Source organism: Anaerotignum neopropionicum, assembly GCF_001571775.1.
In the GTDB taxonomy this organism is placed as follows: domain Bacteria; phylum Bacillota; class Clostridia; order Lachnospirales; family Anaerotignaceae; genus Chakrabartyella; species Chakrabartyella neopropionicum.
Genome location: NZ_LRVM01000013.1, coordinates 1 through 57,671, shown reverse-complemented (window position 1 = coordinate 57,671; position 57,671 = coordinate 1). Strand labels below are relative to the sequence as shown.

Genomic DNA, 57,671 nt, shown 5'->3' with positions numbered 1-57,671 from the left:
TATAAATACTCCCCATGTTAGCTTCCATTTCAATCGCCTTCGATGCGCCCTGCTCTAAATCCAGCTTTTGATAATAGATTGCGTATTCTTTATTCAAACGCGTTTCCCGCATGTAGGCCTTAATTTGCACCTCGCCATGGAAAGCCTCCCCGCGATTGGTAACCACACCTTGTACAGGCATTGCTCTTTCCACAATATATTTTCCATCAAAGCCTGCCTGCAGCTCAACGGAAAATTGATCCTTGCCAAAGCTTTTCAATGAAGCAACGGTGTCATCCACTTCGGCCTCATCCCCATTGTTGCTGACTGCTACGGTTGTTGCCGATTTACTAATAGGTGCAGCAAAAATGGTAAATGGTGCAATCAGACTTAAAACCATAATCATTGCCAAAATTAAGGCAATGATGGCCAATACCTTTTTCTTCAATTCCTGTTTCTTATGATAATTCATAGTCCCCTCCGCAATTTATTTAATCCTTAAGAAAGCTCTTCTATGTATTTGAAATCAGCTTCATTGAAAAAAGCAATGATGGCTTTCGAATACACGGATAGTTCAATTTTCTTTTTCTATTATACCAATCAAAAAACAGTAATGTTTTAACATTTCCTTACAACTTTCTAAGTTTTTTTCATAAATTTCTCCGCCACGTCCAAACCCATTTCCTTTAAAAACCTGGAAGGCTTCATTTCCTTACCGTAGCGATTGCGTGTGGCAGATAAGCATAGCTTCTCCTTCGTTCTGGTTAACGCCACATAAAATAAGCGACGCTCCTCCTCCAGTCCGTCCAAGGCTCTTTCATGGGGGACTACCCCCTCGGCCAGGGAAGGTAAAAATACAGCATAAAACTCCAAGCCCTTTGCACCATGCATGGTTGCTAACGTCACACCCTTTTTCATCGCAGCTTTTTCCCGAACCTGCTCTTGCATTTGTCGGCTCATTTCCTCCAGATTTCTTCGAAATTCCTGTAAATCAGCTGTATTCTTTGCAATTTCCGTTATTTCATCGGCAATTTCAAAAAATGCCTGCCCACCGCATTTTCGAAAGGCAGCGTATTCCTCCAAATAATCATCATATCCAATAACCCGCCGAATATATTGAATCCCCTCATAAGGCTTTCTTTTTCCAATTTGCATAAAATCCCGACGAAGCTTTTCCAGGCTTTCTTCCTGCCATTTTTTTAATGATGGGCAAACAAAAAAACTTCTAAACAAGGTGTATGGCATCTTCTGTGCTTCTTGTAAAAGCTCATTGCTTATGTAACGCTTCGGCTTATTTATAATACGGCGAAGGGCGCTATCCCCATCTTCGCTTTCTCCAAGGGTTAAATAGGCAAGCATGTCCTTGGCGATCCAATGGTCATAAATATCTCCTCCACCGTCACGAATTATATAAGGGATTCCTCTGCGATATAATGCTCTGGCAAAGGCTCCTCCTTGCAAATTTGTGCGATAAATAACGGCTATTTCGTTTAATGCAATCCCATCCTCCAAAAGAACGCTGATCTTTTCGGCAACCTTTTCCGCCTCTGCCGTTGTATCCTCAGCCAAAAAAAACGAAACCTTGTCGCCTTTCCCATTAACGCCCTTCAAGTTTTTTGCAAAGCGGCGTTGGTTTACGCCAATTACCTTTTCCGCCAAAGAAAGGATACGGTCGGTTGATCGATAGTTTGTATCTAAAATTACCCTCTCACAATTAGGATACTGCCTTTCAAATTCCAGCAAAAAATCCGGGCTGGAACCACGGAAGCCATAGATGCTTTGGTCGTCATCTCCAACAACAAACAGGTTGTTTTGCGGTGCCGCCAATAGCCTGATACATTCATATTGCACCCGATTTACATCCTGAAATTCATCTACCATAATAAATGAAAATTTGTTCTGCCAAAAAGCAAGTGTGCTTTGCTCCTCCAAAAAAAGCTCATAACATTGTAGAAGCATATCATCAAAATCAAGCTTGCCATGGCGTTCCTTATAGCTGTCATAGGCTCGGTACATTTGACGAAACATTTCCCGTTGTGTTCCAACAGGAATAAATTCCATTGGCGTTAACAGTTCATTACGCATATAGGATGCCTGCCTTATAAATTGAGAAACAAACTCCTCGGGATCATCAACGCTCCAATCCTTTTCCGCCAGAATATTTCGCAATATCGTATGTTTTTCATCCTCCCCAAGGATTTTTTCCGAAGAATACCCATAGGTTTGGCGCAATATCCGAAAAAAAAGGCTGTGAAAGGTGGTAAACAGCACCCTAGCGCTGTCCCGATCACCAAACCGCTCTTTCATTTGTGCGGCAGCAGCCTTCGTAAACGTAACAACTAATATCTTTTTATTTTTATTGTTAATTTCTTCCAATATCCGACGTAATCTGCAAAGTATTACAGTGGTCTTCCCACTGCCCGGCCCCGCTAACACCAGCATAGGCCCAACCCCATGATTCACGGCAATTCTCTGATTATCATTTAAAGTTTTCCCCATATTTTACGCTCCTATCTTTAGCTTTCAGTATAACATAAAACGAAAAAATAAAAAGTTTAATAAATTCTTCACAAATAAATAAACAATTCTTAGTTGTAAAATAAAAGAAAGTGTATTAAAATTTCATCATAATAGAGTGCAATCATAAAACAAGTATTTTGATTATAAGGAGTATTTTATGAATATAGGAATCTTTTCAGACACATATTACCCCCAATTGAATGGTGTTGCCACATCCATCCGCACTTTGGCAATGGGATTGGAAAAAAAGGGGCACAATGTTTATATTTTCACGCCATGGGACCCTCGCACGCCGGAAACTGACGAGACAAATGTCTTTCGTATTCCCAGCATGCCTTTTTTGTTTCTCAAGAATTATCGTGCCGGCTTGTTGTGCCCGCCCCATCTGTCAAAGAAAATATCTTCCCTGAACCTAGATATCATCCATACCCAAACGGAATTTTCTTTAGGCTTTTTGGGGAAATTTATTTCAACGACTCAGGGAATTCCATTGGTGCACACATACCACACGATGTATGAGGACTATGTGCATTATATTGCCAGGGGGCATCTTATTTCCCCTGAAATGGCAAGAGAATTCAGTAAGTTTTTTTGCAATGCAACCACCGACGTTATTGCGCCTACCAAAAAAACCGAAGATCTTCTTCTAAGCTATGGTGTCACCACCCCAATTTCCATCATTCCTACTGGAATTGATACCTCTAATTTTAGCAGGGATAAATTCACCCCCGAGGAAGTTCTTGCATTGCGTCATTCTTTAGGAATAGATGCAAATACGCCCGTCGTTCTTTCGATTGGTCGAGTGGCAAAAGAAAAAAGTATCGATGTTGTGATGAAAGCAATGCCCGCTTTACTGGAAAATTTACCTGATGCAAAAATGGTAATTGTAGGCGAAGGCCCTGAGCGGGTAAATTTAGAGGCATTGGCAAAATCCTTAGGGATTGAAAACCATGTTGTTTTTACCGGGGGAAAGCCATGGACAGAAATCGGAAAATACTACAAACTGGGCAATGTGTTTTGCAGTGCATCTGTTACCGAAACGCAAGGGCTTACCTTTGCGGAGGCAATGTCTGCTGGGATACCTGTCGTTGCAAAAAACGATCCATGCATAAATAATATTATTACACATAACGAAACAGGTTTATTATTTGACGAAACGGAAGAGCTTCCTGCCCTGCTTTACCAAATCATAACAGATCAGGCGTTGCAAACCAGGCTCATAAAAGCAGGTATAGAAACAATAAAAGAGCTTTCTGCCGAAAATTTTTGTAATCGTGTTGAAGCGCTTTATGAAAAAATCCTCGAAAGCGGTATAAAGCCGGAAAAGCTTTCTCCCCCCATTATTCCATTGGTGATTGGTGTGAGAGCAGCGAAAAAAATAACCAGATTCCCAAAGAAACTGGTGGAAAACAAATTCCATTACTCCCACCAGTTGGCAAAGCTTTTGCCGTATATTAATAAAAATAAATGAAATCATGTCCTTTTTCCATTAATTTGATTGCAGGAAAAAGGACTTTTACATGTAAATTTGAAAATACCACTTGACAAATATACCTCAATCTATTATGATATTTAATGTTCCAAAAAGATATGTGAGTGTAGCTCAGCTGGATAGAGCGTCTGACTACGGATCAGAAGGCCGCGTGTTCGAATCATGTCACTCACATTTAAGCTACGTTTCTTCAATTGTAACGTAGCTTTTTTTGTGCCCTTTTCAGATAACGTAAGGGTGCCTTTGAAAAAATACGGCGCTTTACATATCTCCCCAGGAGGCTTACTGGCTGACAGCGTGAAAACAACGTCGGCTTTTTTAGTTCTTGGTGTTCTATCATTCTCAAAGTATATAATACAAAAAGACGGCATAAAATGCCGTCTTTTTCCGTGGGGTTTGTGTTATGCAAAATTATTTATTTACTATAGGGATTTCTTCTGTGGACCAATCATCCATCTTGTCATTCCATAAGTATTTCTTTGTTTCAGTAACTATAACACCACTAAGTCCTAATAAAGCAACTAAGTTAGGGAATGCCATCATGGCGTTCAATGTATCCGCAATATTCCAAACAAGATCAAGCGCTGTAACGGAGCCAATAAATACAACAATAACCCAAGCACAACGGAAGGGTTTAATTGCTCCGGTACCAACCAAATATACCCAAGATCTCTCACCATAATAACTCCAACCCAAAATGGTAGACCACGCAAATGTAATCAAACCAATTGTAAGAACAATAGGCCCAACAACGGGAATTGTATTAAAGGCTGCTGTTGTCAGCATACCCCCGTTTAATCCAGCCATTGCGTCGGGGTTTTTCATGATAGAGGTAACCAAAACCAAACCTGTTAATGCACAAACAATGATTGTATCCCAGAAAACGCCTGAGCTAGAAATTAAAGCCTGACGCACAGGGTTTCTTGTCATGGCTGCCGCATCAGCAATAGGTGCAGAACCCAAGCCGGATTCGTTTGTAAACAAACCGCGGGCAATACCAAAACGAATTGCCATCATTATTGTTGCACCGACAAAGCCGCCACCCGCTGATGTTGGGGTGAATGCGCTACCAATAATTATTTTAAATGCACCGCCAATATAAGGTGCATTTATAACAAGAATGATAATACAGCCTAAAATATAAAAGCCAGCCATGAAAGGAACCAGCTTTTCACAGCACTTTGCGATGGATTTAACACCGCCCAAAATAACAAGAGCTGTTGCAACGGTTAATATAATACCACTAATCCATGCAGGAATATGAAAGTTCGCTTCAACCATGGTTGCAATGGAGTTGGCTTGTGTCATGTTACCAATACCAAAACAAGCAATACCGGCAAAAATGGCAAACAAAATGCCTAACCATTTCTGCCCAAGGCCTCTTTCCAAAGCATACATAGGTCCGCCAACCATGGCTCCCGTTTTATCCTTTACTCTATATTTAATAGCCAATAGGGCCTCGCCATATTTTGTAGCTATACCAAAAAGACCTGTTAACCAGCACCAAAGAATTGCTCCCGGGCCACCTAAAGCCACTGCCGTAGCCACACCAACAATATTTCCAGTACCAATGGTTGCTGCCAAAGCTGTTGCCAAAGCTCCAAAGCCAGATACATCGCCTTCGGCCTCATTGTCGGGCGTAATAGAGAGCTTTACTGCTTTACCTATGTATCTTTGAATAAACCTCGTTCTGATTGTTAGGAAAACGTGCGTACCAAACAACAGAATCAGCATAACCGGCCCCCAAACGAAGCCATTGATGGTGGATACAAAATTGTTTATTGATTCCATGCTATTCCCCCCTAAATAATATAAATTAGTGCGTTCGCCAGAGCCCCCCAACGTTGAATAATTTATTACTTCGCCCCACGTTCAATTTGTTAAATAATTATCTTTGTTTTTTTCTTTTTTAGACAAATAAAAGCCTCTCGCTTATATTTTATTTTATCTATTTTTTAATAGTTTTCAATATTTTTTTGTAATATAAAAACAATACATTTTGTTTTTGTGTTACAAAACTATGCATTTATTTATAATTATATAACAAATAATTTATTATTTTTGGTTATAATATACTAATCTATATTTTTTTTACAAATCCATCTAAAAGATTGAAAGCATAATTCAATTTGGACTTATTTAAAAAAACAATTATTAGGTAATTTATTTTTTTTTAACTTTATTGCGCAAAAATATGTTTGCAATTTATATTAAAATCTTAATTTAAATGCTTTTATCGCAAATTGTCAACAACTTTTGGCTTTTTTCTTGCTACGTTAGTTTCTAGTTGTTTGCTTTTTCATTTTCTATTTATACCATGCTTTTTACATTTTATTTGATAATATTATGTCAAATGATTGCTGTTTTTTGGTTCTTTTCATCGTTTTATTTCGTTTTTCCTTCTTTTTTGTATTTTACAATATTATTATTGTCAAAATAAATTTCGTTTCACGCCACCGCTTCTTTTTATATAGTTGAAAAACACGAACCGGAAGCTATTTACAATCATAGATAGTCCGCCTTAAAATTTTGCTTGTGCAAAATCCATTCAAATATTTACAAATTGGAATCTTATGTTTTCTCAGCAAAAAACACCTTTGTTTTATTGCTGCTGACGGATGCAAAGCAATAAAAGCATATTAAAAAGCTCCACTTTTTATCTGCATAGAGGACTTACTGGTTTTCCCACACAAAAAAAGCGGCGCAATTGCGCCGCTTTTCAAAAGCATTTATGCTTTATTATTTATCCAAAACAGGAATCTCATCCGTTGACCAGCTTTCCAACTCGTCATTCCACAAATACTTCTTCGTTTCGGAAACAATTACACCACTTAGACCAAGTAAAGCAATCAAGTTGGGGAACGCCATCATCGCATTTAGTGTATCCGCAATATTCCACACCAGTGTCAAAGACATGATGCTACCAACAAATACTACAATTACCCATACAAATCGGAAAGGTTTAATACACTTTGTTCCTACTAAATAAACCCACGCTCTTTCTCCATAGTAGCTCCAGCCTAAAATTGTTGACCAGGCAAATGTAATCAAACCAATCGTTAATACAATAGGTCCAACAACAGGAATATGGTTAAACGCAGCAGATGTTAATGCACCACCATCTAATCCAGCTAATTGGTCAGGACTCTTCAAAATGGAGGTTACCAAAACCATACCGGTTAATGCGCAAACAATAATTGTATCCCAAAACACGCCTGTCATGGCAATCAAAGCCTGGCGAACAGGGTTTTTTGTCATTGCCGCTGCCGCTGCAATAGGGGCAGAACCCAAACCGGATTCATTTGTAAACAAACCACGGGCAATACCAAATCGAATTGCCATCATTACAGTTGCTCCAACAAAACCGCCTCCGGCTGCCGTTGGAGTAAATGCGCTGCTTACAATTAATTTTAACCCAGCACCAAGTAAAGGCGCGTTAATAAATAAAATAATGACACAGCCTAATATGTATAACCCAGCCATCAAGGGAACCAGTTTTTCACAACACTTTGCAATAGATTTTACCCCACCCAAAATTACCAATGCGGTACAAATCATCAAAGCAACGCCTGTCATCCATTGTGGCACACCAAAATTGTCACGCACCATTGTTGAAATAGAATTGGCCTGTGTCATATTGCCAATGCCGAAGCAAGCAATACCGGCAAATGCAGCAAATATAACCCCTAACCATTTTTGCCCAAGTCCTCTTTCCAATGCATACATAGGACCTCCGACCATAGCTCCGGTTTTATCCTTCACTCTGTACTTAATCGCTAACAAAGCCTCTCCGTATTTTGTTGCAATACCAAAAAGCCCCGTTAACCAGCACCACATAATCGCACCAGGACCGCCTAAAGCAACCGCAGTTGCCACACCAACAATATTACCAGTACCAATTGTTGCCGCCAGCGCAGTTGTTAGTGCTCCAAACCCAGATACATCGCCTTCTGCGTCGGTATCCGGTGTAACAGAAAGCTTAATTGCCTTAAATGTATGTTTCTGAATAAATTTTGTTCTTACTGTTAAATAAACATGCGTACCAAACAGCAAAACCAACATTACAGGCCCCCATACAAAGCCATTTACTGCACTTACAAAATCATTAATTGCCTCCATAATAATATAATTCCCTCCCTAGAAAAAATGAATAAAAAAAATGAATAAAAATTATTACATTTCAGTTGGAATCATACACGCTCAAACCATTTTCATTTTGTCATTATAACGCTGCATTTATAACAACCCATGCATTTTTTATGCACTTATTGAATAGGTATGAAAGATTAATGTAATAATTCCAAGCCTTGTTTTTATTGTACATTACTTTAAACAAAACACAAGTGTTTTTTAATAGCGGACATCTTCAGCAAAAAAAACTCAGAAAATTGTACTTAAAATTTACTAAGTTTTTATTAATTTTTTTATTTTTTTTATATGATTTATGCATTTTATTTATGGATTTTAAATATTTAAGCGTAAATTTTTCTTAAAATTTCTTATGCAAATTTCTTTTTTTATTTTAGTATACAGTTTTTTTTAAAAATATTTTTAAAATACGCGAATTTAACCATTCAAATTCTTTTTAATTGAAAAATGAAGCTTTTAAATTAATTTTGGGGTTTTTCAGCGTTTTTTATTTACTTATAAAACGAATTAAATTAGTAAAATAATACAAATCAATTTAAAAATTGCATATTTTCCTAATATTTTTTTTGCTAAAAAGACAAAACAAATCCCATTCTTATTTTGTTAAAATAAAAATTAGTAAAATAAATTTAAGTGCAAAAACAGTTCCACTCAAAAAACGCATCTAAAATGACACGTCATAAGATTGTCAAGTGAACTTTTTAAATAAACAATATTAAATTCCCAAAAAAGACCCACCCCAAATTACAATTGGAGTAGTCCCAGGCTGATGACAAACCTTGGGCGTTGCCCAAACCCACTTGCTTATTGAAAAAAGCAAGACCAAAAACTTTTATTAAAACCGCATATCCATGCGGTTTTAGATAGGTCAATATGGTAATGGCAAAGACGTGCTATCTGTCCGCAGAACAGCTTTGCGTAGCAAAGTTCTGACCAGAAACCCTTGTAGGTGTTGAGGGCAAAGCCCCCAAGGTTTTGACTTTGTCTAAAGTATAAGCCCACCCCAAATTTCAATTGGGGTGGGCTTATACTGATGGCAAACCTAGATCTTCCCATATAAAACGCTCCAAGCGAAGCTTTGCCTCGCAAAAGAAAGTTTATAGGAACTTTTTTTTTAAAAAGATAGTCTTTCTTTTCCGCCTACTTGGATTCAGTATCTCCACTGACACTTTCCTTAGTTTGCTCGACAATGCTGAGCATCATATCCTTTTCCAGTGCACTTACAACATAACCATAAATTGCTCCATTTGCATCAACCATGAAGGTTGTGGGAAATGCGCTGATAGCATATTGTTGAAAAACATCGTGGTTTTCATCCATTAAAACAGGAAAGGTATAGTCATTATCCTCTAAAAAAGAAATAACATCTTCCTTACTGCCTTCCCTCCCTAACTTAGGCGCAGCCACCCCAAGAATCACCACATCTTTTTCATTTAAGCCATATTCCTCATAAATTTCTTGAATATGAGGCATTTCTCCACGGCAAGGTGGGCACCACGTTGCCCAAAAATTCAAAAATATCGTTTTCCCCTTATACTCAGAAAGGGTGTGTATATTGCCAAACTGATCCATCAGCTGAAAATCCGGTGCTAGAATGACCGTTGGCGCTTCCGGCGTGGTTTTAGAGGTGCTTCCTTCCGCTGTTGCCGCAGTACCATTGTTAGAAAGATAATTAGTAAAACCGTTCATTGTTCCAGTAAAGGTCATAATACCCATCACAATCATAAGTGTTGCGCCTATTTTCACGCTATAGCGCACCACTGACTGATGTTCTTTGAAAAAGCTTAATAGGCTTTGGGTGAAAAAACCTACCGCCAAAAAAGGCAAAACAAATCCAACGGTGAATACGCCAATAAGGGCAAAGCCCGCAGCAGATGAGCCAGTTGCTGCCATAAGCAAAACGCTGCCTAAAATAGGACCTACACAAGGTGTCCATGCAAAGCTAAAGGTAAAACCCAAAAATAAAGCCGGCAAGGGACCCATTGCCCATCGATCAAGGCGGAACGGCATACGATGCTCCTTTTCAAGGGCCTGAGAACGACCAAAAAACCCAAATTGATAAAGCCCAAAGAATATCATGATGATACCGCTGATTTTTGCAAACATTAAACGATTATTACTAAAAAATTGCCCAAGAGAAGTAACTCCAAGCCCCAGCACAAAAAAGGCAAAGCTGATACCTATTGCAAAGAAAACCGTATTCATCATGACTTGTTTTCTAGGATACTGAATTATCCCATCCGACGAAACGGTTTTTGCCCCGCCTGATAGATAGCTGATATAAAGGGGAACCAAGGGCAAAATGCATGGGGAGAAAAAGCTAATCAGCCCTTGCAAAAAAACAGTGAGAATCGGGATGCTTGTATCTGCAGAAAAACCCATAAGACAGCTCCTTTCAAAATTAGTTATTAGTAGCTTACTATACCGTACAAGGATTTTTTTGTAAAGTGATTTAATCACTCTTTTATACTTTTAAGAGTAATCTAACTTGGTATTTTAAGCTTTTCAAAAGTATTTTTTTAAAAAAATGAGGCATCCACAAAAAATGCAGATACCTCATTGATAGAAAATTCATTTATCAGCCGCCAAATACAGGAAGAAACAGGTTTCTCCGTCAAGCTCTATTATAAATCCAATTCTATATAACTATAAACGTATTTCTCTGTTTTTCAAACTCTGCTTACACCCAAAATAACCGTTTCACCATTAATATTCCACTCCTTAGAAAGCTCGCCGCCCTCTCCCAAAACAATTTCCTCTGCCAAAACATCGGCAGAAATATCATTATTGCTAAGGATTTCGGCAATTTTCCCATTACCGCTATGGAATACGCGGATACGATCGGTTACGTTGAAGTTTGCCTCCTTACGCATTGTCTGCACCTTGCTTACAATTTCACGAACAAAGCCTTCTTCCACCAATTCCGAGGTTAAGTTTGTATCTAAAACAACGGTTAGGTTATTGTCACCACTGGAAACAAAGCCGTCTTTTTCGGAGGTATCAATCAAAACATCGTCCATTTCCAGAACAACATCTTCACCTTCAATGGTAAGGGTAGCCTTGCCGTATGCACGCAAGGTAGCCATAAATGCAGCCCCGTCTACTTCCTTCAATGCGACACCAATTGCAGGCACCAGTTTGCCATATTTTTTGCCCAGGGTTCTCAGCTGCGGTTTGAAGGTATAGGCGGTAAATGTCTCAACATTATCGGTAAAAGTCAATGCTTTCACGTTCAGCTCCTCGGTAATGATCTCTCTGTAAAGCCCAGGTAATTCTTTTTCTGCTTTTACATACATCATTGCCAAAGGCTGACGGTTTTTCATGTTTGCCCCATTTCTTGCCGCACGACCTTCTACAACAACCTTTAAAACAAAATCCATATTTGTTTCTAAATCAGCGTCCACCCATTCAGCGTGGTATTCGGGCCAATCGCAAAGGTGAACACTTTCGGGAGCAGATGAATCTGCTTTCTTTACAAGGTTACCGTAAATTTCCTCGGTAATAAACGGTGTGAACGGTGCAGCAAGCTTGCACACCGTTTCCAGTACAGTGTAAAGAGTCATATATGCATTAATTTTATCCTGTTCCATGCCTTCCGCCCAGAAGCGTTCACGGCTTCTTCTTACATACCAGTTGGAAAGCTCATCTACAAATTCAGCCATTGCTCTTGCAGGCTCTGTCAGCTTATAGCCTTCCAGGCATTCATCCACAAATTTATTCAAGGTTTGCAGCTTAGACAAGATCCATTTGTCCATAGGCGGAAGCTTATCATATTCAAGCTGATATTTTGTGGGATTAAATTCATCAATATTTGCATAAAGAACATAGAATGCATAGGTGTTCCACAGCGTGCCCATAAATTTTCTCTGCATTTCACTTACCGCTTCATCATAATAGCGGCTGGGCAGCCAAGGTGCACTGTTTGCATAGAAGTACCAGCGAACGGCATCGGCACCCTGCTTATTCAAAGCATCCCAAGGATTGACAACATTGCCTTTATGCTTGCTCATTTTCTGTCCATTCTTATCCTGAACGTGACCAAGCACGATGCAGTTTTTGAACGGTGCGCAGTCAAAAAGAAGGGTACTTACCGCAAGCAAGGTGTAGAACCAACCACGGGTTTGGTCAACAGCTTCACTAATGAAGTCAGCAGGGAAGTTTTCATCAAAAACCTCTTTATTTTCAAAGGGATAGTGCCACTGGGCAAAGGGCATTGCCCCACTGTCAAACCAGCAGTCAATTACTTCAGAAACACGGGTCATCAGCTTGCCGCATTCGGGGCAGGTGATGTGTACCCCATCAATAAAGGGCTTATGCAACTCAATATTTTCAGGGCAATCAGGGGACATTTCTTTCAATTCGGCAATGCTGCCGATGGTATGTCTATGACCGCACTCGCATTCCCAAATCGGCAATGGTGTACCCCAGTAACGCTCACGGGACAGACCCCAGTCAATTACGTTCTCCAAGAAGTTGCCGAAACGTCCCTCCTTGATATTCTCAGGGTACCAGTTGATGGTACGGTTATTTGCCACCAATTGATCCTTTAAGGCTGTCATTTTGATAAACCATGTGCTTCTTGCATAGTAGATGAGGGGTGTATCGCATCTCCAGCAGAAAGGATAGTTATGTTCAAAAGGAATTGCAGCAAACAAAGAACCGTCTTTTTCCATTTGTTCAATCACCTTGGCATCTGCATCTTTCACAAACAAACCTGCCAAGGGGCCTGTTTCCGCCGTCATCAAGCCTTGGCTGTCAACATACTGACGGAAAGGTACGCCATATTTCTGGCAAACACGGGCATCGTCCTCACCAAAAGCACCTGCAGAGTGAACAACGCCGGTACCATCTGTTAACGTTACATATGGATCGCAGGTTACGATAAATGCCTTGGGATCATTCTCCAAGAAGCCAAATAATGGCTCATAACGCATATGTTCCAAAGTCTGCCCTTTCATGGTTTCCAAAACCTGGTATTTGCCTTCGCCCAAAACAGTGTCTAACAGAGCCTCTGCCATAATGGCTGTGTAATCCTGATATTTTACTCTTGCATAGGTTTCTCCTGCGTTCACCGTCAAAGCCACGTTAGAGGGCAGTGTCCACGGCGTTGTTGTCCATGCTAAGAAATACTCATTCTCTTTGCCTTCCACCTTAAACTTGGCGATAACAGAAGTTTCCTTCACATCCTTATATCCCTGCGCAACCTCATGGGAGGAAAGGGCCGTTCCGCAACGAGGGCAGTAAGGAACAACCTTATGACCCTTGTAAAGCAGGCCTTTATCCCAAATTTTCTTTAATGCCCACCACTCGGATTCAATATAATCGTTATGATATGTTACATACGGATGATCCATATCTGCCCAGAAGCCAACACGGTCGCTCATGGAGCGCCATTCCTTCTCGTATGTCCAAACGCTCTCCTTACATTGCGCAATAAAAGGTTCCACGCCGTATTTTTCGATTTGCGGCTTCCCATCCAAGCCTAACGCCTTTTCCACTTCCAATTCCACCGGCAGCCCATGGGTATCCCAGCCTGCTTTTCTCAAAACCTTGTAGCCCTTCATTGTTTTATACCGAGGGATCAAGTCCTTTACGGCTCTTGTAATAATATGGCCGATATGCGGCTTACCATTTGCAGTTGGAGGGCCGTCGTAAAATGTAAAAACGGGAGCACCTTCCCTTGCTTTGATGCTCTTTCCGAAAACATCATTATCTTTCCAAAATTTTTCTACTTGCACTTCTCTTTCGACGAAGTTCAAATTGGTGGGCACTTTGTCGTACATATGAATTCCTCCTTGATTTTATTGGTTATGCAGTGTTGTCATAATTTAATAATGGTTGAAGGTTGAATTAAAAAATAATACAGGCACTTCAATTTTTAGCAAATTTCAAAAGCACCATTCACTTTTCACACAAATTTGAAAAATCTTTTTTTTAATTTTGAATGAAAAAAAGCCCTTCCATCCAACACAGGACGAAAGGGCTCGCGGTACCACCTGATTTGACGGCAAAACTGCCATCCACTCTAAGCATCACAATAATGACGCCGGCCCTTAACGCGGGCAAACGACAGAGTCTACTGGGCCAAAAGCCGTTTGGTCTGCCACTCCGGAGTGATTTTCCATATTTTCTATGATGACGGGATTTCACCAACCCCCGCCTCTCTGCGGTCATAATGAAAATATTTACTGTCTCCTTCATTGTGTTTTCACTTTATACGTTAGCATTATACATTCTGCATAAAAAGAAGTAAAGAGTTTTTTGCAGTTTTTTTGTTTTTTTTTCAAAAAAATGTTGTATACATGACTACTGTATACAGTATTCTTTATGGAAACGCTGATTTAATGGAGAGTGTGCAGATAGTCGAGGAAATTTTTCAATTGGCAAGAAAAAAACACAGCAATAGCAGCGCTATTTCCAGGCTTTTTTACGCTGTCCAAGTGGAAAATTTACCGATTAGCTATGCACACGGAATTAATCAGCGTTTCCTTATATTTATCCCTAAATTATGTTGTTGATGATGCTATCAGAATGCATCCATAGAAATGTATTTAATTTTGCGATTTTTATTAAAAACCGATAAAAACGGAAAATTTAGGAGATATTATGAGGAAACCGATTTGCATTCAAAGGCCAAATTATAGAAATCAGATGCTGCTTGCAAGGCTAAAATAAAAAATACACAATTTATTTTGGAAAAAATTCAGAAATGTGGAATAATTTGCTTTATTGCTTTTGTTTGTGTATAATAAAATTGTTTCGATAATCTTCCTGCTTTCAGGAGAAAAATAAAGGAGATAGTCAACGATGAAAGGACGAAACCTGGCACTGTTAACAGATCTGTATGAGCTCACAATGATGCAGGGCTATTTTACAACAGGTGCCTATAACAAAAAAGTAGTATTTGATCTTTTTTACAGAAAGAATCCCAGCGGAAACGGTTACGCAATTGTGGCAGGCTTAGCGCAGGCCATCGAATACGTCCAGGGATTGCACTTTACAAAAGATGATATTAATTATTTGGTAAGTCTGAATATGTTTACTGAAGGCTTTATTGAATTCTTAAAAGATTTTCGGTTTACTGGAGAAATATATGCAATACCCGAAGGGACGGTTGTGTTTCCTTACGAACCATTAATGCGTGTAACGGCACCTATTATTGAGGCGCAGCTCCTTGAAACTGCACTTTTGAACATTATAAACCACCAAAGCTTAATTGCAACAAAGGCATCTCGAGTTGTTTGGGCGGCAGAGGGAGATCCAGTTATGGAGTTTGGTTTGCGGCGGGCCCAAGGCCCCGATGCAGGAACCTTAGGCGCAAGAGCGGCGGTCATTGGCGGCTGCTGTGGCACCAGCAACGTATTGACAGGCAAATTATTTGACGTTCCTGTAAAAGGTACCCATGCACACAGCTGGGTAATGAGCTTTCCTAACGAAATTACAGCGTTTAGAGAATATGCAAGACAATTTCCAGATAATTGCTTACTATTGGTAGATACTTACAACACCTTGGAAAGCGGTGTTCCCAATGCAATTAAGGTTTTTCAGGAAATGAAAGCGGCGGGAAAACTAACAGGAAAGTACGGAATTCGTTTGGACAGCGGTGACTTAGCGTATCTTTCAAAGTGCGCAAAAATCATGATGGAGGAAGCCGGATTTGGCAATGCAATTATTAGTGCCTCCAGCGATCTGGATGAAAATCTAATTGCCAGTTTAAAATCCCAAGGGGCAAAAATCAACCTTTGGGGTGTGGGCACAAAGCTGATTACCAGCGATGATTGCCCTGCCTTTGGCGGTGTATATAAGCTTGCGGCTGAAGAAGATGATAACGGCAATTTCATTCCGAAAATCAAGCTGTCAAATAACCCAGAAAAGGTTACAAATCCGGGAATTAAAAAGGTATTCCGTATCTATGATAAAAAGACAAAAAAAATCAAGGCTGATTTAATTGCGCTAAAGGAAGAAACCATTGATGAAAATCAAGGTTTAACGATTTGCGATAACAACGCAAAATGGCGTAAGATGCATTTGAGCCCAGGAACATACTATGTAAAAGAGCTTTTGGTCCCTATTTTTGTTGACGGAGAGCTGGTATACCAATCACCAAAAACTATGGATATCCAAGCGTTTTGCAGCAAGGAGAAAAATTCTCTTTGGGGCGAGCATTTGCGTTTAAAAAACCCACATATCGTGCCCGTAGATTTGTCGGAAAAATTATCTCAATTGAAAAATCGCTTAATTGATGAAATGAGCTTTCATTAAATAACCAAAAATCCTACCTCAAATTCGGTAGGATTTTTTTGCGCAATCGTACCATCAACCTTTTCTTGAACTAAAACCAAAACTTCTGTTATGACTCGTCCAATTTTGAAAAAGGCACTACGGGCAAAGGATTTTCATTATGTACCCCTATGTGCTTTTCCAACCAAACAATATCAATCCACTGTCCAAGCTTATAACCACTCTTGGCAAAATGTCCAACCCTTTGAAAACCTACTTTTTCATGGAAGGCAACACTTGGGGGATTTGGAAAGGCAACACAGGCAATCATAGTTAAAATCCCTTGGGTTTTCAAGGTTTCCTCCAGGGCAGAATACAGCATAGAGCCTACGCCATAGCCGCGAAAATCCTGCCTAATGTATATTGTTGTTTCCACCGCCCAATTGTAGGCCGCACGGGCACGAAAGGAAGATGCATAGGAATAACCTATGATTTCTCCGTCTGTCATAGCTACGTAGTAGGGATAGTTTTGCAATGTATTGGAAATGCGCTTGGCAAACTCCTCCTCTGTAGGAACCTCATATTCAAAGGTAACGGTTGTATCGGTAACGTAGGGCGCATAAATCGCCAAAAGCTGCTTTGCATCTGCCACATTTGCAAGACGAAGAGAAATTTTTTTGTTCATAGTTTCCATCCTTTCGTTGTTCCTTTCGTTGTTTCTTTTATTGTATACCATGCAGGAAGAAAAAGCACTTGCTTTCTTATGAAAAAGAATGATTTGCATAGAAATATTTAATACTTTTTAAATTAACAGCAACCAATCTTTTCTATATCTGAAATACTGCACACTCAAAAAGCGATAACCATGTTATTGATGATTACCGCTTTTAAAACATCCATATTTTGAAACCCTAGTTCAAAATTTCGTCTAAAAAGCTTTCTGCTTCAAACCTTGCACCCAGCTCCAAATAATCAGAAATGGTCTGCCCCAAATCGGCAAAGGTTTTGCGCACGCCCAAATCCACGCCGGCCTTTACCTTTTTACCGTAAACCAGCAGGGGTACATATTCTCTGGAATGATCCGTGCTGGGGGTTGTGGGATCACACCCATGATCGGCAGTAATAAAGAGAATATCCTCTTCCTTCATCTGCGCCATAATTTCCGGGAGCTTCTTATCAAAATCCTCCAACGCAGACGCATAGCCCTCAACATCATTACGATGGCCATAAATCATATCCGTGTCCACTAAATTAGTAAAGAGAATGCCCTCAAATTCTTCCTTGGCATAAAAAATAGTTTTTTCAATACCATCATTATTATTTGTGGTATGATCAGCACGGGTAATGCCTTGATGCTCAAAAATATCCTCGATTTTACCTATGGCAGTTACATTTAAGCCTCTTCCTTTGGCCAAATCCAAAATAGTTGGGCCTGTTGGCGGTAAAGAAAAGTCCCTTCTGTTTTTCGTTCTTGCATAATTCCCCGCCTCGCCTTCAAAGGGGCGGGCAATGACACGGGCAACACCGTAATCACCGGAAAGAATTTCTCTTGCTTTTTGGCACATTTCGTATAATTTTTTCACAGAAATGACTTCCTCATGGGCCGCAATTTGGAACACGCTGTCCGCAGAGGTATAGACAATGGGGTAGCCTGTTTTTACATGCTCCGGCCCTAAATCCTGAATGATTTGCGTGCCTGATGCCGCAATATTCCCTAGGGTTTTTGTGCCGATTGCTTGCTCAAAAGCATCCATAACCTCTTTGGGAAAGCCTGTTTTTGTAAAGGTAGGAAAGGGCTTTGCCGTGATAATGCCTGCCATTTCCCAGTGCCCTGTTGTAGTATCCTTCCCAATGGATTTTTCAGCCATTTTCCCGAATGCTCCCTGGGGGGAATCTGTTTTGCCTAAAAGGTGAATCTCCTCTCCTTGAATGTTTCCAAGACCAAGAGCACACATATTTTTTAAATCTGTTTGGGGGCGCACTTTTTTGATATTCACCAGGGTATTGCTGCCAACATCGCCAAAGTCTTTTGCATCGGGCAATTCGCCGATTCCCACGCTGTCCAAAACAATAATAATCGCTCTTCTCATAAGCATCGTCCTCTCTAAATCAAATAATTTTTAAAATCAACGGAGGCAGAGGTTCTTTTTCCTCACCAATCGTAATTGCCTGTTGCATATATTCTGCCGCACTTATGCATTTTTTATCAGAAGAAGCAAAAATTTCTGCCAAAGGCTCTCCTGTTTTAACAAAATCGCCTAAGCGTTTTTTCATAATAATGCCTGCGCCAAAATCCAAAGGCTGTTCCTTATACCCACGGCCTGCGCCACTTTCCAAGGAAGCTCGTCCAATGAGTGCCGTATTCATATTATTCAAATAGCCATCCCCTTGGGCAAAAACGATTTTCTTGCTTGACGAAAGGGGCAAAAGCGAATAGTCCTCAATAATTGCAGGATTCCCCCCCTGCTGCACCAAAAGCTCACGAAGCTTTTCAAGACCCATGCCATTTTTAATATGGTGCTGCAACAAATATTTCCCCTTCTCAACACTGTCTACCCGTCCGGCCATCAGCAGCATATAGGCACCTAAGGTAAGAGATACCTCCAAAAGATCGCCGCCTACATTTCCTTTTAAAACCTCAATGGCCTCGATTACCTCTAAGCTATTGCCGATATTCATGCCCAAAGGCTGATCCATGGCACTAATGACCGCAGTCACCTTTCTGCCAACGTGACGCCCCATTTCAACCATAGTCGAAGCCAAGGTTTCCGCTGAAGCCAAATCCTGCATAAAAGCACCGCTGCCACATTTTACATCCAAAACAATTCCATCCGCTCCTGCCGCTATTTTTTTTGACATAATGCTTGCGGCAATCAAGGGAATACTATCCACAGTGCCTGTAACATCCCGCAAGGCGTAAAGCTTTTTATCTGCGGGGGTCAAGTTATCCGATTGGCTCATTAAAACAATATTGCTGTTTTTGGCAAATTCAATTGCCTCTTTTTCACTCACATCTACTTGAAACCCAGGGATAGATTCCAGCTTGTCAATGGTTCCGCCGGAAAAGCCAAGACCCCTGCCGCTCATTTTTATCACAGGAACGCCCACCGAAGCAACCAAAGGTGCCAAAATCAACGTGGTTGTATCGGCCACACCACCGGTACTGTGTTTATCGGCTTTAAAGCCCTCTACCTGGGAAAAATCAAACATACCTCCAGATTGCGCCATTTCCATGGTCAAGCAAGCCGTTTCCTCTGCATCCAGTTTTTTTAAAAATGCCGCCATAAGAAAAACGGATATTTGATAGTCTGGCAGACTGCCATCGGTGACCCCTTTTACAAAATACGCAATTTCTTCGTTGGATAATTTATTACCTTCTCTTTTTTTAATAATTATGTCCACAATATTCATAAAAAGCCCTCCTTTGGACCTGTTATTCATTTATGAAAAGCAGTAATCCTTTTATATCTTGCCAAAATCATTAATCAGGGACTACCAAAGGAAAAGAACCTCCCATTTCATGGCAAAGCTTATAATATCCCAATTTTTCACATTTTAGTAAATATATTATACCACGATTTCTTTAAAAAATCATTATAAAAAACCGCACTAAGGCATGATTTCGCAGGCCAAAGGCGGTTTCAATTGATTCACTCGCTTTTTTCTTTTAATAAATAGGTTTCAACGATTTCCGCCGCATCTTGAATGCAGCCTGTACAGCTGCGTAAAACAACACCGGTATCCAGTCCCTTTAGGGTTTTGCAATCCAAACTTCGATTTTTATCAACAAAAGCTTGTGTCATTGGTTTTAAGGTATTATAGCTGCTGACCTTGCTGCGTGGACGATCCAAATCCACATCAGAAACCTTTAACCCCACCAAATATGCCATTGCAGAAACCGCACCGCATGTTCCCATAATCCCCATGCCGCGTCCAAAGCATTCAACAGCACGAAAAGCCTCTTTTTCATCAACACCAAACAAATCGCAATAGGCACAAGCTACTGCCTGAGAGCAATTATATCCCTTTTGGTGATTTTCCATTACCTTTTCAATTCTGCTATCCATAAAATACCTCCGAGTTTCGTAAACTTCGTAACGTAAAAATTTAAACGCTATCCATTTAGACTGCAAATCCTCTTTAATTATATTATGTGCAAAGGGCATTCAAAATAAAAATAACTCTAACCATAAACGATTTTCAAATCTATCTAAGGCTTTAGGAAGATTGAAAGACATAGTTGACAGACATTCTTTTCTAAAAAAGCGCAGATAGTCGAGAAAATTTTTCTATTGGCAAGGAAAAACGTAGTAATAGTGGTGCTATTGCCAGGCATTATAACCATGCCCAAGGGAAGAATTTAGCGATACGATTATTCTTACGGAATCAGTCAGCGTTTCCTAATACTTCATAAAAATAACGAAATATGCAAATAAATAAAGGATACCCAGTCGTAAACGAGGTATCCCTTCGGAACATAAAAAATTACAGGCTATTAACCAATTTTGTTAAAGTAGATTTCTTTCTTGCAACTGCATTTTTATGATAAATGCCTTTGATATATGCTCTGTCAATTGAGGACACTGCATTTACCAAAGCTACAGAAGCTACTTCCTTGTCGCCTGCGTTCACTGCTACAATAACCTTCTTCATAGCTGTTTTAACCTGAGACTTAATCATCTTATTTCTCAAAGTTTTTTTGTTAATTACTTTAATTCTTTTCTTAGCGGATTTAATATTTGCCACTGTGTTTTCCTCCTAGTAAAATCATTCATTTTCTGTGGTTTCCGATATTGGGGAATATCGCCTTTTTATTACTACTACATTAACCACCCTCAGGAGTTTCCTCTCCCACGACACGGCTTGGGGCAATTTCTATTTAGACGCCCCTTGGTTAATTCAACACCATATATTTTACCCGATGAACGAAAATAAGTCAATGAATATATTTCAAAAGGACGGAAAAAATAAGGCAAAAGCGTGAAAGACGGTGAAATAAATGAAAGAAAAGGATGAAAAAAATACTTTTCAAATAAGAACAGACTTGGCCATTGAGGCCAGAGAAATGATTGGTGAAAAACAGGAGAACGCGGACGTGGAACCAAAGGGGGTTCAAGTTGAAACCCAAGAGGGAGAATGCTACACCTTAACAAGGGTAAGAATTGTAAACAAAGCAGGCAGTGAGGCTATGGGAAAGCCAATGGGAGAATATATTACCATTGAATCTCAAAAATTAAAAGAAAATGCCGTAGACTGCCACGAGGTAATTATTCAGCTTTTGGCAGATCAGCTGCGCAAGCTGGCGCAGCCCAAAGAAAAGGACTGTATTCTTGTAGCAGGCCTTGGAAACTGGAATATTACTCCTGATGCCTTAGGACCAAAAGTTATTTCCCGTATTTTGGTAACACGCCATTTACAAGGATGCTTACCAGAGGAAATTGAGGGAACCGTTCGACCTGTTGCCGCAATCAGTCCCGGTGTTATGGGGCTTACCGGCGTGGAAACAGGGGAAATCATTAAAGGCCTGGTAGAAAAAGTAAAGCCTACCTTATTAATTGCCATTGATGCCTTGGCGGCAAGACGTTCCAGCCGCATTAACGCAACCATTCAAATGTCCGATACGGGCGTTGCTCCCGGTGCCGGCGTAGGCAATAAAAGAATGGAGCTAAACCAAGAAACCTTAGGGATTCCCGTCATTGCCATTGGGGTGCCTACGGTGGTGGACGCCGCAACCTTGGTAAATGATACCATGGATCGAATTTTAGCAAGCATGATCAGCCAGACAAAAGAAGGTTCCAGCTTTTATCAAATGCTGCAGGACTTGGAGCAGGAAGAAAAATATACCATGATTACAGAAATTTTGGATCCCTATACGGAAAATATGTTTGTCACACCAAAAGAAGTGGATGCCGTCATAGACAGGCTTTCAAATATTATTGCCAATGGTATTAATATTGCTTTGCACCCCGGCATTACAATGGAAGATATCAGCAAATACAGCTAAGGCAGCTAAAACCTCCTAAAGTTCATAAACCCTTAGGAGGTTTTTTACTCCAAAAACAAATTTTATTGCCCAAAATTCGAATCATGGGTATTTTCCCCATCATCTCTGGGCTTTATATAGCCCATCGCCTGCCTGCTATCGCAGATTCCTTTTGTTGTGGGATCGGTGACTACACCAATGACAGCTAAAATCACACTAATAAGCAAAAACGGATTGCTTGCCACATTCTTTATTTCTTCCCAAACCAAAGACCAACTGGTAAAATCCTCCGGTTTTGCGCCCAGCGTTGCCATGATAACGCCAAATAAACCAATCCAAAAATATGGATTTTTTATGCGAACCCTCCAATTGATTTTCATGCTTCCACCCCTTTTCTTTTCCCTCACTAATTTACATAAAAGGCTCTATTACAATATATAATAAAAGTTCTGCGGAATTTCCTGAAAATGAAAATTTCTGCATAAAGCAAATGAAAAATTAAGTAAATGAAAAGAAGGGCTAGAATTTAAATTAAAATATTTTACAATTACCAGCTTCTAAAAAATCAAAACCCCAAGGAGTAGGGTAAGGGGAATAAAAAATTGTTTTCAAATTCGTCCATAACAAGGGGTGTGTATAAAAATTCGCAAAAAACCGCTCCCCAAAAAAATGAAAAGCGGTTCCCTAAATTATTTATTTTCTATCCAACTGCCAAGCTTCCGAAATCTTTCATATCTCTTTTCGCTGATTTTGGGGGAATCCTTATAAATTTCCTTAAAATCACCCCTTAGGGTTTCTTTCAGTTCATTACACATTTCCTCAAAACACCCAAATTTTTCTGGCAGAATTCGTTCCGCTACACCAAAGCGTTTCATATCCTCCGCAGTAATGCACAAGCATTTTGCCGCCTCTGCCGATGCCTCAAGAGATGCCTCTCCCCATAAAATACTGGCACAGCCCTCTGGAGAAATAACAGAAAACACGGCGTTTTCCAGCATATAAAGCCTATTTGCAACAGAAAGCCCCAGCGCACCGCCGCTGCCGCCTTCACCAATAACAACGGTAATAATTGGCGTTTTTAAGGCCATCATTTCCATCAAATTATCTGCAATTGCCTGCCCCTGCCCTCGCTCCTCTGCTTCCTCGCCGCAAAATGCACCTGCCGTATCCACCAAACAAATAATCGGTCGGTGAAACTTTTCCGCTTGCTTCATTAGGCGCAGCGCCTTGCGATAGCCTTCGGGCATAGGACTACCAAAATTGCATTGAATGCGCTCCTCAAGGTTTCTGCCTCGCTCAATGCCGATAAAGGTAACGGGCATTTCACCAAGCATTCCAATTCCGCCAACAATCGCCTGATCATCAGCATATTTTCTGTCTCCGTGAAGCTCTGTTCTGTCTGTAAACATTTTTTCAATATATGCCCTTGCCGTTGGACGGTCTTGTGACCTTGCCGTCAAAACTCTTTCGTAAGGTGATAACATATTGATTTTATACTTCTTGGCTTCTTGGCGAAAAAGTGCATCCTCCAATGCGGCACTATGCTCTTTCATTTCATGCTGACGCAGGAGTGTTGCTATGGTTTTTCTAAGCTGCGTTCTTGGCACAATGCCATCCACAAATCCATGCTCCAGCAGAAATTCTGCCTTCTGGAAATCATCAGGCAGCTTTTTCTTAGTGGTCTGCTCAATGACTCTGCGCCCCGCAAATCCAATGGTTGCATTAGGCTCAGATAAAATAATATCCCCAAGCATGGCAAAGCTTGCGGTAACACCACCTGTGGTGGGGTCAGTCAAAACGGTAATATATAAACCGCCCCGCTTGCTGTGATAATCCACTGCGCCGCTTACCTTTGCCATCTGCATCAGAGAAAGAATTCCCTCCTGCATTCTTGCTCCTCCCGAACAGGTAAAGCCAACCACGGGCAGCTTTTCCTCCGCAGCATATTCAAACAGCCTTGCCAGCTTCTCGCCCACAACGGAACCCATACTGCCCATCATAAACTGGGGTTCCATCACAAATAATGCACATTCCTGCCCCTTAAAAGAAGCACGGCCGCACAATACCGCCTCATTCTCTCCCGATCCCATTTTACCGCTTTCCAGCTTCACATCATAGCCGGGAAAATTGAGGGGATCATTAGTAGAAAGCTGGGTTAAAAACTCACGAAAGCTCCCTTTATCACAAAGCGCTTTCACTCTGGTTCTTGCGCTAATACGGAAATGATGACCGCATGAGGGGCAGACCATTTTATTTTTTGCAACGTTCCGCTTTGTTTCAAAGGACTTGCAAACGGGACAGCGCATTTTTTCATCTACAACAGGGGTGATTCCCCCTTCTTCCAAATTATTTTTCGATTTGCGGAACAACCCCACGATATTTTGCAAGCGAATCACTTCCCTTCCGCTAAAATTTCAGGCAAAATCAGCGTATCATACGCTCCATGCCAATAGGTTTTGCTACGAATCAACTTTAGCTGATCCTCAATATTTGTATTTACCCCTTCAATGATCATTTCACATAAAGCCGCCTCCATTTTTCGGATGGCATTCTCTCTGGTATTTGCAAAAACAATTAGCTTGCCCAGCATGGAATCATAATAAGGCACAACCTCACATTCTTGGATCAAAGCCGTATCAAAATGTACCCTTGCGCCCCCGGGAATATGAAGAAAATTAATCTTCCCCGTAGACCTTGCATTAATACGGCATTCTATGGAATGTCCCTTTAAATGAACATCCTCCTGCTCAAAATCCAAAGGAATTTCACAGGCAATGCGAATTTGCCATTTTACAATGTCAACCCCACTGATTTCCTCCGTAATAGGATGCTCAACCTGTAAGCGGGTATTCATTTCGATAAAATAAAATTCTCCGTTAGGTGCCAGTAAAAACTCCACCGTCCCTGCATTGGTGTAATTTGCGGCTTTTGCAGCTTTCATTGCCGCCTCCATCATTTTGGAGCGAATTTCCTCCGTCATGACAGGGCTTGGCGTTTCCTCCAATACCTTTTGCTTATTCAGCTGTAGGGAACAATCTCTTTCGCCTAAGCATACCATATTCCCAAAATGGTCGGCCAAAATCTGCATTTCCACATGACGAACATGGGTCAAATATTTTTCCAAAAATACCTCACCATTGCCAAAGGCACTTTTTGCCTCTGCCGATGCAGTAAAAAAAGCGTGTTCCAGCTCTTCTCTTGAATTTACCACTCTGATTCCCTTGCCGCCACCGCCGGCAGTTGCTTTTACCAATAAGGGAAACCCGATTTCCTCAGCTAAGGCCTTTGCCTCCGCAACGTCCTTTAAAATTTCCGTTCCTGGAACCACAGGCACGCCGATTTCCTTCATCAGTCTACGGGCATGGTCTTTATCCCCCATGCTTTCCATCACTTGACTTTTCGGCCCAATAAAAACAATTCCATTTGCTTCGCAAAGTGCTGCAAACTCGGGGTTTTCCGAAAGAAATCCGTATCCGGGATGGATGGCGCCGGCGTTGCAGGCCAAAGCAGCACTAATAATGTTTTTTTGATTTAAGTAGCTTTCCGTGGCACTTTTCCCGCCGATGCAAATTCTCTCATCCGCCAAAGCCACAGGCAGAGAATTGCGATCTGCCTCAGAAAATACCGCTACTGTTTCAATTCCCATTTCCTTGCAGGCACGAATAATGCGCACTGCGATTTCTCCACGATTTGCCACGAGAATTTTTGTAAACATATCCTCAAGTCTCCTTTATTAATGCAAACGAAAATTCAGCACGCACGCACAGCTTTCCGTTTACGAAGCCTTTTCCTTCGGCCCAGTAAAACACACCTTTATTTTTAATCAGCTTGCATTGTGTTTCAAGAACATCGCCGGGACGTACACTGTTTTTAAAGCGCACCTTATCAAGCCCTGTAAAAAAAGGCGTTACCCCTTCATTTTCCTTTGAAAGCAGTACACAGGTGGACTGACCCAAAATTTCACATAAAATGACACCTGGTACCACAGGGTTTTCAGGAAAATGACCCTGCAAAAACCATTCGTCTCCTGTAATGGTCTTTTTGCCATAAGCAACACCGTCTTTCACCTCTGCCTCGTCAATCAAAAGCATGGCATCTCTATGGGGCAAAACCTTCTTGATTTCCTCTTGATTCACGTCAAGCCTCCTCACGAATGCAAACCAATACCTGGCCGTACTCTACAATCTGTCCGTTATCCACAGGAATTGCAACGACTTCGCCGTCTTTTTCCGCCTCAATGGTATTGAACATTTTCATGGATTCCACGATACATACAGCATCGCCTTTTTTCACCTTATCGCCAACCTTGATATAAGGGGCAGAACCAGCTTGGGGCGCCAGATAAACAGTACCAACCAATGGAGATTTCTGCTCATACGCCGTTATCGTTTCCTCTACAGGTTTCTTTTCTTCCATGGTAATTGTTGTTTCTTCCTCGAAAATTTCAATTTCCCTTGGAACTTCCTGCAAAACAACTTTACCACCGGCAGACTCTAAAACCAAACGAACATCGCCCTCTGTTAAATCCAGCTTTGTCAGTTGATTTTGTTTCAATATTTTAGCCAAATCTGATATCTTTTTGATTTCCATCATCATCAATCCTTTATTTTTCTAAATGCAACACAGGCATTATGTCCACCAAAGCCTAAGGAAGTGGAAAGAGCCCCTTCCAAAGCCGCTTCCACTACAACATTTGGTGTATAATTCAAATCGCACTTGGGATCCTGTTCCTTTAAGTTAATGGTAGGAGGAACCATACCGTTTTTCATTGCCAAAATAGAAGCAATGGCCTCCACCGCACCTGCTGCACCCAGCATATGACCGGTCATGGACTTAGTGGAGCTGATATGAAGCTTGCCTGCGTCCTCGCCAAAAGCATTGTGAATTGCTTGGGTTTCCACAGTATCATTCATGGGTGTTCCTGTTCCATGGGCATTATAATACAGCTGTTCCGGTGCAATGCCTTCCAGCCCCTTTGCCGCATCCCTTATTGCCTTTGCGCTTGCCTTTGCTTCAGGAGATGGTGCTGTCACATGGTGTGCATCACAGGTGGAGCCATAGCCAACCACCTCAGCATAAATTTTTGCACCTCTTGCCTTTGCATGTTCATAATCCTCTAAAATCAAAGTGCCTGCGCCTTCCCCCATAACAAAGCCGCCTCGTCTGCTATCAAAGGGCAGAGAAGCCGCGTCAGCATCGTCAGAAGGACTTAATGCCATACAACTGCCAAAACCTGCAACGGCCAAAGGTACGATGGAAGCCTCGGCGCCGCCACAAATTGCCGCTGTGGCATAGCCATGCATAATGGCACGATATCCTTCGCCAATTGCCGTAGTTCCTGTGGCACAAGCAGTAGTAACCGATACACAGGCACCCTCTGCACCATAACGAATGGCAATATTTCCTGCGGCAATATTGCTAATCATTTTGGGAATAAACAGTGGGGAAATTTTCCTTGCCCCTTTTTCTATCAAGGTAGCGGAACTTTCACAAAAAGTTTCAAAACCGCCTACACCTGAACCATAGTAAACGGCAAGCTCCTCTTGCGCAACCTTGCTCTCCAAGCCACTGTCCTCCATTGCCTGGGCAGTAGCCGCCAAAGCATAAACAGAAAAACGGTCTAGTTTTTTTGCCGCTAATTTTTCCATATATAAGGTTGGATCAAAATCCTTTAATTCTGCCGCTAACCTAAATTTACTTTCGGAAACGTCAAAACGTGTGATGCTTGAAATCCCGTTTTTTCCTTCCACCAAGCCTTGCCAAAAGCTTTCAACTGTATTTCCGATAGGGGTAACCGCCCCTAAACCTGTCACAACAACTCTTCTCATACAAACCTCCTACATTGCCATACCGCCGTCGATGCGGATTACTTCGCCGGTTATATAATCTGATGCATCGGTGGCAAGGAATAATGCCAGCTTTGCTACATCCTCTGCCTGCCCGAAGCGTTTCATGGGAATTGCATTTTTAATTTCATCATTCGAAGTAAAGGTTTCTGTCATATCCGTAGCGATAAAGCCCGGTGCAATGGCATTGCAGCAAACACCACGGGATGCCAGTTCCTTCGCCACTGATTTTGTCAACCCTACCAAACCTGCCTTGGACGCAGAATAATTTGACTGCCCTGCATTTCCCATCAAGCCCGAAACCGAACTAATATTGATAATTTTCCCACTTTTTTGCTTTAAAAACAGGGGATACACCTGCTTGATCATATAAAAGGCACCCTTTAAATTGGTATCCACCACGCTGTCAAAGTTTTCTACCTTCATCATGGGAATTAAGCCGTCTTTTGTGATTCCCGCATTGTTAACCAAAATTTGAATTCCGCCAAAGTCAGCCACAATTTCCTTCACCTTCGTCGCAACCTGGGTTGCATCGGCAACATTACACTGATAGCCTTTGGCCTTTACCCCCATGGCTTCCAATTCCTTTTGAGTCTCTTCCGCCTTTTGGGTATTTCCTGCATATAAAAAAGCAATATCTGCTCCATTTTTCGCGAATAATTTGCAGATAGCTGCGCCAATTCCTCTGGAACCGCCCGTTACAACTGCTACCTTTCCTTTGAGCATATCATATCCTCCTCTTTGAGCTTTTGTATTTCCTCCATAGAAGAAACGGAATAAACCTTACTTTCCGGTAAGATACGAGAAATCAATTTCTTTAATGTATCTCCCACGCCCACCTCAATAAAAGTATCAAACCCATCCGCCGCCATTTGCTCTATGCTTTCCTGCCAACGCAGCGCATGATCAATCTGGGGGGACATCCAAGCCCGCACATCTTCCTCATAGGGCTTTGCCATATAATTGGAGTAAACGGGAATTTCAGGCTTCTGAATCTGATATTCCTTTAATGCCTCAGCAAAATCTTTTGCCGCTTCCTTCATAAACGGGGAGTGAAAGCCGCCGCCTACTTTAATGGGCAAGCCTCTGCCGCCGGCTTCTCTGACTGCCTTTGAGAAGGCCTCCATTTCCTCTTTTTGCCCTGCAACCACCAACTGCCCGGGGCCATTATAGTTTACAGGATAAACCTGTTCAAAACTTTTACATATCTCTTCTACCTTGCTGTTTTCCAGCTTCATTACCGCAAGCATAGTGCCTGGGTTTTTTTCGGCTTCCCTTGCCATAACCCGCCCTCTAAAAGAGGCCAGTCGAAAACCGTCTAAAGGTGCATAGGCTCCCGCAAAGGCCAATGCGGGAATTTCCCCTAAGGAAAATCCGGCAACACCATCTGGAATAATGCCCTCTTCTTTTAACGCCAGTGCCGCCGCTAAGTCCGTTAAATATAAGCAGGGCTGCGTATTTTCTGTATTTTTCAGTTCTTCCTCTGTTCCAAAAAAGCACTGGTTTAGGGTATTGGGGCGAATTTTCTCCGCCCCGTTGAATAAGTTTTTGATACTTTCTTTTTCGTCATAGAAGCTTTTGCCCATGCCCGCTTTTTGCGCACCTTGACCGGAGAAAACAAATGCTATTTTACCCATTTTGCGCCTCCTTTTAACAAAAGTTCTGCCTCTGTTGCAATGTCCCTTAAAATTTCTGCGGCAGGCTGTTCTTTTTTCACCATACCGGATATCTGCCCTGCTAAGAAACAGCCTTCCTTAGTGTCACCTTCCACAGCCGCCTTTCTCAAAGCGCCCACACCCAATTCCGCAACCATTTCTGCTGTGGTTTCGGGTGCGTATTCTTTTTTCAAAAATTCCCGTGTAAAATTGTTTTTCAAACCACGGCAGGTATTTCCGCCAAACCTTCTACCTGTGGTTGTGGTAGAAATATCGCTTGCCTTTAGAACCATTTCTTTATAATTGGGATGAACGGAACACTCCTCGGCCAAAAGGAATCTGGTACCCATTTGTACCCCAACGGCACCCAGCATAAAAGCCGCTGCAATTCCTCTGCCATCACCAATACCACCTGCCGCCAATACAGGAATTTTCACTGCGTCGCAAACCTGAGGGACTAAAGGCATGGTACTCATATCACCGATATGACCACCGGATTCACCGCCTTCGGCAATGACCGCCGCCGCTCCTGCTTTTTCCATCATTTTTGCCGCCGCTACGGATGCCGCAACAGGAATCACTTTAATTCCCGCCTCATTCCACATGGGTATAAACTTTGTAGGGACGCCGGCACCTGTTGTTACCACAGGAACCTTTTCCTCCACAACAATCTTTGCGACCTCCTCCACATGGGGGCTCATCAGCATAATATTTACGCCAAAGGGCTTATCCGTCAATCCCCGAGCAATTTGAATTTGCTCACGAAGATAATCACCGCCGGCATTCATTGCAGAGATAATGCCTAAGCCGCCGCCGTTTGAAACCGCCGCCGCCAGCTTGCCATCGGCAATCCAAGCCATACCGCCCTGAAAAATGGGATATTCAATTCCTAACATAGAACAGATAGGTGAAAGGATCATTCTGTCCCCTCCTCTCTTACTGCAATTTGCTCTCGATGAGTGTAACCAAGTCGCCTACTGCATTTACTTTGTTTTCGCCCAATTCGATTTCAGTGCCGAATTCTTCTTCTACGTTCATAAGCAATTCCATTACATCCAAAGAGTCAATGCCCAAAGCCTCAAACTTTGTGTCCATTTTAATTTCACTAACTTCACATTCCAATTTTTCTGCTAACATTGCTGCAACTTTTTCAAATACCATAATTATAATCTCCTTTTAATATACATAATTTTTTTGTTTTTATATGAAGCCCTTAGGCATTCATTACCATCTTAAAATACAAGTTGCACTAGCCAAACCGCCGCCAAAAGCAGGCAGCAAGAGCAAATCTCCCTTGTTTAACATCCCATTTCGGTTCATTTCATCCAGTGCAATGGGGATACTTGCAGAGGAGGTATTTCCAAATCGATCAATATTTACATAGAATTTTTCTTTTGGAATCTTTAGCTTCACACTGGCAAAATCTATAATTCGCTTATTGGCCTGATGAGGAACGATGTATTTAATGTCATCCCAAGTCAGCCCCTGTCTTTCCAAAAGGGCAGTGCAATCATTGCAAATTGCATTTACGGCAAATTTAAAGGTTTCCTGACCTGCCATATGAATAAACGGTTTTTTTTGCGTTCCTTTATAAAATGGGGATTTACCGATGGGCTGAGGAATATCCATCACATCAAAACCGCCTTTTACATCAAAAACGGCATCAAGATAAGAATCTCCTTCGCCAAGCACCACCGCTCCGGCGCCATCAGCAAAAATAACACAGGTTCCTCTATCTTCCCAATCAACAATACGGCTTAAACGCTCCGCACCAATAACCAAAACCTTTTTTGCCTTTCCTCTTGCAAAGAAGCCTGCGGCTGTTTCCAGCATAAAAACAAACGCTGAGCAAGCGGCACTAATGTCCAAAGCCACACAGGAAACGCCTAAAAGATTCTGGATCATACAGGAAACAGAAGGAGAAATTGACTCACCACTTACGCTTGCCGCCAAAATTAAATCAATTTCCTCTTTCTTTACACCGCTATTTTCCAAAGCCGCCAAGGCTGCTTTACATCCCATGTCCGCCGCTGTTTCATCCACGCTGATATGTCTTTGCTTTACCCCAACCCTTTGCATGATCCATTCATCGTTGGTATCCACAAGCTTTGAAATATCTTCATTGGTTACAATTTTGGGGGGCACATACATCCCCGTTCCAAGTACACTAAAAGTCATTTTTCAATCCTCCGAGCTGCATTCTTTTATGTTCTGCAAACTTAGTACCTAAAAATTTGAAAAAGGTTACAAGAAAAATAAAAATTATTTCGACCTTTCTTTCCACAAAAAGAAAAGATATGCTTCAAAGCCTATCTTTCCAAGTTTTTTACCATTTTATTAAAAAATTCTAATTTTATAAATTTTCAAACAAAAAAAGTAATATAAAGCGAACTATGCACGCCAAAGGGACAGCTTACATAGCCACACCTTACCTAAAAATTTTTATTTTCGCCGCATCCGCATAAGCAGCATGATAAGCGCACATAAAGAAGCACTTACATATGCCAATGCGGAAACCAGCATCCACAAACGGCGAACCCTCATATGCTTTGCCAATTCCCCATAATTTCCGGAGGAAGCAAAATTTAAATTAATCGGTACAGGAGCCGAAAGCCTATACTGTTTATAATAATCTCGACAGCTTTTACATCCTTTTAAATGATCTTCTACCGCCGCTTCACTGACTTCGCTTGCCAAGCCGTCATGATACAGTGCCACAAGATCCTTTACAATATCACATTTCAAACTCATGGGTTAACACCTCCATCAGCATTTTTTTCGCCCTAAAATAAATAACCTTTGCTGAATTTTCGCTGATTTTTAAAACCAAGGCAATTTGAGAAAACGACAGCTCTGCGTAAATTCGCAGCAATATTACATCCCTGTATTTTTTCGGAATACCATCAATAATTTCTCTCACGGCTTCTTCAACATCTTTTCTTCGCATATGCTCTTCCGGGTCAATACAACCTTCGCAATATGTATTTACAACCAATTCCAGGTTGGCCGAATCCAAATCTAATTTATTTTTCTTTAAATATTTAAAATACACATGCTTACCAATGGACGCAAGCCATGTAAACAGTTCGCACTCTCCGCGGAATCTGTGAAAGGATGTATAGGCTTGTAAAAATGTTTCCTGTGTCAAGTCCTCTGCCAAATCCCCATCGTCACAAAGCCGAAATAAAAAGCAATAGACCTTGTTATAATACTCTGCATAAAGGGCTTCGAAGGATTTCAATCCATCACCTTCTCTCAATTGAATCTAGTGTCATAATACCATAGGGTCTATAAAAAATCCACACTTTATGATGTAACAGATGATGAATCCCTGTATTATACAGCATATATATCTTTCCTAACATGATTTTTTTCAATTTTCATTCAACAATCTGCATCTGAAAATCACGCCCACAAGCAAACCTTTGCAGCAACCCTTCGGCTTCCTTAAGAAGCTCCAACAGCTCATTTCCGCCATCAAAAGCGTAATAAACCAAAAGAATTTCCTTTGTGTTTTCTGTAATCATCGCCCTTGTATTGTCGCTGGTAGGATTTCCAAAGGGCCCCAGCTCATCAAATAAGGCAGGCAAAAATTCAATATTCAGCACATCCTTGCCAATCCCTTCATATGCAGTACCTTCGGGGGCACGCGCCCATAAAATGTCTCCCTGTACCTGCTCCAAATCATAGGTGCCCATGGAATAGCCGGTTTTGATAGAAAGATAATTATTGATATCTACAACGTTATTGATATAATACAGCCCTCTCTCCTTGGAAATTCTGCGGCACATCGCCTCAGCAGAGGTGCGATAGCGGTTCGGATCTTTTCCCAAGGCTTTATAGGCTTTTCTTGTTGCCTGGATTTTTTCCCGCTTATTTGCTTGGGAAAGCTCAACCTCTGCCAACGCGGCAATTTTTTCGTTTAATAAATCCAAAAAGGCGGCTTCGTCCTCTTTTATGACTATTTTACATTGCAGTACGCCCAAAACCGCCTCGGCACAGCACTCTTTAATGTTAGAATCTATCGTTATTTTTCTCATAAGTGATCTCCTTTATCCAACTTTTTTATACTATCAGCTTACGACAAAAAAACATCTTGTCAAGGGAAAGCTATTTGTTTTCCCTAATTTTATTGTCCCATCCACTCCCTTTTCGCCTAAACTTATGCTATGATAAAAGAAAAAAGGAGTGAACCCTCCCATGACCCTCATGCAGTTGGAATATATCATGGAAATTTATCATTGCGGTTCTATGAATAAAGCAGCACAAAATCTGTTTGTTTCCCAATCTGCAATTTCCACGGCCATAAAAGAATTGGAAGAAGAATTGGGTATTACCATATTTATTCGCAGTAACCGGGGAATTTCCTTAACTGAAGAAGGGCAGGAGTTCATCTCGAAAATTCATCCTCTGCTACAGCAGGCAAAGGATGTGGAACTATTTTATTCCGCAAAAAACGGCTATAATAACTCTCATCTTTATATTTCAACCCAACGCTACCCTTTTTGTGCCAAAGCATTTGTAGAATTCTTAAAAACACAAAGTGATCCCATCTTTCATTACGGCTTTAAGGAGTGCCCTATGGGTAAGGTAATTGAAGAGGTGCATACGGGCAAAAGTGACTTGGGTATCATTTTTCTCTCCGATATTACAGAGTTGTTTTTAAGCAGGCTGTTTCACACAAAAAACCTGATTTTTCATGAAATGAAGCGTTTGCGTCCTCATGTTTTTATGAACCTGGATCATCCACTGGCACAAAAAAAGGAAATTTCTTTCGACGAGCTAAAAAAATATCCCTTCGTTATTTTTTCCAAAAAAGAGGAAAGCTCTTTTAATTTTTCTGAGGAAGCAGTTTTAAACCATAGCATCGAATACAATCAAATCATTTACGTTAACGATAGAGCAACCGCATATAATATCCTTGCACACACCACGGCAATTTCCACCGGCAGCGGTGTTTTGCCTGATGGCTACTGTGACCCTCGTATTTTGGCCATTCCCATTGCTCCCCCTGTTTGTGATATGTGTATCGGGTGGATTTCAAGGAAGGGTGACAGCCTTTCCGATAAAGCAAAGGAATTTGTACAAATTTTGGAGGAGCAGATTAAAAAATACTGATTTGTTATAAAAAAAGAAGAAGGCCGTGGTAAAATATGACGACCTTCTTTCAGTGAACAAGCAGAAATTAAATTTTCTCTAATCCCATTTTTAAATCTTCAATAATATCTTCCACATTTTCCAAACCAATAGAGATACGAATTAAACCGGCAGAAATACCTGCTGCCTTCAACTCATCTTCCGCATAAGTGGAATGTGTCATGGATGCAGGATGCTCAATTAAGGTTTCTGCATCGCCTAAGGAAACGGCAATGGTTGCCAAGGTGAGGCTGTTTACAAATTTCATGCCTGCTTCCTTTCCGCCCTTAACCTCAAAGGAAATCATGGCACCAAAATCATGCATTTGTTTTTTGGCAATTTCATGGCCGGGATGGCTTTCCAAACCAGGATAGTAAACCTTTTCCACCTTATCATGACCTGCCAAGAACTCTGCCACCGCCTTGGCGCTTGCACAATGTCTTTGCATACGGATTTCCAAGGTTTTCAAGCCTCTTAAAATTAAGAAGGACTCAAAGGGGCCAATTACCGCACCGGTCATATCCTTAAGGCCAAAAAATCTAACTTCTTTCATGAAATCCCCTTTGCCTACCACAAATCCTGCAATGACATCACCATGGCCATTCAGGTACTTTGTTGCCGAATGCACAACCACATCAGCGCCTAATTCCAGAGGCCTTTGGAGATAAGGAGAAGCAAAGGTATTGTCGCAAACAACCTTAATTTTAGGATTATACGCATGAGCAATTTTTGAAATTTCGGAAATATCCGCAATCTTAAGGTTTGGATTGGCTGGAGTTTCCAGATAAATGCAAACGGTATTCTCTTTTAAGTTTGCCTTAACCGCTTCTAAATCGGAGGTATTGATAAACGTAACCTCCACGCCATAGCGGGTCATCCCGTGCTGCAATAATGCAAAGGTGCAACCATATAGAGTTTCATCCGCCAAAATATGCTTTCCTGCCCCGGCAATACTCCATAAGCAAGAGGAAATTGCGCCTATTCCGCTGGATGTAGCAACGCAAGCCTCGCCGTTTTCCAACGCCGCAACCTTGTTTTCTAAAACTGAGGTGGTGGGGTTTCCCAAACGAGTATAAATATAGCCCTCTTCTTCCCCTGCAAAGCGATGTCCGCCTTGCTCACAATTTTCAAAAAAGAATGTGGATGTTTGATATATGGGCATTGTTAATGAACCGTATTGTTTATCTCTAATATTTCCTGCATGAATTGCTTTTGTACCAAAACCGCCGCTTGTATGTGACATGTAAAACACTCCTTTTTCATAAAATTATTCCATTTTCCATTTATTGGCACCTTTATTGTAACACAGAAAAAAACCATTGGTTATTAGCGCTTTTTTATACTCAGTTATCTGAAAAACCGATAACCGGATGTAATCATCCAAAACCCTTGAAATTTGGCGTAAAAAAGGGTATCATACTCCTTGATGAAAAGAAAAAGGAGAGAAAAAAATGGACCAGAAAACATTGATTGTATCTTGTGTTGAATATTACGGATTTTTGAAAAATGTTCCCGCAAACAAGGTGTTTCTCTCATTCCGCCAGGCTTCTATTTTGCCCATACTTTTGGAAAGCAATACCCATTTCCCCGAAATGGATTTGGATTTTTATGCCGGTATGATTGATGGAATGATCGCCATAGAAAGCGATGCTGAGGATAACGATTATATGCATTATAAAGAACGAATTTCATTGGTTACAGAGGTAGTTTCCATGCTAGCCAAAAAACATGATTTAGATGACGTGGCAGCTTGTACCATGTACTATGCGTCTCATGCGGCGGAAATGGTATCGGAGGATAGCTCCGGCTATTATCAAAAAATGGCAGAGGATATTTTCGCCATGATTGAGGCAGAATAAAAAGATAAAAACACCCCATTTAAAACAGTACTTACTTTACTGTTTTAAATGGGGTGTTTTACTATGAAGCGCTTTACAAAATTGCGATTGCTCTAATGGGAGCACCGTCAGAATTTTCAAATTTCAGAGGAAGTGCAACAAGCAAAAACTCTTTTTCTCCAATCAAATCAAGATTACAAAGGTTCTCCATTATCACCATGCTTCCACTTTCCAAAACGATGTGATGCAATTTTAATTCTAAATCAGAAATCGGGTCCAGCCCGATATTATCCAAACCAATTCCCTTTTTTTGCTTTTCCACAAGATACCGGGCAACCTCCTCGGAAATCACAGGGTATTCTCCAAAATATTCCGCCTTGCCCCAATATTTATCCCAGCCTGTTTGAAACAGAATAAATTCCGCCCCCTCCACACGCTCTTTGTTGCGCTGGATAAAAGAGAAATCGATGATTCCGCCCGCAGAAACATCTGTGACATCAATGATGCAGGCCTTCCCCACAAACCCCGAAACCTCTTTTTTCTCCAACGATATACCCTCGGGGTAAATATGCTTAGGTGCATCCATATGGGTTCCCGTATGGGAATAAAAGCGCAAAAGGGTTTCTTGAAAGCCGCTCTCCTCATAGGTGTTGACAACGGATACGCTTGGTGCTTCCGTTCCAGGATAAACAGGGGTAGTATTTGAAATTGTTCGTGTTAAATCAATCACTCTCATATCGTTATCATCCTAAACTTCAGCAAATGGTATTATACCATATCCGCCCATGTAAAAAACAACAGCCATTTCAAAGACATAAGATGATACTGCATAATTCTGTATGTCCAGTTAGGCGCACAAAGCATACGCTGGGATTTGCAGGGCATCATTCTAATCTATACTTATGATTTCATATGATTTTTGCGTCTTTGAAGCCAAGAAGTCCAGAAACTCCCTTTCACTACTTGATATCAAATCTTTCTTTTGTAAAACAACAACGATATCATTCCACAAAAAAACAAAAAAATCTGTTGTAACAAATACACATCCTATCTCCTCATACTTAATCCCATCTTCTTGGGAAAAGCAAATCATATTATCTTCAAATCTAATTTTTTCGAAATTCAAGCTCCGATGACCTTCAAATAGTTTTTTTGCAGATTTATTAAAGAAAGTAAAGCGTACTTTTTTAGACGTTTTTCCATATCGAATATACCCAACGCCCAAAACAATTACCAAGGCACCACCAATCAGTGGACCAAAAAGTTCTTTTGGATCCATCAATCCAGGAATAAAAAGATATATGCCCATTATTAATAATAGGAAACCATATATTCTATATCTGCGTCGTTGTCGTTTAAGCGCTTTCTGCGGCATTCTAGCAGCTTTCTTTTTGTCAATATATCTCCATATTTTAGGAAACCTTTCCCTCGAATACAACTCGTTCCTTTTCTCTAGCACCACGCTTATTTGTGACTGAAATAAACTTGAATTGTATTCCGTCAAAGAAAAAATAAAATTCATATCCTTCCTCCAAATACAAATAGTCTTTTCCTTATTTTAGCATAAATAAAACAAAAAGTCATGTATGAGAGCATTTCCTCATACATGACTTTTTACTCATCGATGCGACAGGATTCGAACCTGCGACCTCGGCGTCCCGAACGCCGCGCTCTACCAAACTGAGCCACGCATCGAGATATGCAACAACTTTATTTTGCACTTTTTTCAACGCTTTGTCAAGATAGATATCATATTATACCAACGCAAATAAAGCAACTTACTCAAAAATAAGGCAGAGGTTTCCCCCTGCCCTAACGCTATACGTCAATAGCGAAAACGTTGTTTCTGCCTGTTTTCGTACAATCCTCCGTTATTGTAAAAGGATCCTGTTTTATCTCAACAACAACACAAATTGCCCCTTGATTCTTGATACTCCTTGGGGTAGAAAATTACTTATTCTGCCTTTTCTGCCGCCTCAAGGATTTCTTTGTTAATACAAATTGCCAACTCATCCAGCTGCTTTTCATCCACAACAGTGGGTGCGTCGGTCATAGGGCATGAGGCATCCTTCACCTTAGGGAAGGCAATCACATCACGGATACTGCTTGCACCGCACATAAGCATGATGATTCTGTCCAAACCAAAGGCAAGGCCACCATGAGGAGGCGCACCATATTTAAACGCATCTAGGAAGTAACCAAAACGTTCCTGTGCTTCCTCCATTGTAAAGCCCAAAAGGCCAAACATCTTCTGCTGAACATCTCTACGGTGAATTCTAATGGAGCCGCCGCCCAATTCATAGCCATTTAATACAATATCATACGCCTTGGCACGAACCTTGCCGGGGTCTGTTTCCAACAAAGACAAATCCTCATCCATGGGTGCTGTAAACGGATGATGTACCGCTACGAATCTGTTTTCTTCTTCATCCCACTCCAGCATAGGGAATTCGGTAACCCAAAGGAAGCTGAAATTATCCGCCTTAGTCAATTCCAGCATCTTAGAGAGCTCCAAACGCAGTGCGCCCAAGGAATCGAATACAACCTTATCCTCATCTGCACAAATCAAAATCAAATCTCCAGGCTTGCCATCCATTTTTGCAACAATTTCCTGTAGCTTTTCTTCGGTAAAAAACTTTGCAATCTGGGTTTTCAGACTGCCATCTTCGTTAATGGAAATCCAAGCCAAGCCCTTGGCGCGGTAGGTTTTTACAAACTCAACCAAACTGTCGATTTTCTTTCTGGGGAAAGCACCACAGCCCTTTGCATTAATGGCACGCACACTGCCGCCTGCTTCCAGGGCAGTTTTAAATACTACAAAATCCGTACCCGAAACCACCTCTGAAATATTTACTAGCTCCATGCCAAAACGAATATCAGGCTTATCGGAGCCAAAGCGCTCCATAGCCTCTTTATAAGTCATTCTCTTTAAAGGTAATGGAATCTCTACATTTAAAATGTCTTTAAATACTTTCTGCATCATTCTTTCGTTGATATCCAAAATATCCTCAACATCAACAAAGGAAAGCTCCATATCCACCTGGGTAAACTCCGGCTGACGGTCAGCTCTTAAATCCTCGTCACGGAAGCATTTCGCAATCTGATAGTAACGATCCATCCCAGAAATCATCAGCAACTGCTTGTACTGCTGAGGAGATTGGGGCAGTCCATAAAAACTACCGGGATGCACACGACTGGGTACCAAATAATCTCTTGCACCCTCGGGTGTACTAATACCCAAAATAGGTGTTTCGATTTCCAAAAAGCTTTCCTGATCCAAGAAATTTCTCATTACCTGAACAACCCTGTGTCTTAAAACCAAATTTTCCAGCTGCCTCGGACGGCGCAAATCCAAATAACGATATTTAAATCTTAAATCATCCTTTACAGTCACATTATCCTCAATCTGGAACGGCGTTGTTTCAGACTCAGAAAGAATACGAATTTCAGTGGCAATGATTTCAATGGTTCCTGTTTTCATATTCGGGTTGATATTTCCCTCTGTTCTCGGGGCAACTTGTCCACGAACAGCCAAAACAAATTCGCTTCTGACACTTTCTGCTTTTTCAAACAGCTCTTTTTCCGCCACATTTCCGTCAATGGCAATCTGAACCAATCCTGTTTTATCTCTCAACGCAATAAAGATCAGCTGTCCGAGGTCACGACGACGCTGAACCCAGCCCATAACGGTAACTTCCTTATCAATCATCGTTTCATTTACATCACAACACATACAGCTTCTTTTTAAGCCTGTTAATGCTTCGCCCATTTTCATTTTCTCCTTCGAATACAAAATTTTCTTTTTATATCATACCATTTTTCAAAAAAAAGTAAAGTTTTCCTTTCAAGTTTCTCCTCTTTTTGCCTTGCCATCCTTGTAGGAAAAAGTTTTTTTAGAGCTTGCTCCACAGTTTCCTTTTTTAGGAAGGTATGCTATAATACAAATATTATTTTGTAACTTTTATCCGACTGACAGACAGGAGTGATATACATGAATAAGCATTTAATTGTTACTATTAGCCGTCAATACGGCAGCGGTGGGCGTTTTGTGGGAGAATTATTGGCAAAACGTTTAGGTATCCCATTTTATGATAACGAGTTAATTACTCTTGCTGCTGAAAAAACAGGTTTTTCTGAGGATTACTTTCTCAATGCGGAAGACGCGTCTGCGAAAAATTTGCTTCTTTCTCTAACGACCTTAACCCCCAACGTTGATTCCTACGGATTGCCCCTTCATGAAAAAATTTTTCTTGTGCAATCCCAAGTTATTAAAGAGGTTGCCGAAAAAGGTAGCTGTGTCATTGTGGGGCGTTCTGCCGACTATGTCCTTTCCGATATGGAAAATTGTGTTCATGTCTTTTTGCAAGCTGACCTAAAGGACCGTGTAAAACGAGCAATTGCCCAATATAGTTTACCGGAAAAGAATGCAGAGTCTGCTGTAATCAAAACTGACAAAAGGCGCGCCAACTACTACAACTATTTTACGGGACTAAAATGGGGAAATCCGGAAAACTACGATTTGATTTTAAACACCTCAAAGATGGATTTGGAAAAAATAGTTGATGTGATTGAAAAATATGTTTCTCTTGTATAAACCCTTTGAAAAAAACTCAGTTCAATCAATCTTTTTTCAACTTAACAGAGGACAAATAGATGAATTCGTGGGACCAAAAGGTCTTAAAACGTAGACAAAGCCAAACCCTTGAGGGCAAAGCCCTCAAGGGTTTGGCTCATCACTTTTGCTGCGCAAAAGCCGGCTTCGCTGTCTGCCCTTTCTTGGCAGTGAGGGGTCATCACTTTTGCTGCGCAAAAGCCAGCTTCGCTGTCTGCCCTTTCTTGGCAGTGAGGGGTCATCACTTTGCTGCGCAAAAGCCAGCTTCGCTGTCTGCCCTTTCTTGGCAGTGAGGGGTCATCACTTTGCTGCGCAAAGTTATTCTTTTGACAGAAGACATTCCTTTGCCATTCCAACCTTAATCGGCGTAAACCCGCATAGAATGCGGGTTTAATAAAAGTTTTTGGTCTTGCTTTTTTCAAAAAGTAAGTGGGTTTGGGCAACGGCCAAGGTTTGTCTTTGTTCTGGGGCATCTGAATTGGATGCCTTTTTTAGACTCTATAATGCCTTATATTCCCCTCGCCTTACATTGCCTTTTCCACCGTTGTGTTCGGGAAATATGTTTCTACAATTTCCTCTCCGCTAAGACCCTGACCAGCCAATTCCTTGGCACCGTATTGGCTTAACCCAACACCGTGCCCACAGCCGCCACCATAAAGGGCGACCCCTGTAAGTGTTCCCTCATTATTTTTCATTTCCTTTATGGCGAAGAAGGCACTTGGCAGCATTTTCTGCCCTATCAGCGTTCCGCCGCTGATTCTTTGCAGGTTGATCGTATCACCAATGGTCAGCTTCGTAGGAGAAAGCACTTTTCTAATCGCATTTTCGGTCAAGACCTGCACGCTTCCCTTTTCAAAACTCATTTCTAAAATTTTAATTACACCGCCCTCTCCTCGCTCAGCCACCTTTATTCCCGTTAATTTACCCAAACCCTTAGGTGCTTCCGCCTTCCAGCTGTCATCACCTTGCTTTACTTTAATCAAAGCTTGGTTGGAGGACGAAATATCCCCAAAGGTTTTTTCCGTAATTTCAGTTAGCTGCCCTGCGCTATAATATACCTTCCAACGATACCATGCAGACGCCTTGTCATAACCGTCAATTTGCCAATCCTGCCAAAACCCAAGCCATTCTTCTTCCGTTTTCGGCATTTCTTGCGTCACACCATAGGCCTGCCCTTGCAAATAGGACTTCCCACTACCGCTAAAAGTACCGTCTGCCGACCAAACATCAGTGTCCTTTGTTCCAAATCCACAAGAAGTGGAATAAAAATAGGTTTGGGCAACCCGATCTCCCGCTACAACACACATCCCCTTTGTAGCCATCACGGCGTTTTCCGCCTCAAGGGCTGTTTGTGCACCCATAAACACCTGACTGGCAACAGTATCCGTTACATGAGCGCCATATTTTCCATAAGCATTGGCATAAAACTGATTATACGCATAGCTTCTTGCACAAATTGCCTGGGCCTCCAATGCTGCCTGCCCAAAGCTTACAGGCATTTCATTTGGCACTACCCCTACCAGATATTCCTCCATATTCAATTCATTGATAATTGCTATTTTATCGTCTATCCGCTCCATCTCAATGAGGCCGGTATAAGTACGTGCCTCGCCACCATCAAAAGTAAGGGTAACCTTGCCGGAAACGGTAACAATTCCATAGTCAAACCACGCTAAATCGGCTGTAAGGGACGCTTCGCTCGATGTAAAATCTTTCTCTCCCACACCGTTGGACAAAGAAAAACCCTCAGCGCCCTTAATGGAAATGGATTCTTGCAGCCCGCCGCCTAAAAGAACACGGATTTTTTCCGGAACCACATCCTTTTTGATGATTGCCCCCATTAATTTACCATCCATAATATAATAATCCGCTAAATCGGTGCCGCAAATCAAGTCAAAATAATTTTTACTTAATAGATCTTGACCATAAACACGGAATCCCTCCGCCCATTGCATCTCTCCTTGGCTGCTTAAATAAATCCCCTTCTCATCTACCCGCTTTACAACCTCGCCGCTAAGCTTTGTGCCCTCTTTTACAGTTGCCTTGCCGTTATCAATGGTCACGTTGCAAAGTCCTGCTTCAAAATCTCCACCCTCAAAGGTATAGGCTTTTTGCCCCACTCCTGTTAGCATGATTTGATTGCCCTTCTTTTGGCAGTATATGTTTTCCACCGTGGGCGTGGTTTCCTCTACAGCTAGCAATCCAATCATTTCTCCATCTTTTTCCCAAAACGAAATTTTCTCATCGGTATAAATCGATAAATCATACCCATCGGCACCAAAAATCCCCCCATCAAAAATACTATCCTCTCCCCCTGTAAACAAAACTTGGGTTTGTTTTTTGATTCCATAGGAATACAGACTTTCCTCTCCTCGCCTTGCCATCAAGGCCTTTTCAAAAAGCTGTGTCCAAAGGCTGTATGCCACGGGCATATTTCTGTTGTCCTCTGTTAAAACCATTCGTTTTTCATAATCCGGCGCAACACGATCCATTAAAATTTGGGCCTCCCACAATAATAAATCATCCTCCGGCCGAAAACCCTCTCCATCCCCGGAAAAAAAATTCAACTCCACCACCGCATTTATATAAGGATAGGCCCAATTTTCTTTTGAAACATCAGGAAACGATGCATTCTGGGGCAAATTTTCAATTTCCTCCTGTGTATAAAAGGCTAATGCCAGCATTTTTGCCGCTTGGCTCCTGGTGATGGGAATATCATCCCCAATTGTCCCCTGAGGCGCTTGCGTTACCAGCTCCACCGGCGGCGCACTGGCGCACCCACCAAGAATAAAACCTAAAGCCACTATCCATATTAATAACCGTTTCACTGGCATCACACTCCCATTACTCCCATTAGACTTTGTACAAGTCTATGCTGATGAAACAAAAAAAGAACAAGCTGCTTTCGCAAACCAAATATTAAAAAATAGGCAAATATTTTATGAATCAGTTGTCAAAATCCTTACGCACAAAGCAAAAACTTTTTCTTCTTTTATGTAGGGTTTCCATTTCTGTAGGACTGAATACATTCCTATTTTACTTTAAATTTTAATTTACAAATTTCCCCCTTAATTTACTTTTTTCGCAACATATATTAAATTTTTTTCCTAACAATATAACTTAAATGACCTTTATTCTGGAAAATAATAAAATATTAATAATCCGAAATTAAATTTTTATTTTAATTATATAAATTTTTTATTCCAATTGTATTGAAATTTGTGCACAAATAATTTTGTATTAACTAAAAAACACACAGCACATTTACTTAAATTTTGCTTTGCCAAAAAAAAAATAAACCATTTGTATTGACAAAAATACAATTTAGCTTTAAACTTCCAAATAACAAATTTAAACGAAGGGGAGAACGAATCATGTATAATTTTAACCAAGCAGTTAACTACATTATTATTAGCCTTATTAACCTCGTCCTTGTCATTCTCGGTGAGGTTCTTTGTGCTGGTAAAAAGTGGTTAGCTGATGACAAAGTCAAATTGGTTGAGATTGCATAACAAGTAATCCTTAATCGAAAGGCTGTACAGTGTATCCACTGTACAGCCTTTTTGTTTACCTAAATTTGTATGCCAAAAAAGTTAGGAGGAATTAGAATGGAGCAAAGCGGCTGCCAAATATTAATTGAAACACTCATTGAACAGGGCGTTACGACAATTTTCGGATATCCGGGAGGGCAAGTACTCAATATTTACGATGAGCTTTATAAAAACAAACATCGTATTAGCCATGTTTTAACAGCCCACGAGCAAGGTGCAGCCCATGCAGCAGATGGCTACAGCCGTTCCAGTGGAAAGGTGGGCGTTTGTCTCGCCACCTCAGGCCCAGGTGCAACAAACCTGATTACAGGGCTTGCCACAGCAAATGCTGATTCCATTCCCATGGTTGCAATTACAGGAAATGTTCCCATGGAACTAATCGGTTCCGACAGCTTTCAGGATGTGGATACCTTCGGGCTTTCCATTCCTGTAACAAAACACAGTTTCCGTGTAAACACCGTGGAAACTCTTGCCGAAACAGTTCGAGAGGCTTTTCGTCTTGCAAAAAGCGGGCGTCCCGGTCCCGTACTGGTAGACATCCCGAAAAATATACAGATTGATAAAACCGAATACTCCCCCATGGGTATTGCGGAAAAGATACCCGATGCCAAGCCTAACACGGCACTTTTAGATCAGGCGTTGGAAATGATAAACAACAGTAAACGCCCCATTGTATATTGCGGCGGCGGCGTAATCAATGGAAATTGCGCAGATGTAACAACTAAACTGGTTGAAAAAACCGACGCCTTTATGGTTTGCAGTATGATGGGGTTAACGGCAATGGATAACAGCCACCCCAAATACCTTGGTATGAGCGGTATGCACGGCAGATTTGCAGCCAGCAAGGCCATAAGCGAATGTGATTTGGTTATCGCAGCAGGGGTTCGTTTTACCGACAGAGCCACAGGAAACAGACAAAAGTTTGCCCCAAATGCAAAAATTATTCACCTAGACATCGACTCTGCGGAGCACGGGAAAAACATTGATGCAGCATTAAAAATTCCCGGTGATTTGCATTTCGCACTAAGCTACATAACCTCTAAGCTGGAGCCGCAAAAACATCCCCAATGGGAAGAATTGGTACATTCTTATAAAAACAAAACAAAAGATTTTTATGCACCAGACGGCTATCTACTGCCTTGGCAGATAATCGCCGCCGTAAACCAAAGAGCCGCACCGGAAACAAATATTGCCACCGATGTAGGTCAGCATCAAATGTGGGTAGCACAATATTACAACTTTAAAAAACCAAGAACGCTGCAAACCAGCGGAGGCTTGGGCACAATGGGCTACGGTATGGGCGCTGCCATCGGTGCCGCAATGGCAACGGGCAGCAAAACAGTACTTTTTACTGGGGACGGCAGCTTTGGCATGAATCTAAATGAATTGGCAACAGCTGTATCCCAAAATCTTCCCCTGATTGTAGTTATCCTGAATAATGGAGTGCTGGGGATGATACGACAATGGCAAAACCTTTTCTTTCAAAATCACTTTATGTCAAGCAACCTGGAGCGAAAAACTGATTTTGTAAAGCTGGCAGATGCCTTTGGTGCAACCGGCCTTCGTGCCACAAACTTGACGGAGTTAAACGAAGCCTTAGATCAAGCCTTTGCTCTAGCTAGCCCCGTTGTAATTGACTGCTTGATTCCTGATGAAGAAAACGTATTTCCCATGGTGCCACCAAATGGTTCTTTGGAAAACATTATCTTGAAATGAGGTGATTCCAATGAGTAATGATATCAATCAGCAATTTGCAGTTTCCATCATTGTTTCAAATCAGTCGGGTACGCTTACCAGAATTTCATCTCTCTTTAGTCAACGAAACTTTAATATTGACAGCTTTACCTGTGGTGTAACGAACAATCCTGAAGTGTCGAGGATGACAATCACCGCAACGGGGGATGTAAATAAAAAGGAGCAGTTGCTCAAACAAATTACCAAGCTTTATGACGTAAAAAAAGTTGAACTGATGACCTGCGAAAATACAATTTTACGCGAGCTTTTAATCGCAAAAGTCAATGCAAAGGGTGAAAGTCTGCAAACCATTTTGGATGCAGCAAATGTATTTCGCTCCAAAGTGGTAGATATGTCTCCCGAATCTGTTTGCATTGAAATGACTGGTGAAAGTAGTAAGCTTAATGCTTTTCTTACTTATATAGCTCCCTACGGCATACTTGAATACTGTCGTACCGGGCTCATTGCCGTTGAACGCGGCAGCAAATGTTTATATGGCGTAAAGTAATAAAAAAAAATTATAAAAACAAAAGGAGAATTTAAAATGGCTAAAATGTATTATGAACAAGACGCGAAAAAAGAAATGTTGGCAGGAAAGAAGGTTGCAGTTGTTGGTTATGGTTCTCAGGGCCACGCCCATGCACTGAACCTCAAAGATAGCGGCGTTGATGTTGTCGTTGCCCTTTATGAAGGCTCCAAAAGCAAAGCTCGCGCAGAAGCTGATGGTTTAACTGTTATGACAACACCCGAAGCAGTAAAAGCAGCTGATATCATCATGATCTTAGTAAATGACGAAACACAGGCAAAAATGTATCAGGCTGACATCAAGCCTTATTTAAAATCCGGTTCCACTCTGGCTTTTGCCCATGGCTTCAATATTCATTATGGTCAGATCGTACCTCCCAGCGATGTAGATGTTATCATGATCGCTCCTAAGGGTCCCGGACACATTGTAAGAAGTACATATCAAGAAGACTTCGGCGTTCCTGCTTTGATTGCTGTTTATCAGGATGCAAGCGGCAATGCAAAGGATGTTGCTTTGGCATATGCTAACGGCTTGGGCGCAACCAGAGCCGGCGTTTTGGAAACAACCTTCAGAGAAGAAACAGAAACCGACCTTTTCGGTGAGCAGGCTGTTCTTTGCGGCGGCGTATCCGCATTGATGAAGGCTGGTTTTGATACATTGGTAGAAGCAGGATATCAGCCCGAGAATGCTTACTTTGAATGTATCCATGAAATGAAATTAATCATTGACTTGGTTGTAAAGGAAGGCCTGTCCTTCATGCGTTATTCTTGCAGCGATACTGCTGAATACGGCGATTATACAGCAGGCCCTAAAATCATCACAGAACAGACCAGAGAGGCTATGCGCGGCATTTTGAAGGATATCCAGGATGGTTCCTTTGCTAGAGAATGGATTTTGGAAAATCAGGCAAACCGTCCTAACTTCAACGCAATGAGAAGAATGCAGAAGGCACACTTAAGCGAATCTGTTGGCGCAGAATTAAGAAGCCACATGAAAAAACACTAATTTCTTCCTATTTAATGTAGTGGTATAAATGTGCGGAGCCTCTCAACAGGAATTCGCTGTTGGGGAGGTAAAAAAGCAGGTATAATATTATACCTGCTTTTTTTATCTATTATTTTAAGTATGCTTTATATTCTTCTACATCATCCCATTGGGCTGCAAAAGTACAGGGAATATCATCAACATTTTTTAATTCTATTGGTTCACCATTGTTTAACCTTGGGATTTTAATTTGAAACGAATTATCTGAATTCAATATAATATCAAAATCCGCTTCGTTTCCATCAAAATAATATTGCATATCATCTATTTTTTTCAAGGTTCCCCGATTTACTTGACGATTTGTAATGAACTCCACAAATCTACCATCTTCCCATATGGAAATTTGAATTATCTTACCTTCTGTGCCCCCCACATCACTTACCCATTCACTTTGATAAAACCCTTTCAAAGTTGGAGGAATTGGATTTGTTCTATAGATCAAGTAAATGATCAAAAGGAAACATAAAGCGCCTACCATTATAAGCTTTTTAGAACGACTCATATCCACCATCCCTACTATTCGAATACGCTTATTACGCCCCTAAATCATCATATTTAGTATTGTTAGAAACCAGTTTGTGGCTAATTTGCTAATAGTGACCGCTTTACATTCGTTCAATTTTGAGATTATCCACCCAAAATCCAGTCCTTTTTATAATGTTTAAATGTATTCCTCCCCATCAAAACAATTCATACCTCTTCCACATATGCCCCCACAAATTTCGAACATCTCCATAGCAAAAATTAAAGGAACTTATAATATTTTACTCTTTACTTTAATTATAAGCAATCAATTAGTACTCGCAATTTCAAAAATAATTTAAATAAAAGTAAAACCCAACAAACTGCCAAAAAACACTTTAATATTATTTTTTATATCGCAGATAATATTGTTGAGGTGATATAAATGTCCATTTTAAATGATAAAGAAATCCCCATTGGTCTCGGTATGGCACTTTCTCAAAACTTAGACGCTATGCAGGCTTTTGCATCTTTGGAAAAAGGGGCTCGCAATCACGTTATTGAACGTTCACATCATGCCCAGTCCAAGAATGACATGCAAAATATTGTGAATGATTTACTCAAATAGCCTGCGCATACCCAGAAACTTATCTGTTTGTCCTCTGTATCATTGAAAAAGCTAAAATGAACTGAACTTTTTCAAAGGAAATCTTCTTTTATGGATACCCCAGACTGAATACAAACACCCACAAGGGGTGGGTCATCACTTTTGCTCTGCAAAAGCCAGCTTCGCTGTCTGCCCTTTCTTGGGCAGTGAGGGGTCATCACTTTTGCTCTGCAAAAGCCAGCTTCGCTGTCTGCCCTTTCTTGGGCAGTGAGGGGTCATCACTTTGCTCTGCAAAAGCCAGCTTCGCTGTCTGCCCTTTCTTGGGCAGTGAGGGGTCATCACTTTGCTCTGCAAAAGCCAGCTTCGCTGTCTGCCCTTTCTTGGGCAGTGAGGGGTCATCACTTTTGCTCCGCAAAAGTTGTCCATTGGATAGAAGGCAATTCCTTGCCATTACAACTTTTCCGGCGTAAACCCGCATATCAATGCGGGTTTTATAAAAGTTTTTAGTCTTGCTTTTTTCGAAAAGCAGGTAGGTTTTGGATTGAACAGCGAATAAAACGCTGCCATCAAGCAGTGATGGTTTTGCGCAGCAAAATTCCTGACCCAACGCCCAGGTTTGTATACGTCTGGGGAGTCTACTTTGTTAATACCCTGTAAATACGAGGGTTGGTTTTTGCAAAAAAACTGAAACATCATACCAATGAAGAGCAATACTCATGTAAAAGTCTGGTGGTAAGCTATATCGGTTTTCATGTATCTTGATCTTAATTTTAAACCAAACTTATAAAACTTTTAACCTTTAATTTCTAACATAATGTATCCGAAATTACTTTTTCAAAACAAAAAAAATGCTGAAAACGCTGTAAAGTCAACATTCCCAACACCTTTTATAAGTCATCGAGGCGACAAGATTTGAACTTGCGACCTCTACATCCCTAATGTAGCGCTCTACCAAGCTGAGCCACGCCTCGCCGACGACTTCTATATATTACAACACGAAAAAACAAATGTCAACACTTTTTTTGATTTTAAAATATCAACAGTGCATAAATTATTACCTTCCCCTTTTAGATGAAAAATCCACCCACGGATGCGTGCCAGTGATTATTTTACAAATCAATTCAAAAAGCAAAACCGCCATCAACACAGCTGCCAATGAAAATAATATATGGTCAATAACTTCCATTTTTTCTTTTTATATTAACCGAAAATTTTTATTAACCAAAAATACAATCCATATTAAGTTGCCCAAAAAACAAATACTTTAAGTAGACATAATGGAAATAAGAAACTTTTTGCGTTTGCTCCTATTGCAATATAAAACAGTACAACAACAGATGATATAAGAACCATATTTGCTGCTTTGCTAATAAAATTATTCTGACGTTTGTGCGACGTTCCACATTCTGAGTAAAACTTCCCCGTTTCCATGTTGCCACAAAAGCTACACTTTTTTTCAGTATATTTATATGGATACAGCCAGAGAATCAAACAGGCCCGAAAATTGCTTCTTTCGTAAAAATTATAAATTCATCCATTAATTACAATGTTATTAAATTTTTTAAAGACTATTCCAAATATTTTTTACACATAATTTTTGAAGTTTATTTTTGCATCTAGGAAGAAAGACCTTGCGTTTTTTAAACTTTTTTATTAATTTTCCCCTAGTATGGAATTTTGTATCAAATAATTTTTATAATAACACAGTTTTTGGGCATTTCCATAGATACGAAAGCCAGCTTACCCAATACACAGTCCATCTAGTTTCAGTCACCTTAGCCAATTTAACAAAACTTCATTAAACATTAAATTGTATTTTCTTGCTTTTAATATATTCTCAAATTTTTCACTATCCTAGTTTCCGCCTTCCCCCTATTCTTAAATAATATTTATTCAAATATTCCTAAATGATACAAAAAACCCGATTTAAGCTTAATGCCAAATCGGGTTTTTTTGCAATATGCAGGCATTGAGAAATTTCATACCCGTTCACATCATAAAAATCGTGTACTTTTTCGTGGGATTGTTCCGCAGGATTATCTATCTACTGTAGGAATTTCATCTGTAGACCAACCTTCCATGTTGTCATCCCACAGGAATTTCTTTGTCTCAGATACAATTACACTACTTAATCCTAGCAAAGCAACCAAGTTAGGGAACGCCATCATTGCGTTCAAAGTATCCGCAATATTCCATACCAAGTCAAGCGCAGTAATACTACCGATAAATACTACGACAACCCAAGCAAAACGGAAAGGTTTCACTGCTTTTGTACCTACTAAGTAAACCCAAGATCTTTCGCCGTAGTAGCTCCAGCCCAAAATTGTAGACCACGCAAAGGTAATCAAACCAATTGTTAAGACGATAGGACCTACAACAGGGATATGGTTAAATGCTGCAGATGTTAAAGCACCGCCATTTAATCCTGCCATACCTTCTGGATTCTTCAAAATAGAAGTTGTCAAAACCAAACCGGTTAAAGCACAAACAATAATTGTATCCCAGAAAACACCAGACATAGCGATTAAAGCCTGACGTACGGGGTTTCTTGTCATAGCAGCAGCATCAGCGATGGGCGCAGAACCTAAGCCAGCTTCGTTTGTAAATAAACCACGAGCAATACCAAAACGAATTGCCATCATTACTGTTGCTCCTGCAAAACCGCCGCCAGCAGCAGTGCCAGAAAATGCATTTCCAACAATTAATTTAAAAGCACTACCAATGTAAGGAGCATTTATAACCAAAATAATAACACAGCCTAAAATATAAAGACCTGCCATTAAAGGTACTAATTTTTCGCAAACTTTAGCGATAGACTTAACACCACCAAGAATAACCAAAGCTGTAGCAACAGTAATAATGATACCTGTAATCCTTGTATCCAGACCAAAGTTATCACGAACCATTGTTGAAATTGAGTTTGCCTGTGTCATGTTTCCGATACCAAAGCAGGCAACACCTGCAAACACAGCAAACAATACGCCCAGCCACTTTTGTCCAAGGCCTCTTTCCAATGCATACATAGGTCCACCAATCATGGAGCCTGTTTTGTCTTTTACTCTGTACTTAATTGCCAGAAGAGCTTCGCCGTATTTTGTTGCAATACCGAAAAGACCTGTCAACCAGCACCAGAAAATTGCACCAGGGCCGCCTAAAGCTACCGCAGTCGCCACACCTACGATATTACCTGTACCAATTGTAGCCGCCAAAGCAGTTGCTAACGCACCAAAACCAGAAACATCACCTTCAGCTTCATCATCAGGTGTGATAGAAAGCTTAATTGCCTTAAAAACATGTCTCTGAATGAATCTTGTTCTTACTGTTAGGAAAACGTGCGTACCAAACAATAGAAACAGCATTACTGGGCCCCAAACGAACCCATTGATGGTGGATACAAAACTGTTAATTGCTTCCATTTTACTACATCCCAAATTATATAAGATAATTTCATCGGCCAGAATCACCATCTTTCATCGTTGTAAGACTATTCTCATTTGCCCCCACGAAAAACGAATGATATTTTTTGTCGTTACAAAAAAAAGATGTTCCCTCAGATTCTGTCACCTATTTACTATTTTATATGATTTTTTCAAAAAAACAAGTATTTTTTTATAAATAAAAATATACAAATCATTACATTTATTAAAAAATGTACAATTTTTATTAAATTTAAGCTTTTTTTTTGACTCCCTTTATTCATTCAGTATTATAGAAATTCAAATTAACAATTAATAAATTTAATTATATTTTACAAATTTTTGCGATAAATTTCCACTCGTTATATACTAATGTTGCTAAAAAATAACTTGTTTTCAACATTTTTTTGCATTTATATCGGAACATAGTCAAAACAGAATCTCCCTTTTTTATCTATGTGCAATTTCACCTTGATAATATCATTTTTTTTCTTTATATTGCGATTAAATTGCTTGCAATAACAATTTTTCGCCGTAATTTTAAGGGTTATTATTCATGATTACTATTCACATAATAAATATTAATAAATGATTAGTCAAATATTGCATTTTTCTTCCATATTTTTGCTTTTAAACTTGTACTTTACACGCATTATTTTATAATTTATTTTGTTATTTTTCATAGGTTCTTTTTTTCCCCATAAAAAACCGCCTCAACAAAGTGTAAAAATGGTAACAAAAAAAGTCCGTTTTATTATATCCGGACTTTTTTAGCCAAGTGAGCCCTCCTTGAGAAAAGAGTCTTCATTTCATTCATGTAATTCCAAGTTGCTTCATGCTTTTTTCGCCATAAAAAACATACTTAATTCCCTTTAGTCCAAAGGCTTTTGCTTGTCAAGAATCCTTAACTCTACCAGCGCAAAATACAAGATTTTCATTTCTTGGCACCACAGTCCTTTTTTCATTCACAACGTTTGTATAATGAAAATCAAACCTTCATTGACCCAAAATGGCTTATCCTCATGAGAAGACAAATTTCTGTTCTTTCAATGCTAAAACTGCATTAGATTTCGCCTTGAAAATAAGAACTCCCCCCCTGCAAAGGAGGCACATATTTTAAAAAACATTTTACTTTTCTTCTAAAAAAAGTACCATAGGATCCAGCCAGTGCCCATCTAAATCCTCTGTTTCCCCTTTATCACAGCGGGCAGCTATACTAGGGTCAAGTGGTAATTTGCAAACCACCGGAATATTATGCCTTTTTGCAATTGCATCTATGTTACTCTCCCCAAAAATTTTATGAATCTCACCACACCGAGGACAGGCAAAGTATGAAAGATTTTCTACAATACCCAAAATAGGCACATTCATCATTTCCGCCATTTTCACTGCTTTGTCCACAATCATCCCAACCAGCTCTTGCGGCGAAGTCACAATAATAATTCCATCAATAACAATGGATTGAAATACTGTCAAAGGTACATCTCCTGTGCCGGGAGGCATATCAATAAACATGTAATCTACATCTCCCCAAACTACGTCTTTCCAAAATTGTTTTACTGTTTCAGCTATAAGTGGGCCACGCCACACCACGGGATCCGTTTCATTATCCAGTAACAAGTTCACAGACATTACTTTAATTCCCTTTTTTGTTTCACAGGGAATGATTCCATCCTCTGTTCCATATGCCTTTTGGGTTATTCCAAAAGCCTTTGGTATTGATGGCCCGGTAATATCCGCATCCAAAATTGTCGTTTTGTTCCCTAAACGGTTCATCAAAACAGCCATTGTAGACGTTACCATAGATTTTCCAACGCCACCCTTACCGCTCACTACGGCAATCACTTTTCTAATGTTACTTTTTTCATTGGGTGCAACCAATAAATCAGCAGATTTTCTGCTTGAACAATCGGAAGAACAGCTTCCGCAGTTATGAGAACAATTTTCGCTCATCATTACATCTCCTCTGTATTCATTTCCTTTATTTTTTTGCAACAAAATTTTTCACACTTTTTCCCGCATGGTAATTTTTCTCCATCACAAAGGGCAAAATCGCCGCCTTCAATGTAAAGCACCTTGCCATTCACTAGGGCATCCGCCATTTTTTTTCTTGCCTCGTTATAGATACCCTGCACCGTGGTTCTGGCTATATGCATTTGCCCAGCACATTCTTCTTGTGTATATCCCACCAAATCAATCAGTCGGATTGTTTCGTATTCATCTACGGCCATTATGACCGGATTATTAGGATTATACCCTTTCATTGGTACAAAACCGTAATTTTCAGGTAATGCGCAGACTTTTCTGCATTTTCTCGGCCTTGCCATAAACCATCCCCCTCATTTTTGACATATGTTGCTTATTAATAGTATACAGCTTATCAAACATAAGTCAACTGTTTCTTTGCAATAAAAGACGGAGAAATCGCCCCAAAAAGTTGCCCACGCTGTAAAATAATCACACTTGTAATTTTTATCAAAAAAACAGTAAAAACCCGTTTGCTTCACTTAGAATTTGTCGACACAAATCCTTGCAACCCGGGTTTTTACATTTTGTATTATTAAATTTTTCAAAAATTTGTTAAAAACCACTGTTTTCCAAACTTCTCTTAAAGCCACTTAAAATCTGCTAAGACAAAACATTTATCATAATTAATCTTTTTTCACTGTTTTTTCATGCCCAAAATTTTTCAACAGGAAACCAACACACATCACTACTGCAAATAAAATTAAATAATAAACAATCGCTTTGCCTAAAGAAACAATTGCAGCAAATACCATAAATGCACTGGCCAAGATCCCTAAAGTTGGAGCAATATAGCGGTTAAAAACACCCAAATCAGTTCCTTTTTTCAGCTGCATCAAAAAAATAGGAATATACATGGCATAAATTGTAATAATCGGCAACTCCGAGCTGTCAAAGCAAAATGGTCCAAACCATGGCTGCGTTAGGTTTGCGCCATAAAAATAGGTCAGCCATATTGACGCCATTAAAACACCCATTGCTGAGGAATTTGTTGGCATATTTGTTACCTTATCCACCCCATTAAAAATATGGGGCATAGGACCTTCATTTCTTGCCGCCATTGCGTAAAAGCCTCGTGTGCAAGCCAGCATTAGACCATTTAAAGTGCCTAAGCAGGAAATTACCACAAACACAAAAAGCAACGTGCCCCCGGCTTGTGTAAAAACAGTGGAAAAAGCAATTTTTGCCCCTGCTTCTCCGCCCTCCATCATTACCTTGTTTTCAATGGCTCCTGCAAGGCCAACATAGTATAGCATATACACCAAAACAATAAATATGGTGCCAATCACCAACGCCAACGGCAGATTTCGTTTTGCATCCTTCAACTCCGCATTAATACTCGTGGCACAAATCCACCCTTCATAGGCAAAACTTGTGCCTACAACAGCAGTAAACAAAGGATTCCCCTGAACTTGGGAAATCACGCCGGTATTAAAATTCTCCACAAGAATACCGTTTTTCAGTCCGAAAATAGTACCCACTACCGCCATAAATGCCAAAGGAATCAGCTTAATCACAGTCGTAGTTACCTGAAATTTCCCCGCCAGCCTTGGAGAAATTGCATTTAGCACATAGCTGCAAACTAAAAAAAAGCCCGCTATGGTCATAGCCTGGGGTCCAACAATATCCCACCCCAATAAAACGCAAAAATATCTTGCAGAAACCCATGCTAAAACAGATGTCATTGCCGGAAAATAAATTGTTGCCATAAACCAGGCAAAGAAATAACCATATTTTGAATTTACCATCGTTTCTGCATAATCAACAATGCCGCTAACTTTTTCATAACGAGTTGCCAAAACTGCAAAGTTATATGCACAGACAACCATAACCAAACCACCTAAAAACCACGCTAAAATCCCCTGTGGAAGATTCCCCCCCGTTGCCACCAAAACCTTTTCGGCCTTAAAAAACACACCACTGCCAATTACAATGCCTACTACCATAGCAATCGCAGTCAAAAGACCATATTTTTTCTCTAATTCTTGATTCATAACTACCTCTCCCCTTATATCTTTTGCACATAACCGCATCAATGCAGTTATGCTTTGCTTAATAAAAGTAACATATTTTAATAGATAATTCAACGCAGAACAAGAAATATGCCATGTTTTTTTATTAATACACTCCATTTGTTGGTAATTTTGCTTATTGAATTTTTCTTTCATCTTACCTCTTCTTGTGGAAAAGCAAAGAAAATGATACACTAATCTATATTAGAACGAAAAAGGAGGCCGCTATGCTGCTCTATACAATTCTTCTAGCCTGTATTTCCATATTCTTTTTTAGGGAAGGAATGCTTCTTGTGCAAATGAAATCGCGTCTTCTGCCGGATTTTAATAAAGAACCATCCCTTGCCAAAAATGCCGGAAGACAGCTATTTTTTATTTCCATTTGCGCCGCACTTAGCGCAGTTATTATGCTCTTTAGCTTGATTTATCGGCAAATTACCCATACACCCAGCCCCAAAATAGGGCTTGCTCTTGCTTTTTTGGTTTATGGGTTTGGCATAATTATTGGAATGTATCGCTGCTATAAATTAAAAAAGATGCTTCCTTCTTAAATGCCTTTTTCAAGGTTTTGTGAAGTTTTTGATTGCTTCCCTTTTTCCAAGGAAATATTTTAAGAATGGCAAAATCATCACCACCAGCTCAGCTGGTGGTTTGCTCTGCCCCTAGAAGGGGCTTTTACCAACTTGCATCTAAAGATGCATTGAACGGTTTGCCAACCGTTTCTTATTCTCTGGCTGCTGCTAAAGCAGTTTACTTCTTGCCTGTGCTCACTTGCTCACCCGTAAACGGGTCAATGTATTCTTTTAGCGTTATTTGGTCTGCCGTTAAGTCCTCTTGTATCTGATTTCTTATGTATTCTTCTAT

At 40.5% G+C, this 57,671-nt stretch carries 49 protein-coding genes, 3 tRNA genes, 1 pseudogene and 1 other annotated feature (1 of these 54 running past the window's edge); of the genes and pseudogenes, 13 read left to right on the top strand and 40 right to left on the bottom strand.

The features are described from left to right. Together CLNEO_RS14000 and CLNEO_RS13995 are read right to left on the bottom strand one after the other, a co-directional pair. Positions 1-451: the 5' portion of a hypothetical protein gene (locus tag CLNEO_RS14000; RefSeq protein ID WP_066090479.1), read on the bottom strand. It extends 2,078 nt beyond the left edge of the window; the window shows 451 of its 2,529 coding nt (coding positions 1-451); its start codon is at positions 449-451; the stop codon falls past the left edge of the window. A 167-nt stretch (positions 452-618) separates the two neighbouring features. Then, a complete protein-coding gene (locus CLNEO_RS13995; RefSeq protein WP_066090476.1) occupies positions 619-2,478 on the bottom strand; it encodes an ATP-dependent helicase in 1,860 nt (619 codons plus the stop codon). A gap of 178 nt (positions 2,479-2,656) precedes the next feature. Between CLNEO_RS13995 and CLNEO_RS13990 the strand changes: the two genes are divergently transcribed. Next, positions 2,657-3,970, top strand: coding sequence for a glycosyltransferase family 4 protein (locus tag CLNEO_RS13990; RefSeq protein ID WP_066090473.1), 1,314 nt, complete (start codon positions 2,657-2,659; stop codon positions 3,968-3,970). A 121-nt stretch (positions 3,971-4,091) separates the two neighbouring features. Continuing rightward, positions 4,092-4,165, top strand: a tRNA-Arg gene (locus tag CLNEO_RS13985). 237 nt (positions 4,166-4,402) lie between these two features. Here the strand turns inward: CLNEO_RS13985 and CLNEO_RS13980 are convergent. From CLNEO_RS13980 to ileS, 4 genes are all read right to left on the bottom strand, one after another. Continuing rightward, positions 4,403-5,782: an alanine/glycine:cation symporter family protein gene (locus CLNEO_RS13980; protein ID WP_066090470.1), complete on the bottom strand. Its 1,380-nt coding sequence runs from the start codon at positions 5,780-5,782 to the stop codon at positions 4,403-4,405. 948 nt (positions 5,783-6,730) lie between these two features. After that, positions 6,731-8,110 (bottom strand): alanine/glycine:cation symporter family protein, encoded by a 1,380-nt coding sequence (locus tag CLNEO_RS13975; protein WP_066090467.1) that lies wholly within the window; start codon positions 8,108-8,110, stop codon positions 6,731-6,733. A 1,170-nt stretch (positions 8,111-9,280) separates the two neighbouring features. Continuing rightward, the gene (locus CLNEO_RS13970) at positions 9,281-10,522 is read right to left on the bottom strand and encodes a cytochrome c biogenesis protein/redoxin (RefSeq protein ID WP_066090464.1); all 1,242 of its coding nucleotides are present in this window, start codon (positions 10,520-10,522) and stop codon (positions 9,281-9,283) included. 287 nt (positions 10,523-10,809) lie between these two features. Beyond that, a complete protein-coding gene (gene ileS / locus CLNEO_RS13965) occupies positions 10,810-13,923 on the bottom strand; it encodes an isoleucine--tRNA ligase (protein ID WP_066090461.1) in 3,114 nt (1,037 codons plus the stop codon). Positions 13,924-14,107: 184 nt separating this feature from the next. Beyond that, positions 14,108-14,350, bottom strand: a binding site (T-box leader). A gap of 597 nt (positions 14,351-14,947) precedes the next feature. On the opposite strand from ileS, the gene CLNEO_RS13955 reads away from it, so the two are divergent. Continuing rightward, the gene (locus CLNEO_RS13955; RefSeq protein ID WP_066090455.1) at positions 14,948-16,402 is read left to right on the top strand and encodes a nicotinate phosphoribosyltransferase; all 1,455 of its coding nucleotides are present in this window, start codon (positions 14,948-14,950) and stop codon (positions 16,400-16,402) included. 88 nt (positions 16,403-16,490) lie between these two features. Here the strand turns inward: CLNEO_RS13955 and CLNEO_RS13950 are convergent, their stop codons facing one another. The 5 genes from CLNEO_RS13950 to rpsT all read right to left on the bottom strand — a co-directional run bounded on the left by CLNEO_RS13950 (position 16,491) and on the right by rpsT (position 21,106). After that, positions 16,491-17,045 (bottom strand): GNAT family N-acetyltransferase, encoded by a 555-nt coding sequence (locus tag CLNEO_RS13950; RefSeq protein ID WP_066090452.1) that lies wholly within the window; start codon positions 17,043-17,045, stop codon positions 16,491-16,493. A 226-nt stretch (positions 17,046-17,271) separates the two neighbouring features. After that, complete coding sequence (locus tag CLNEO_RS13945) at positions 17,272-18,450, bottom strand: phosphopentomutase (RefSeq protein ID WP_066090449.1); 1,179 nt, start codon at positions 18,448-18,450, stop codon at positions 17,272-17,274. A 19-nt stretch (positions 18,451-18,469) separates the two neighbouring features. After that, positions 18,470-19,771, bottom strand: coding sequence for a thymidine phosphorylase (locus CLNEO_RS13940; RefSeq protein ID WP_066090446.1), 1,302 nt, complete (start codon positions 19,769-19,771; stop codon positions 18,470-18,472). Positions 19,772-20,010: 239 nt separating this feature from the next. Next, positions 20,011-20,427, bottom strand: a complete 417-nt coding sequence (locus CLNEO_RS13935) for a C-GCAxxG-C-C family protein (RefSeq protein WP_066090443.1) — start codon at positions 20,425-20,427, stop codon at positions 20,011-20,013. Positions 20,428-20,845: 418 nt separating this feature from the next. After that, on the bottom strand, positions 20,846-21,106 hold the full coding sequence (gene rpsT, locus CLNEO_RS13930) for a 30S ribosomal protein S20 (RefSeq protein WP_066090440.1): 261 nt from the start codon (positions 21,104-21,106) through the stop codon (positions 20,846-20,848). 253 nt (positions 21,107-21,359) lie between these two features. Here rpsT and gpr point away from each other — a divergent pair, with 253 nt between their 5' ends. Further along, positions 21,360-22,364, top strand: a complete 1,005-nt coding sequence (gpr, locus tag CLNEO_RS13925; RefSeq protein ID WP_066090437.1) for a GPR endopeptidase — start codon at positions 21,360-21,362, stop codon at positions 22,362-22,364. A gap of 62 nt (positions 22,365-22,426) precedes the next feature. Here the strand turns inward: gpr and CLNEO_RS13920 are convergent, their stop codons facing one another. The 14 genes from CLNEO_RS13920 to CLNEO_RS13855 all read right to left on the bottom strand — a co-directional run bounded on the left by CLNEO_RS13920 (position 22,427) and on the right by CLNEO_RS13855 (position 33,884). Further along, the gene (locus CLNEO_RS13920) at positions 22,427-22,723 is read right to left on the bottom strand and encodes a phage holin (protein WP_066090434.1); all 297 of its coding nucleotides are present in this window, start codon (positions 22,721-22,723) and stop codon (positions 22,427-22,429) included. A 309-nt stretch (positions 22,724-23,032) separates the two neighbouring features. Continuing rightward, positions 23,033-24,739 (bottom strand): acetyl-CoA carboxylase, carboxyltransferase subunit beta, encoded by a 1,707-nt coding sequence (gene accD, locus CLNEO_RS13915; protein ID WP_242864222.1) that lies wholly within the window; start codon positions 24,737-24,739, stop codon positions 23,033-23,035. Next, positions 24,736-26,058, bottom strand: coding sequence for an acetyl-CoA carboxylase biotin carboxylase subunit (locus CLNEO_RS13910; RefSeq protein WP_066090430.1), 1,323 nt, complete (start codon positions 26,056-26,058; stop codon positions 24,736-24,738). The genes accD and CLNEO_RS13910 overlap by 4 nt, the downstream gene beginning before the upstream one ends. Positions 26,059-26,062: 4 nt before the next feature. Then, entirely contained in the window at positions 26,063-26,479 is a 417-nt protein-coding gene (gene fabZ, locus CLNEO_RS13905) for a 3-hydroxyacyl-ACP dehydratase FabZ (RefSeq protein ID WP_066090427.1), read from the bottom strand. 1 nt (position 26,480) lies between these two features. Next, positions 26,481-26,933, bottom strand: coding sequence for an acetyl-CoA carboxylase biotin carboxyl carrier protein (gene accB / locus CLNEO_RS13900; protein ID WP_157723600.1), 453 nt, complete (start codon positions 26,931-26,933; stop codon positions 26,481-26,483). Positions 26,934-26,938: 5 nt separating this feature from the next. Further along, the gene (gene fabF, locus CLNEO_RS13895) at positions 26,939-28,171 is read right to left on the bottom strand and encodes a beta-ketoacyl-ACP synthase II (RefSeq protein ID WP_066090421.1); all 1,233 of its coding nucleotides are present in this window, start codon (positions 28,169-28,171) and stop codon (positions 26,939-26,941) included. 9 nt (positions 28,172-28,180) lie between these two features. Then, positions 28,181-28,915 carry a 3-oxoacyl-[acyl-carrier-protein] reductase gene (gene fabG, locus CLNEO_RS13890; RefSeq protein ID WP_066090418.1) on the bottom strand — a complete coding sequence of 245 codons (735 nt, stop codon included), beginning with the start codon at positions 28,913-28,915 and terminating at the stop codon, positions 28,181-28,183. Further along, positions 28,897-29,826: an ACP S-malonyltransferase gene (locus tag CLNEO_RS13885; RefSeq protein WP_066090415.1), complete on the bottom strand. Its 930-nt coding sequence runs from the start codon at positions 29,824-29,826 to the stop codon at positions 28,897-28,899. Before CLNEO_RS13885 ends, fabG begins: the two co-directional genes overlap by 19 nt. Beyond that, positions 29,814-30,764, bottom strand: a complete 951-nt coding sequence (locus CLNEO_RS13880; RefSeq protein WP_066090413.1) for a nitronate monooxygenase — start codon at positions 30,762-30,764, stop codon at positions 29,814-29,816. The genes CLNEO_RS13885 and CLNEO_RS13880 overlap by 13 nt, the downstream gene beginning before the upstream one ends. Positions 30,765-30,780: 16 nt before the next feature. Continuing rightward, complete coding sequence (locus tag CLNEO_RS13875) at positions 30,781-31,005, bottom strand: acyl carrier protein (RefSeq protein WP_083532047.1); 225 nt, start codon at positions 31,003-31,005, stop codon at positions 30,781-30,783. Positions 31,006-31,068: 63 nt separating this feature from the next. Beyond that, positions 31,069-32,022: a beta-ketoacyl-ACP synthase III gene (locus CLNEO_RS13870; RefSeq protein WP_066090407.1), complete on the bottom strand. Its 954-nt coding sequence runs from the start codon at positions 32,020-32,022 to the stop codon at positions 31,069-31,071. A gap of 264 nt (positions 32,023-32,286) precedes the next feature. Next, positions 32,287-32,595, bottom strand: coding sequence for a zf-HC2 domain-containing protein (locus CLNEO_RS13865; RefSeq protein WP_066090404.1), 309 nt, complete (start codon positions 32,593-32,595; stop codon positions 32,287-32,289). Further along, positions 32,579-33,085 carry an RNA polymerase sigma factor gene (locus tag CLNEO_RS13860; RefSeq protein WP_066090401.1) on the bottom strand — a complete coding sequence of 169 codons (507 nt, stop codon included), beginning with the start codon at positions 33,083-33,085 and terminating at the stop codon, positions 32,579-32,581. The genes CLNEO_RS13865 and CLNEO_RS13860 overlap by 17 nt, the downstream gene beginning before the upstream one ends. Positions 33,086-33,224: 139 nt before the next feature. Continuing rightward, the gene (locus CLNEO_RS13855; protein ID WP_066090398.1) at positions 33,225-33,884 is read right to left on the bottom strand and encodes a B3/B4 domain-containing protein; all 660 of its coding nucleotides are present in this window, start codon (positions 33,882-33,884) and stop codon (positions 33,225-33,227) included. 160 nt (positions 33,885-34,044) lie between these two features. Here CLNEO_RS13855 and CLNEO_RS13850 point away from each other — a divergent pair, with 160 nt between their 5' ends. Then, a complete protein-coding gene (locus CLNEO_RS13850) occupies positions 34,045-34,962 on the top strand; it encodes a LysR family transcriptional regulator (RefSeq protein ID WP_066090395.1) in 918 nt (305 codons plus the stop codon). Positions 34,963-35,029: 67 nt separating this feature from the next. Here CLNEO_RS13850 and megL read toward each other — a convergent pair whose 3' ends face one another. Further along, the gene (megL, locus tag CLNEO_RS13845) at positions 35,030-36,223 is read right to left on the bottom strand and encodes a methionine gamma-lyase (RefSeq protein WP_066090392.1); all 1,194 of its coding nucleotides are present in this window, start codon (positions 36,221-36,223) and stop codon (positions 35,030-35,032) included. 208 nt (positions 36,224-36,431) lie between these two features. Here megL and CLNEO_RS13840 point away from each other — a divergent pair, with 208 nt between their 5' ends. Continuing rightward, positions 36,432-36,839 (top strand): hypothetical protein, encoded by a 408-nt coding sequence (locus CLNEO_RS13840; RefSeq protein WP_066090389.1) that lies wholly within the window; start codon positions 36,432-36,434, stop codon positions 36,837-36,839. 73 nt (positions 36,840-36,912) lie between these two features. Here CLNEO_RS13840 and CLNEO_RS13835 read toward each other — a convergent pair whose 3' ends face one another. The 4 genes from CLNEO_RS13835 to aspS form a co-directional block, all read right to left on the bottom strand. Next, the gene (locus CLNEO_RS13835) at positions 36,913-37,554 is read right to left on the bottom strand and encodes a cyclase family protein (protein WP_066090387.1); all 642 of its coding nucleotides are present in this window, start codon (positions 37,552-37,554) and stop codon (positions 36,913-36,915) included. A 153-nt stretch (positions 37,555-37,707) separates the two neighbouring features. Next, a complete protein-coding gene (locus CLNEO_RS13830) occupies positions 37,708-38,340 on the bottom strand; it encodes a hypothetical protein (RefSeq protein ID WP_066090384.1) in 633 nt (210 codons plus the stop codon). Between the two features lie 99 nt (positions 38,341-38,439). Then, positions 38,440-38,513: transfer RNA gene (locus CLNEO_RS13825), tRNA-Pro, on the bottom strand. A 259-nt stretch (positions 38,514-38,772) separates the two neighbouring features. Then, positions 38,773-40,587, bottom strand: coding sequence for an aspartate--tRNA ligase (aspS, locus tag CLNEO_RS13820; RefSeq protein WP_066090380.1), 1,815 nt, complete (start codon positions 40,585-40,587; stop codon positions 38,773-38,775). A gap of 222 nt (positions 40,588-40,809) precedes the next feature. On the opposite strand from aspS, the gene CLNEO_RS13815 reads away from it, so the two are divergent. After that, entirely contained in the window at positions 40,810-41,412 is a 603-nt protein-coding gene (locus tag CLNEO_RS13815; RefSeq protein WP_066090378.1) for a cytidylate kinase-like family protein, read from the top strand. A gap of 83 nt (positions 41,413-41,495) precedes the next feature. On the opposite strand, the gene CLNEO_RS13810 is transcribed toward CLNEO_RS13815, so the two are convergent. Then, entirely contained in the window at positions 41,496-41,786 is a 291-nt protein-coding gene (locus CLNEO_RS13810) for a hypothetical protein (protein WP_157723598.1), read from the bottom strand. A 168-nt stretch (positions 41,787-41,954) separates the two neighbouring features. Next, positions 41,955-44,258: a SpoIID/LytB domain-containing protein gene (locus CLNEO_RS13805; protein WP_162266483.1), complete on the bottom strand. Its 2,304-nt coding sequence runs from the start codon at positions 44,256-44,258 to the stop codon at positions 41,955-41,957. A gap of 546 nt (positions 44,259-44,804) precedes the next feature. On the opposite strand from CLNEO_RS13805, the gene CLNEO_RS15980 reads away from it, so the two are divergent. The 4 genes from CLNEO_RS15980 to ilvC all read left to right on the top strand — a co-directional run bounded on the left by CLNEO_RS15980 (position 44,805) and on the right by ilvC (position 48,246). Beyond that, positions 44,805-44,942 (top strand): hypothetical protein, encoded by a 138-nt coding sequence (locus CLNEO_RS15980; RefSeq protein WP_157723597.1) that lies wholly within the window; start codon positions 44,805-44,807, stop codon positions 44,940-44,942. 96 nt (positions 44,943-45,038) lie between these two features. Beyond that, entirely contained in the window at positions 45,039-46,697 is a 1,659-nt protein-coding gene (gene ilvB / locus CLNEO_RS13800; RefSeq protein WP_066090368.1) for a biosynthetic-type acetolactate synthase large subunit, read from the top strand. Between the two features lie 10 nt (positions 46,698-46,707). Continuing rightward, positions 46,708-47,223 carry an acetolactate synthase small subunit gene (gene ilvN, locus CLNEO_RS13795; RefSeq protein ID WP_066090365.1) on the top strand — a complete coding sequence of 172 codons (516 nt, stop codon included), beginning with the start codon at positions 46,708-46,710 and terminating at the stop codon, positions 47,221-47,223. Between the two features lie 36 nt (positions 47,224-47,259). Then, on the top strand, positions 47,260-48,246 hold the full coding sequence (ilvC, locus tag CLNEO_RS13790; RefSeq protein WP_066090363.1) for a ketol-acid reductoisomerase: 987 nt from the start codon (positions 47,260-47,262) through the stop codon (positions 48,244-48,246). 109 nt (positions 48,247-48,355) lie between these two features. Here the strand turns inward: ilvC and CLNEO_RS13785 are convergent, their stop codons facing one another. Further along, positions 48,356-48,787 (bottom strand): hypothetical protein, encoded by a 432-nt coding sequence (locus CLNEO_RS13785; RefSeq protein WP_066090360.1) that lies wholly within the window; start codon positions 48,785-48,787, stop codon positions 48,356-48,358. 405 nt (positions 48,788-49,192) lie between these two features. Here CLNEO_RS13785 and CLNEO_RS13780 point away from each other — a divergent pair, with 405 nt between their 5' ends. Beyond that, on the top strand, positions 49,193-49,375 hold the full coding sequence (locus CLNEO_RS13780; RefSeq protein ID WP_066090357.1) for a hypothetical protein: 183 nt from the start codon (positions 49,193-49,195) through the stop codon (positions 49,373-49,375). A 196-nt stretch (positions 49,376-49,571) separates the two neighbouring features. Here CLNEO_RS13780 and CLNEO_RS15975 read toward each other — a convergent pair whose 3' ends face one another. From CLNEO_RS15975 to CLNEO_RS13745, 6 genes are all read right to left on the bottom strand, one after another. Further along, positions 49,572-49,805: a hypothetical protein gene (locus tag CLNEO_RS15975; RefSeq protein WP_157723596.1), complete on the bottom strand. Its 234-nt coding sequence runs from the start codon at positions 49,803-49,805 to the stop codon at positions 49,572-49,574. 446 nt (positions 49,806-50,251) lie between these two features. Next, positions 50,252-50,325, bottom strand: a tRNA-Pro gene (locus tag CLNEO_RS13770). A 1,065-nt stretch (positions 50,326-51,390) separates the two neighbouring features. Beyond that, the gene (locus CLNEO_RS13760; protein WP_066090508.1) at positions 51,391-52,770 is read right to left on the bottom strand and encodes an alanine/glycine:cation symporter family protein; all 1,380 of its coding nucleotides are present in this window, start codon (positions 52,768-52,770) and stop codon (positions 51,391-51,393) included. A gap of 1,128 nt (positions 52,771-53,898) precedes the next feature. After that, positions 53,899-54,723: an Mrp/NBP35 family ATP-binding protein gene (locus CLNEO_RS13755; RefSeq protein ID WP_066090348.1), complete on the bottom strand. Its 825-nt coding sequence runs from the start codon at positions 54,721-54,723 to the stop codon at positions 53,899-53,901. Positions 54,724-54,725: 2 nt separating this feature from the next. Continuing rightward, positions 54,726-55,097, bottom strand: coding sequence for a DUF134 domain-containing protein (locus CLNEO_RS13750; protein ID WP_066090345.1), 372 nt, complete (start codon positions 55,095-55,097; stop codon positions 54,726-54,728). Positions 55,098-55,421: 324 nt separating this feature from the next. Then, the gene (locus tag CLNEO_RS13745; RefSeq protein WP_066090505.1) at positions 55,422-56,789 is read right to left on the bottom strand and encodes an APC family permease; all 1,368 of its coding nucleotides are present in this window, start codon (positions 56,787-56,789) and stop codon (positions 55,422-55,424) included. A 245-nt stretch (positions 56,790-57,034) separates the two neighbouring features. On the opposite strand from CLNEO_RS13745, the gene CLNEO_RS13740 reads away from it, so the two are divergent. Next, complete coding sequence (locus CLNEO_RS13740) at positions 57,035-57,358, top strand: hypothetical protein (protein ID WP_066090342.1); 324 nt, start codon at positions 57,035-57,037, stop codon at positions 57,356-57,358. Between the two features lie 199 nt (positions 57,359-57,557). Here CLNEO_RS13740 and CLNEO_RS13735 read toward each other — a convergent pair. After that, positions 57,558-57,671, bottom strand: a pseudogene (locus CLNEO_RS13735) (IS200/IS605 family transposase); the annotation flags it as partial.

Excerpts from the sequence above, each read along its gene's own strand:
- gpr (WP_066090437.1), top strand. The coding sequence starts at position 21,360 with ATGAAAGAAAAGGATGAAAAAAATACTTTTCAAATAAGAACAGACTTG.
- CLNEO_RS13840 (WP_066090389.1), top strand. The coding sequence starts at position 36,432 with ATGGACCAGAAAACATTGATTGTATCTTGTGTTGAATATTACGGATTT.
- CLNEO_RS13830 (WP_066090384.1), bottom strand. The coding sequence starts at position 38,340 with ATGAATTTTATTTTTTCTTTGACGGAATACAATTCAAGTTTATTTCAG.
- CLNEO_RS13975 (WP_066090467.1), bottom strand. The coding sequence starts at position 8,110 with ATGGAGGCAATTAATGATTTTGTAAGTGCAGTAAATGGCTTTGTATGG.
- ilvN (WP_066090365.1), top strand. The coding sequence starts at position 46,708 with ATGAGTAATGATATCAATCAGCAATTTGCAGTTTCCATCATTGTTTCA.
- ilvB (WP_066090368.1), top strand. The coding sequence starts at position 45,039 with ATGGAGCAAAGCGGCTGCCAAATATTAATTGAAACACTCATTGAACAG.
- CLNEO_RS13855 (WP_066090398.1), bottom strand. The coding sequence starts at position 33,884 with ATGAGAAAAATAACGATAGATTCTAACATTAAAGAGTGCTGTGCCGAG.
- CLNEO_RS13880 (WP_066090413.1), bottom strand. The coding sequence starts at position 30,764 with ATGATCCTTTCACCTATCTGTTCTATGTTAGGAATTGAATATCCCATT.
- CLNEO_RS13850 (WP_066090395.1), top strand. The coding sequence starts at position 34,045 with ATGACCCTCATGCAGTTGGAATATATCATGGAAATTTATCATTGCGGT.
- CLNEO_RS13885 (WP_066090415.1), bottom strand. The coding sequence starts at position 29,826 with ATGGGTAAAATAGCATTTGTTTTCTCCGGTCAAGGTGCGCAAAAAGCG.
- accB (WP_157723600.1), bottom strand. The coding sequence starts at position 26,933 with ATGGAAATCAAAAAGATATCAGATTTGGCTAAAATATTGAAACAAAAT.
- CLNEO_RS13920 (WP_066090434.1), bottom strand. The coding sequence starts at position 22,723 with ATGAAAATCAATTGGAGGGTTCGCATAAAAAATCCATATTTTTGGATT.
- CLNEO_RS13740 (WP_066090342.1), top strand. The coding sequence starts at position 57,035 with ATGCTGCTCTATACAATTCTTCTAGCCTGTATTTCCATATTCTTTTTT.
- CLNEO_RS13870 (WP_066090407.1), bottom strand. The coding sequence starts at position 32,022 with ATGACTTTTAGTGTACTTGGAACGGGGATGTATGTGCCCCCCAAAATT.
- CLNEO_RS13780 (WP_066090357.1), top strand. The coding sequence starts at position 49,193 with ATGTCCATTTTAAATGATAAAGAAATCCCCATTGGTCTCGGTATGGCA.
- CLNEO_RS13990 (WP_066090473.1), top strand. The coding sequence starts at position 2,657 with ATGAATATAGGAATCTTTTCAGACACATATTACCCCCAATTGAATGGT.
- CLNEO_RS13865 (WP_066090404.1), bottom strand. The coding sequence starts at position 32,595 with ATGAGTTTGAAATGTGATATTGTAAAGGATCTTGTGGCACTGTATCAT.
- ilvC (WP_066090363.1), top strand. The coding sequence starts at position 47,260 with ATGGCTAAAATGTATTATGAACAAGACGCGAAAAAAGAAATGTTGGCA.
- CLNEO_RS13745 (WP_066090505.1), bottom strand. The coding sequence starts at position 56,789 with ATGAATCAAGAATTAGAGAAAAAATATGGTCTTTTGACTGCGATTGCT.
- CLNEO_RS13755 (WP_066090348.1), bottom strand. The coding sequence starts at position 54,723 with ATGAGCGAAAATTGTTCTCATAACTGCGGAAGCTGTTCTTCCGATTGT.
- CLNEO_RS13980 (WP_066090470.1), bottom strand. The coding sequence starts at position 5,782 with ATGGAATCAATAAACAATTTTGTATCCACCATCAATGGCTTCGTTTGG.
- CLNEO_RS13955 (WP_066090455.1), top strand. The coding sequence starts at position 14,948 with ATGAAAGGACGAAACCTGGCACTGTTAACAGATCTGTATGAGCTCACA.
- CLNEO_RS15980 (WP_157723597.1), top strand. The coding sequence starts at position 44,805 with ATGTATAATTTTAACCAAGCAGTTAACTACATTATTATTAGCCTTATT.
- CLNEO_RS13935 (WP_066090443.1), bottom strand. The coding sequence starts at position 20,427 with ATGGATAGCAGAATTGAAAAGGTAATGGAAAATCACCAAAAGGGATAT.
- CLNEO_RS13910 (WP_066090430.1), bottom strand. The coding sequence starts at position 26,058 with ATGTTTACAAAAATTCTCGTGGCAAATCGTGGAGAAATCGCAGTGCGC.
- CLNEO_RS13815 (WP_066090378.1), top strand. The coding sequence starts at position 40,810 with ATGAATAAGCATTTAATTGTTACTATTAGCCGTCAATACGGCAGCGGT.
- CLNEO_RS13785 (WP_066090360.1), bottom strand. The coding sequence starts at position 48,787 with ATGAGTCGTTCTAAAAAGCTTATAATGGTAGGCGCTTTATGTTTCCTT.
- aspS (WP_066090380.1), bottom strand. The coding sequence starts at position 40,587 with ATGGGCGAAGCATTAACAGGCTTAAAAAGAAGCTGTATGTGTTGTGAT.
- ileS (WP_066090461.1), bottom strand. The coding sequence starts at position 13,923 with ATGTACGACAAAGTGCCCACCAATTTGAACTTCGTCGAAAGAGAAGTG.
- CLNEO_RS15975 (WP_157723596.1), bottom strand. The coding sequence starts at position 49,805 with ATGGCAAGGAATTGCCTTCTATCCAATGGACAACTTTTGCGGAGCAAA.
- CLNEO_RS13875 (WP_083532047.1), bottom strand. The coding sequence starts at position 31,005 with ATGGTATTTGAAAAAGTTGCAGCAATGTTAGCAGAAAAATTGGAATGT.
- CLNEO_RS13940 (WP_066090446.1), bottom strand. The coding sequence starts at position 19,771 with ATGAATATTGTGGACATAATTATTAAAAAAAGAGAAGGTAATAAATTA.
- CLNEO_RS13750 (WP_066090345.1), bottom strand. The coding sequence starts at position 55,097 with ATGGCAAGGCCGAGAAAATGCAGAAAAGTCTGCGCATTACCTGAAAAT.
- fabG (WP_066090418.1), bottom strand. The coding sequence starts at position 28,915 with ATGCTCAAAGGAAAGGTAGCAGTTGTAACGGGCGGTTCCAGAGGAATT.
- CLNEO_RS13760 (WP_066090508.1), bottom strand. The coding sequence starts at position 52,770 with ATGGAAGCAATTAACAGTTTTGTATCCACCATCAATGGGTTCGTTTGG.
- CLNEO_RS13970 (WP_066090464.1), bottom strand. The coding sequence starts at position 10,522 with ATGGGTTTTTCTGCAGATACAAGCATCCCGATTCTCACTGTTTTTTTG.
- CLNEO_RS13835 (WP_066090387.1), bottom strand. The coding sequence starts at position 37,554 with ATGAGAGTGATTGATTTAACACGAACAATTTCAAATACTACCCCTGTT.
- fabF (WP_066090421.1), bottom strand. The coding sequence starts at position 28,171 with ATGAGAAGAGTTGTTGTGACAGGTTTAGGGGCGGTTACCCCTATCGGA.
- CLNEO_RS13950 (WP_066090452.1), bottom strand. The coding sequence starts at position 17,045 with ATGAACAAAAAAATTTCTCTTCGTCTTGCAAATGTGGCAGATGCAAAG.
- CLNEO_RS13945 (WP_066090449.1), bottom strand. The coding sequence starts at position 18,450 with ATGAGAAGAGCGATTATTATTGTTTTGGACAGCGTGGGAATCGGCGAA.
- megL (WP_066090392.1), bottom strand. The coding sequence starts at position 36,223 with ATGTCACATACAAGCGGCGGTTTTGGTACAAAAGCAATTCATGCAGGA.
- CLNEO_RS13995 (WP_066090476.1), bottom strand. The coding sequence starts at position 2,478 with ATGGGGAAAACTTTAAATGATAATCAGAGAATTGCCGTGAATCATGGG.